General features: G+C 69.4%; 22 protein-coding genes and 1 pseudogene. 9 read left to right on the top strand and 14 right to left on the bottom strand.

Features of this window, described 5'->3' with window-relative positions; genetic code table 11:
* Positions 1–318 precede the first annotated feature (318 nt).
* A complete protein-coding gene (locus ACFU6I_RS32480) occupies positions 319–1686 on the top strand; it encodes a cytochrome P450 (RefSeq protein WP_384373119.1) in 1368 nt (455 codons plus the stop codon).
* Between the two features lie 162 nt (positions 1687–1848).
* The gene (locus ACFU6I_RS32475) at positions 1849–2247 is read left to right on the top strand and encodes a DUF6221 family protein (RefSeq protein ID WP_345511083.1); all 399 of its coding nucleotides are present in this window, start codon (positions 1849–1851) and stop codon (positions 2245–2247) included.
* A gap of 470 nt (positions 2248–2717) precedes the next feature.
* Here ACFU6I_RS32475 and yicI read toward each other — a convergent pair whose 3' ends face one another.
* Positions 2718–4994, bottom strand: a complete 2277-nt coding sequence (gene yicI, locus ACFU6I_RS32470) for an alpha-xylosidase (protein WP_384373116.1) — start codon at positions 4992–4994, stop codon at positions 2718–2720.
* 61 nt (positions 4995–5055) lie between these two features.
* Positions 5056–7932 carry a glycoside hydrolase family 3 C-terminal domain-containing protein gene (locus ACFU6I_RS32465; RefSeq protein ID WP_384373114.1) on the bottom strand — a complete coding sequence of 959 codons (2877 nt, stop codon included), beginning with the start codon at positions 7930–7932 and terminating at the stop codon, positions 5056–5058.
* Positions 7933–8435: 503 nt separating this feature from the next.
* Here ACFU6I_RS32465 and ACFU6I_RS32460 point away from each other — a divergent pair.
* The 5 genes from ACFU6I_RS32460 to ACFU6I_RS32440 all read left to right on the top strand — a co-directional run bounded on the left by ACFU6I_RS32460 (position 8436) and on the right by ACFU6I_RS32440 (position 16787).
* A complete protein-coding gene (locus tag ACFU6I_RS32460; protein ID WP_384373112.1) occupies positions 8436–10106 on the top strand; it encodes an extracellular solute-binding protein in 1671 nt (556 codons plus the stop codon).
* 106 nt (positions 10107–10212) lie between these two features.
* On the top strand, positions 10213–11292 hold the full coding sequence (locus ACFU6I_RS32455) for an ABC transporter permease (RefSeq protein ID WP_384373110.1): 1080 nt from the start codon (positions 10213–10215) through the stop codon (positions 11290–11292).
* Complete coding sequence (locus ACFU6I_RS32450; protein WP_384373108.1) at positions 11289–12272, top strand: carbohydrate ABC transporter permease; 984 nt, start codon at positions 11289–11291, stop codon at positions 12270–12272. Before ACFU6I_RS32455 ends, ACFU6I_RS32450 begins: the two co-directional genes overlap by 4 nt.
* 259 nt (positions 12273–12531) lie before the next feature.
* Positions 12532–14508, top strand: a complete 1977-nt coding sequence (locus ACFU6I_RS32445; protein ID WP_384373123.1) for a beta-galactosidase — start codon at positions 12532–12534, stop codon at positions 14506–14508.
* Entirely contained in the window at positions 14505–16787 is a 2283-nt protein-coding gene (locus tag ACFU6I_RS32440; RefSeq protein WP_384373106.1) for a glycoside hydrolase N-terminal domain-containing protein, read from the top strand. Before ACFU6I_RS32445 ends, ACFU6I_RS32440 begins: the two co-directional genes overlap by 4 nt.
* Positions 16788–16909: 122 nt before the next feature.
* Here ACFU6I_RS32440 and ACFU6I_RS32435 read toward each other — a convergent pair whose 3' ends face one another.
* The 8 genes from ACFU6I_RS32435 to ACFU6I_RS32400 all read right to left on the bottom strand — a co-directional run bounded on the left by ACFU6I_RS32435 (position 16910) and on the right by ACFU6I_RS32400 (position 32191).
* Positions 16910–18715: an HEXXH motif domain-containing protein gene (locus ACFU6I_RS32435; protein ID WP_384373104.1), complete on the bottom strand. Its 1806-nt coding sequence runs from the start codon at positions 18713–18715 to the stop codon at positions 16910–16912.
* Positions 18716–19044: 329 nt separating this feature from the next.
* Positions 19045–20151: a caspase family protein gene (locus ACFU6I_RS32430; RefSeq protein ID WP_384373102.1), complete on the bottom strand. Its 1107-nt coding sequence runs from the start codon at positions 20149–20151 to the stop codon at positions 19045–19047.
* Positions 20148–21317, bottom strand: coding sequence for a hypothetical protein (locus ACFU6I_RS32425; RefSeq protein WP_384373100.1), 1170 nt, complete (start codon positions 21315–21317; stop codon positions 20148–20150). Before ACFU6I_RS32425 ends, ACFU6I_RS32430 begins: the two co-directional genes overlap by 4 nt.
* Positions 21318–21415: 98 nt before the next feature.
* Positions 21416–25747, bottom strand: a complete 4332-nt coding sequence (gene fxsT, locus ACFU6I_RS32420) for an FxSxx-COOH system tetratricopeptide repeat protein (protein WP_384373098.1) — start codon at positions 25745–25747, stop codon at positions 21416–21418.
* Complete coding sequence (locus tag ACFU6I_RS32415) at positions 25747–26796, bottom strand: AAA family ATPase (RefSeq protein WP_384373096.1); 1050 nt, start codon at positions 26794–26796, stop codon at positions 25747–25749. Before ACFU6I_RS32415 ends, fxsT begins: the two co-directional genes overlap by 1 nt.
* Positions 26793–28283, bottom strand: coding sequence for a hypothetical protein (locus ACFU6I_RS32410; protein ID WP_384373094.1), 1491 nt, complete (start codon positions 28281–28283; stop codon positions 26793–26795). Before ACFU6I_RS32410 ends, ACFU6I_RS32415 begins: the two co-directional genes overlap by 4 nt.
* Before the next feature lie 182 nt (positions 28284–28465).
* Positions 28466–29473, bottom strand: coding sequence for a LacI family DNA-binding transcriptional regulator (locus ACFU6I_RS32405; RefSeq protein WP_384373092.1), 1008 nt, complete (start codon positions 29471–29473; stop codon positions 28466–28468).
* A gap of 471 nt (positions 29474–29944) precedes the next feature.
* Positions 29945–32191 (bottom strand): M4 family metallopeptidase, encoded by a 2247-nt coding sequence (locus ACFU6I_RS32400; RefSeq protein WP_384373090.1) that lies wholly within the window; start codon positions 32189–32191, stop codon positions 29945–29947.
* 625 nt (positions 32192–32816) lie between these two features.
* Here ACFU6I_RS32400 and ACFU6I_RS32395 point away from each other — a divergent pair.
* Positions 32817–33923 (top strand): LuxR C-terminal-related transcriptional regulator, encoded by a 1107-nt coding sequence (locus ACFU6I_RS32395; RefSeq protein WP_384373088.1) that lies wholly within the window; start codon positions 32817–32819, stop codon positions 33921–33923.
* Between the two features lie 377 nt (positions 33924–34300).
* A complete protein-coding gene (locus ACFU6I_RS32390) occupies positions 34301–36982 on the top strand; it encodes a TIM-barrel domain-containing protein (protein WP_384373086.1) in 2682 nt (893 codons plus the stop codon).
* A 241-nt stretch (positions 36983–37223) separates the two neighbouring features.
* Here the strand turns inward: ACFU6I_RS32390 and ACFU6I_RS32385 are convergent, their stop codons facing one another.
* The 4 genes and pseudogenes from ACFU6I_RS32385 to ACFU6I_RS32370 all read right to left on the bottom strand — a co-directional run.
* Entirely contained in the window at positions 37224–37991 is a 768-nt protein-coding gene (locus ACFU6I_RS32385; RefSeq protein WP_384373084.1) for an amino acid ABC transporter ATP-binding protein, read from the bottom strand.
* 7 nt (positions 37992–37998) lie between these two features.
* Positions 37999–38787 carry an amino acid ABC transporter permease gene (locus tag ACFU6I_RS32380; RefSeq protein WP_384373121.1) on the bottom strand — a complete coding sequence of 263 codons (789 nt, stop codon included), beginning with the start codon at positions 38785–38787 and terminating at the stop codon, positions 37999–38001.
* Positions 38788–38837: 50 nt separating this feature from the next.
* Positions 38838–39668 carry an ABC transporter substrate-binding protein gene (locus tag ACFU6I_RS32375; protein WP_384373082.1) on the bottom strand — a complete coding sequence of 277 codons (831 nt, stop codon included), beginning with the start codon at positions 39666–39668 and terminating at the stop codon, positions 38838–38840.
* Positions 39669–40236: 568 nt separating this feature from the next.
* Positions 40237–40662, bottom strand: a pseudogene (locus ACFU6I_RS32370) (hypothetical protein); the annotation flags it as partial.

The following is a 40662-nucleotide window of genomic DNA, read 5'->3' as shown; positions in this document are numbered from 1 at the left end:
CCCCACACCTGTGGGGCGGGGCGCCGCGGCGTTTCCCGTGGCCGAGCCGTCCGCCGAACAGGCCGGATCATGCGGGGCCGCGAGGACCGGCGACCGCTGAGGAATCGCCCCTCTCCCCTCACGTGGACGGGAGAGCGGGCAGGATCCCGGTCCGCGGCACCGTCCCGACCGACCAACTCCCGTAACGAGACCCGGATATCCTCGACAACTCACGTACTCCACAAGGCCGATGGGGTCACCGGCCCTGCGGCCCTCCGGAGTCGAGCCACGTCGCCGCGTACCGGACACCGGTGCGCCACCAGGGAGCGGAGATCTTTCATGTCCACGGAGACCGGCCCGGCCGCCGATGCCGAATCGCGCGGCCACGTGCCCGTACCGGGCCCGAAGGGGCTGCCGTTCCTCGGGAATCTGCCGCAGTTCGGGAAGAACCCACTGGAGTTCTTCGAGCGGCTGCGCGGGTACGGGGACATGGTGCGGTGGCGCTTCGGCCCCAACCCCTGTGTGTTCATAGCCGATCCGGAGTGCATAGGCGAGCTGCTCACCGAGACGGAGCGGACCTTCGACCAGCCGGCGCTGGGCATCGCGTTCCGTACCGTGATGGGCAACGGCGTGGTGGTCGCGCGTGGTCCGGACTGGCGGCGGAAGCGGTCCCTGGTCCAGCCGTCGGTACGGCCGAAGCAGGTGCGGTCGTACGCGGCGACGATGGCGGGCAGCACGGTGGAGCTCGCGGACACCTGGTCCGGTGGTGAACGCATCGACATCAAGCGGGAGATGGCCGCACTGACGCAGAAGATCGCGGTCCGCACCATCTTCGGGGTGGACACCCCGGCGGACGCCGAGGCGATGGGCCGGGCGATGGATGTCGCCCAGCAGGAGATCGGCAAGGAGTTCAGCGGCATCGGCGCCCTGCTCCCCGACTGGGTGCCGACGCCCGGCCGAGCCCGGATCAAGAAGGCCGCCGCGGTCATCGACGCCGAGGTGGGCCGCGTCGTGGCCCGGCACCGCGACGGCGACGACGAGCGCCCCGACCTGCTGAGCCGGCTGCTGACCGCGGTGGACGAGACCGGCGCGCACCTCACCGACCAGGAGATCCGCGACGAGACCGTCACCCTGTACATCGGCGGGCACGAGACGACCAGTTCCACGCTGGTGTGGGCGTGGTACCTGCTGTCGCGCAATCCGCGGACGCGCACGGCGCTCACCGAGGAGCTGGACCGTGTCCTCGGCGAACGGGAGCCGGAGTTCGACGACTACGCGCGGCTGACGTACACCCAGGCGGTGGTGAAGGAGACGCTGCGCCTGTACCCGACGATCTGGCTGGTGACCGGAGTCGCGAAGGACGGGGCCCGGATCGGCGGCGTGGACATGCCGAAGGGAACGAGGGTGTGGAGCAGCCAGTGGGCGACGCACCGCGACGAGCGGTGGTTCCCGGAGCCCGATGCGTTCCGCCCGGAGCGCTGGGACGCCGACAACGGCGACGACATCGCGGAGTACGCCTGGTTCCCGTTCGGTGGCGGACCCCGGGTCTGCCTCGGTACGCGGTTCGCGATGGTCGAGGCGGTGCTGATCCTGGCGGTGCTCGCGCGCCGGTTCGAACTGGACGTGGACCCGGGTGACGTCAACCCCGTGCCGACGCTGACCCTGCAGCCCGACCGGGACGTGCTGGCCACCGTGCGGGCGCGGTAACTCGGCGGAGAGCATATCCGTATGACGGAACACGCGCGGGCGCGATGTGCCCTCGGCTTCCGCCGTACGGCATCCTCGTGCTGAACGAACAGCGCGGCCCCGGAGCGGCGAGTGATCTTGCCGGTCCGGGGCCGTACCCGACTGTGGAGGATGCGGAACCCGATGACTGACAACTCCGACATGGTGGCCTTTGTCCGGGCCCGCCTGGCCGAGGAGGAACAAGTCGCGCGAGCAGCCGGCGGCGCGAGTTGGCGGTGCCCCGCCGAGACGCCGGGCGAGGTCCACGACCGGACCAGCGCCATCGCGTTCAGCCTGCGGACGCATGGCTACGACGACCACATCGCCCTTCAGGATCCCGCGCGCACACTCCGCCGCATCGAGACGAGCAGAGTGCTCCTGGACGAGTACGAGGAGGTCGCCGCCCTGGACGTCGACCGCCCCCACCACGACTTCCCCTCGGGCCGCGCGGTCGGGCTCGGATTCGTCGTCCGGCAGATGGCGGCGGAGGATGCCGGCCACCCCGACTATCAGGCCAAGTGGCTGCCGCGGTTCACCCAGTGACGAGCCCCTCGCAGGGACGGCGACCGAGTTGCGAGATCGCGAGCAGTACGCGACCGGCTTCGGCGTCCTGCCGGGCCGCGGAGGGCCGGCATCATGAGCGGATCGGTCAGGCCGCGCCGCCGCAGGGCCGCGGCCGGTTCGCCGACATGCCCGGCGCGCACACCGCGTACGGCCACGGCTCCGTCAGGGCGCCGCCGGGACGCCGCCTACGGTTGCGCCTGCATGACAGCTGTCGTCCTCGGCATCGTCGTCCCGGCGATGGGGGCCACCTTCGGCGGCGCGAGGCTCTGGCGATGGGCGCGTGACACCTTCCCCGGCGGTGGCTGCGGCTTCGCGATGACGGTCGGCGCGCTGACACCGGTGACGTTCGCGGTCGGAGCGATATCGCTCGCCCGCTTGAACCGGTCGGCGCAGAAGGCCCGTTCGGCGGCCCGGTGCGCCGGGCTGCGGACGGGCCTCTGCCGAGGGGATCAGCCCGTCACGGTCACCCTCACCGTCCCCTCCCCCGTCGCCCCGCTCTCCTCCACGATCACGCGGTACGGCCGGTCCGTTCCGTCGGCCGTGACGCACAGCGTGTCCGCGTCCCGTGCGACGTGGAAGGTCGCCGCCGGGACGCCTGCCAGGTCCGGCACCGTGACCGGCGTAACGGTCGTCGCCGACGCCGGGCCGAACACGCGCAGCGTCAGTCCGTCCAGCCAGTCGCCGTCCGGGCGCTGGTCGTCCGCGCCCCACGGGAGCACGGCGCCGGGGCGGACCAGGATCGGCAGGCTGTCGAAACCGTGTGTCTCGTGGCGCCAGACGGGTCCGGTGACCGTCTCGCCGGTCAGCAGGTGGGTCCAGGTGCCTTCGGGGACGTAGTACTCGACCTGGCCGTCCTCCGTGAAGACCGGGGCCACCAGCAGGTCCGGGCCGAGCATGTACTGGCGGTCCAGCATCCGGGTCGTGGGGTCGCCGGGGAATTCCAGCAACATCGGACGCATCACCGGGATGCCGGTGCGGTGGGCCTCGGCCGCGACCCCGTACAGGTACGGCATGAGGCGGTGCTTGAGGAGGGTGAACTTCCGGGCCACGTCCACGGCCTCGTCGCCGAACGCCCACGGCACCCGGTACGACACATTGCCGTGCAGGCGGCTGTGCGAGGAGAGCAGTCCGAAGGCGAGCCAGCGTTTGAAGACCGCCGGGTCGGGCGTGCCTTCGAAGCCGCCGATGTCGTGGCTCCAGAAGCCGAACCCGGACAGGGACAGGGAGAGGCCGCCGCGGAGCGACTCGGCCATCGCGGTGAACGAGGCGAAGCAGTCGCCGCCCCAGTGGACCGGGAACTGCTGGCCGCCCGCCGTCGCCGAGCGGGCGAAGAGCACCGCTTCGCCGTGCCCGCGCTCCTTCTCCAGGAGTTCGAAGACGGTGCGGTTGTAGATCTGGGCGTAGTAGTTGTGCATCCGCTCAGGGTCGGAACCGTCGTACCAGACCACGTCCGTCGGCACCCGCTCTCCGAAGTCCGTCTTGAAGCAGTCCACGCCCTGGTCCAGGAGGACACGCAGTTTGGCGTTGTACCACTCCCGGGCGGCCGGATTGGTGAAGTCGACGAGGGCCATGCCGGGCTGCCACAGATCCCACTGCCAGACGTCGCCGTTCGGCCGTCGCACCAGATATCCGTGCTGGGCGCCCTCCGCGAACAGCGCCGACTTCTGAGCGATGTACGGATTGATCCACATGCTGATGCGCAGGCCGCGTTCCTTGAGCCTGGCCAGCATGGCCTCCGGGTCGGGGAAGACATCCGGGTCCCACTGGAAGTCCGACCACTGGTACTCGCGCATCCAGAAGCAGTCGAAGTGGAAGACCGACAGCGGAATGTCGCGCTCGGCCATTCCGTCGACGAACGAGGTGACGGTCTCCTCGTCGTACGAGGTGCAGAACGAAGTCGTCAGCCACAGGCCGAACGACCAGGCCGGGGGCAGCGCGGGCCGGCCGGTCAGTGCGGTGTAGCGGGCAAGGATGTCCTTGGGGGTCGGGCCGGCCACGACGTAGTACTCCAGCGACTGGTCCTCGACGCTGAACTGCACCTGGCCGACCGACTCCGAGCCGATCTCGAACGACACCTTGCCGGGGTGGTTGACGAAGACGCCGTAGCCGCGCGAGGAGAGGTAGAACGGGATGTTCTTGTACGCCTGCTCGCTGCTGGTGCCGCCGTCCGCCTGCCAGATGTCGACGGTCTGGCCGTTCTTGACGTACGGGGTGAAGCGCTCGCCGAGCCCGTAGACGTTCTCGCCGACATCCAGGGCGAGTTGGGCGATCATGTGGTGCGCGCCGTCTGGAGTGGTGGCGAAGGCGGTGCCCTTGGCGTCGACCGCGGTGAGGCGGCGGCCCCCGGAGTCGAGGAAGGTCATGCCCCACGGTCCGTCGCCGTCCATGCGCAGGGTCAGCGGGCCGCTGGTCAGTTCGGTGACGGCGCCGTCCCGGCGGGTGCGGGCGGCGGCGGTCGCGGGGTCGAGTCCGGGGAACTCGAAGTCCGGCCCGTGGTTGACCTTGCCCGCATGATGAGTGGTGCGTACGCCGATGATCCCTTCCGCCGGAGCGAAGCAGTCGACGGTGATCAGCGGGGTGTTGAGAGTGTCGCCGCGCTGGGCGACGTGCTTGACCGCCGCGTAGGCGGTGAACCGGTCGGCGGTGACGCGCAGATCGCGAATCTCGGTCGCGTAGCAGGCGCGGACGCCCTCACGCATGAGCCAGAAGCCGTCGGTGAACTTCATGAGGACTCCTTGCCGGGGGCAACTGGAGGGGAAGTGGCGGGGGTTCGGCGGGCGGGCGAGGTCACTCGGTGGCTCCGATGAAGGTGAGCCCGGCAAGGCGCACGGTGCCGCGCAGGGTGACGCGCACGTCCAGGACACCGGAGGCCGTCAGCGGCGCTTCATGGGCGCGGTAGTCGTACGGCCCTTCGGTGGCGGGGATGTCGATGTCCGTGGTGCGGCCGTCGACCGTGACCTCCACGGCGCCCTCCCCCGCCGCGGACACGGCGACGACGCGGATTCCGGCCGCGAAGTCACAGCGACGGTAGAGGAGTTCGTTCCCGGGCGCGGTGGCGGTGACGGCGTCGCCGTCCGTCTTGGCACGGTCGACGATCTCGGTGGCGAGCTGCTCGTCGTAGTCGGCGGCTTCGAGACCCCGGTGCAGGACGGGGCGCGGGCCGGACGGTTCGCCGCCGACCGTGACGACGGCGGTGAGCCTGATGTCCGTGCTGGAGGCTCCGGCCTGGATCTCGTACGTGCCGGGTTCGACGGTCCAGCGGCCGTGCGCCACATCCCAGTGGCCGAGCTCGGTCACCGAAACCGTGAAGTCCACGCGCTGCCCGGCGCCGGGCGCCAGGTGCAGGCGGCGGTGTCCGACGAGCTGCCGCAGCGGCCGGACGACGGACGGTGCCACGGCCCGTACGTAGAGCTGGGCGACCTCGTCGGCGGCGACGGTGCCCGTGTTGGTGACGGTCAGCGACACCCGCAGCAGGTCGCCGTCGAGCTCCGCTTCCGCGCCGGAGTAGGTGAACGCGGCGTACGACAGCCCGTGGCCGAACGGGAAGAGAGGTGTCCCCTCGTAGTACAGGTACGTCTGCCGGGAGCCGATGATGTCGTAGTCCAGCAGGCCGGGCAGCTCGGCGTCGGAGGTGTACCAGGTCTGCGGCAGTCGGCCGGCCGGGGAGACGTCGCCGGCGAGGATCCGGGCGAGCGCGGTCCCGGCGGCCTGCCCGCCGTGGGCCGTCCAGAGCAGAGCGGGAAGCACGGCCGCGGCGTCGGTGAGTGCGTACGGGTAGGCGGAGGTGACCGCCAGGACCGTGCGCGGGTTCGCGGCGTGCGCGGCGCGCCACAGGCGTTCCTGCTGGGCGGGCAGGTCGAGGGTGGTGCGGTCCTCGGTCTCGCGGCCGTTGATGTGGGCGTCGTTGCCGACGACGACGATCACGGTGTCGGCCGCGGCTGCCGCGCGGGCCACGGTGTCCTCACCGTGCTCGATCACCTCGATCTCGAAGACGGTGGCGGCCCCCGCCGCGGTATCGCCGGAAATTTCCTCGTCCGCGTCGGCAACCTTTACGCCGTCGGCGGCAACGGAGACATACCTACCCGTTCCGATGTGCAGAAGGCGGTGACCTCCGACGTGCCCTTCCACCTCTTCCCGGCGGAAAGTCTCCTGGACGATCCAGCCGCCCGGCTCGTCCGCGGACGCGCGTACGTAACCGTCCTCGGCGACCGACAGATAGCGGCCCGCGGGGTCCCGCAGGGTGATGACGCCGTTGCCCCAGTCGACGAGCGCCAGCTCGGACGGGGTGTCGCCGCAGGTCAGCGGGGGCAGGTCGGTGCGGCCGGCCAGGAGTGCCGGGTCGAGGGCGCCCTCCGCGCCCCGGTCGGCGCTGTCGCCGTCGTCGGTCTCGGGGATCTGCAGCCAGCCCGCCGCGCACTTCAGACGGACCAGGTCGGCGCCCTCTGCGAAGGTGACCCGGTCCGCGCCGAACCGGGCCCGGATCCCGTCGAGCGGGGTGGAGCGGTGGATCAGTGTGCCGCTGTACCAATCGAGCTTGCAGGCGTCCGCGAGCAGGCCGACGACGGCGACCGTTCCCCTCTCCTCGGGGTCGAGCGGCAGCAGTCCGTCGTTCTTCAGCAGGACGACAGCCTGTTCGGCGGCCTCCTGGGCGAGCGCCCGGTGCTCGGCCGTGTCGAAGGCGGTGGTGTCCGCGTACTGGTCGAGCCCGGGGTCGAACTCCCCGAGCGAGAAGCGCAGCTCCAGGAGCCGGCGGACCGCGGTGTCGATGTCGTGCTCGTCGAGGAGCCCCTGCTCCAGCGCACCGCGGATGCGGCCGGTCATGACGGCGGATTCCTGGCCGTGGTCGGTGAAGCTGTCGACCCCGGCCTTCAGCGCGGCGGCCGTGGCCTCTTCGTGGGTGTCGAAGTAGTGCTCGGAGTCGACCAGGTTGGACGGCGCCCCGGCGTCGGAGCAGACCACGAGGGACTGCTCGGTCCAGCTCCGCAGCTGCTGGGACAGGAGCGGCGAGACATGGTTGGGCCGCCCGTTGACCAGGTTGTACGCGGGCATGACCCCGGCCACCGCGCCCGCCTGCACGGCGTCGCGGAACGCCCGGAGGTCGTACTCGTGCAGGACCCGGGGGCGGACCGACGAGGAGGTGATGTCACGGTCGGTCTCGTTGTTGTGCGCGAGCCAGTGCTTGAGGACGGGGGCGGTCCGCCAGTAGTGCGGGTGGTCGCCGCGCAGCCCCCGGGTGTACGCGACGGCGATGGCGGAGGTCAGCGCGGTGTCCTCCGCATATCCCTCCTCACCGCGCCCCCAGAGGGGGTGGCGCAGCAGATTCACTGTCGGGGCCCAGACGTTGAGGCCGACCCGGTCGTCCTTGGCGCGCTTGGCGCGGACCTCGTTGCCGACGGCCTCGCCGACCCGGCGCACCAGCTCGTCGTTCCAGGTGGCACCCAGTCCGACGGCTTGGGGGAAGACGGTCGCGGGCCCCATCCAGGCCACGCCGTGCAGGGCTTCCTGGCCCGTACGGAAGGCGCCGATCCCAAGCCGGTCCACCGCGGGCGCGAACTGGTGCAGCATCGCGATCCGCTCGTCGAGGGTGAGCCGCCGAAGCAGATCGTCGATGCGCTGGGCGAAGGGCAACTGCGGGTCGCGGAAGGGCTGCGGTTGTTCCGTCACGTGCGGGTCCCCTTGGAAAGGTGGGAGGTCTTTCGATGTCCGTGCCAGGAAAGAGGTGGCCGGGCTTCGAGGGGATCTGTCCAGGCGTCGGAAGATCTTTCGAAGCGCTTCGATGCTCCGTTCCCAACCCCACAGGTGTCAAGGGTGCACCTCCGCCAGTTGTCCGCAACCGAGCCCCGCGGCGCCGGGAAACTGTTCGGAAACAGGTCGGGGGAATCTGGAAACCGACTCTTGTGCGGCCGGAGCGCTTCACTTAACCTCACTGCAACATCGAAGCGCTTCGACAGAATTTCGACAGAGCCTCGATGGAATGCCTGTCACCTTCGATTCCCCCGGATGGTGACATGCTCTGCCACCTCCTTGTTGAACCGCTTCACCTGGGCAGGTTCAGCCGGTTCCGCCGGTCCCCCCGGCCCAGCCAGTAACGCCTCACCTCAGACACAGGAGCCGAACGGCGGTCGCCCGCCGCGTGTCGTCCTGGTGCGCCTCGAAGGGTTGACGCAATGACGCCGAATTCCTCCCCCGCCTCCACCGCCCCGAGCCGGAGAAGCTTCCTCGCCTCCGGTGCCGTCGCCGCGGTCGCCGTGGCCGGCGGGGTACCGTTGCTCGCCGCGTGCGGCGGCGGCGCCGGTTCCGGGAGCAAGGACGGTACGACGACGGGCAAGGCACTCAAGAAGGTCCTGCCGGACCACATCCCGTCGAACCTGGTCCAGCCCGACGTGGCAAGCGTCAACGGTTCGAGCCCCGGCTTCACCAAGCTGCCCGACCCGCTGGTCGCATCGGTGAAGTCCGTGCCGGGCAAAGGTTCGGCGTTCCGGATCATGACCCCGCTGTGGGGCACCGTCCCGAAGAAGAACAACCCGTACTACACGGCCGTGAACAAGGCCGTCGGCGCGACGCTGAACTTCGACCCGCAGGACGGCAACACGTACCAGGACAAGATCGGCGCCGTGCTCGCCGGTTCGGACATCCCGGACGTCGTGACCATCCCCGGCTGGAACATGCAGGGCCAGATCCGCAACGCGATCGTCGCCAAGTTCGCCGACCTGAGCCCGTACCTCGCCGGTGACGCGATCAAGAAGTACCCGAACCTGGCGAACATCCCGACCGGCGCCTGGCAGTACTCCGTCTTCGGCGGCAAGCTCCGCGGTCTGCCCATGCCGTCCCCGATCCTCGGCAACGCGATCTTCTACCGCAAGGATCTGGTCGGCTCCGGAGCCGTGCCGGCGAGCGCCGACGATCTGCTGGCCTTCGGCAAGGAGTACACGGACGCGAAGAAGAAGGTCTGGGCCTTCGACGACCTGTGGACCTGCATCCAGAAGATCTTCGGGCTGCTGCCCGACGCCCCGCACTACTGGAAGTTGGAGAACGGCAAGCTCGTCCACAAGATCGAGACGCAGGAGTACCGGGAGGCGCTCGCCTTCGCCCGCAAGCTGCACGAGGGCGGTTACGTCCACCCCGACGCCGAGGCGGGCAAGGACGCCGACTCCAAGATCCGCTTCACCGGCGGACGCGTCCTGATGTACAACGACGGCACCGGCGGCTGGAAGGGCATGGTCACCGAGCAGGCCACCGCCAACCCGAAGTTCGACATGCAGGCACTGGACTTCTTCAACCACGACGGCGGAAAGCCGGTCCTGTGGCAGGACGACCCCGCAGGCATCTTCACCTTCCTCAGCAAGAAGCTGCCGAAGGCGAAGATCGAGGAGATCCTCGCCGTCGCCGACTACGCCGCGGCGCCGTACGGCACCGAGGAGTTCATGCTCACCAACTACGGCGTGCAGGACACCCACTACACGGTCAAGGACGGGGTGCCGACCTTCACGCCACAAGGAGTCCAGGAGGCCCAGCCCTCCACCTTCATGTTCCTCGCGTCGCCCCCGCACACCGTCGCGTTCCCGGACGAGCCGCAGCTGGTGAAGGACTACGCCGGCTGGATGGCCCGACAGGCCCCGAACGTCAAGAAGCCGCTCTTCTTCGGCATGCAGATCGTCGAACCGCAGCGGTACGCCTCCCTCTACACGCCCTTCGACGACCTGCAGAAGGACATCCGGCGCGGCCGCAAGAAGGTCGGTGACGTCGACGCCGCAGTGACGACGTGGAAGAACAGCGGCGGCGACAAGCTGCGCGACTGGTACCAGGACATTCTCGACAAGAACGGCTCCGGCAACTGACCCGTACGGCGGACACGGACCCGTACGTACGTAAGGCAGCGAGACGGCCGCCGGGCGCAGGGACGCCCGGCGGCCACGGCGGAGGGCACGACATGGGGAGCACACGGTGAAGCCACGGGCCACGGTTGCGACCGAGAGGGACCGCGCGGCCGACCGGCCGACTGACCCGATCGGCGACAGCGACAGCGGGGACAGCACCGGCAGGGACGGCAGAGCGAGTAGCGGCGGCAGGACAAGCAAACGCCCGGCGAAGACCCCACCGGCGGCCGGCGGCACCACCTGGCGCCTGCGCCTGCGCCGGGACCGCACGCTGGTCCTGATGACGCTGCCCGCCATCGCACTGCTGCTGATCTTCAATTACATCCCGCTGCTCGGGAACATCGTGGCCTTCCAGGACTACGACGTGTACGACCTGGGCATCACCGGCAGCCCCTTCGTCGGCTTCGACAACTTCGCCCGGATCTTCGAGGACTACCGCTTCTGGCAAGTCCTCATCAACACACTGGTCATCTTCCTGACCCAGCTGATCCTCTTCTTCCCCATCCCGATCGCCATCGCCCTGCTGCTCAACACGATCATGAGTGCGCGGGTGCGGGCCTGGGTACAGGCCGTCGTCTATCTGCCGCACTTCTTCTCCTGGGTGCTCGTCGTCACCGTCTTCCAGCAGATGTTCGGCGGGGCCGGCCTGGTCGCGCAGTGGCTGCGGGAACACGGTCATGAGGGCTTCGATCTGATGACCAGTGCGAGCTTCTTCAAGTTCCTGGTCACGGCACAGGCCGTATGGAAGGACGCCGGGTGGGGCGTGATCGTCTTCCTCGCCGCACTCGCCGCCGTCAACACCGATCTGTACGAGGCGGCGGCCGTCGACGGTGCGGGGCGCTGGCGCCGCATGTGGCATGTCACGCTGCCCGCGCTGCGCCCGGTCATCGCGCTGCTGCTCGTCCTGCGGGTCGGCAGTGCGCTCAATCTCGACTTCGAGCAGATCCTGCTCCAGCGCGACCAGGTCGGGCCGGGCGCCTCCGAAATCCTCGACACCTACATCTGGTGGACGGGCATCAAGACCGGCGACTTCGGCTACGCGGCCGCCGCCGGAATCTTCAAGGGACTGTTCAGCGTCGCCATGGTGCTGGGTGCCAACAAGGTCGCCCACATGCTGGGCGAGCAGGGGGTGTACTCCAAGAAATGACGACTCTCCTGGAAACGGACAAGGACAGGAACCGGACGGAGCAGCCCTCCACGGGCCCCACGGAGTCTCCGCTCCAGCGCGCACTGCGGATCGAGCCACGCCCCGTGTGGGAGGAGGAGCCCACCAGGACCGGTCTCGCCTTCAAGGGCTTCGGTCTCGTCGCGATCTGCGCGATCGTGCTCGTGCCCCTGTGGGTGGTGATCGTCACCAGCCTCTCCGACACCAAGACGATCAACGACGCGGGTGGCCTGGTCGTCTGGCCCAGGGCCATCACCTTCGTCGCGTACAAGGAACTGCTCAGCGGCGGTGCCGTCACCCGAGCCGCCCTGGTGAGCGTCGGCCTGACTGTCGTCGGTACGGCGTTCAGCATGGTCATCTCGGTGCTGTGCGCGTACGGACTGAGCCGACGGGACTCCTTCGCCCACGGCAAACTGCTGATGACGCTGATGGCGACGATGTTCTTCGGCGCCGGACTCATCCCGACCTATCTGCTGGTCACCGGCATCGGCCTGAGCAACAGCTACTGGTCGATGATCCTGCCCAGCGCGATCAGCGTCTTCAACATCCTGGTGCTGCGCGGTTTCTTCATGGACACCGCGCCCGAACTGATCGACGCGGCCCGGATCGACGGCGCCGGCGAGTGGCGGATCCTGCTGCAGATCATCATGCCGCTGTCCCGTGCGGTCATCGCGGTGATCTCGCTCTTCTACGCGGTCGGCTACTGGAGCCAGTGGTTCAACGCGATGCTGTACATCCAGGACAGCGAGAAGTATCCGCTGCAGATGATCCTGCGCCAGCTCGTCCTGCAGCACCAGGTTCCGCCGGGCGCCATGGGCGCGGCGGTCAGCAGCGGTCAGATCAACAGTCTCGCCGTGCAGATGGCGGTCATGGTGCTGGCGCTGATCCCGGTCGCGGTGCTGTCGCCGTTCGTCCAGAAGCACTTCCAGAAGGGCATGCTCACGGGCGCCGTGAAGGGCTGATCCGCAGCGCACACCCTCTTCTCACCGCGCCCCCTCTCTCCCGCTCTCCTTTCCTCCACCGGAAGGTGTCCGCCATGCGCGCTTCGTCCGCGCCCACGCCCCGTCGGGGACCACCTGGGTCCGGATCGACGACCAGCCACCAGTGGGGCTGGACCGGCGAAGCGATCACCGGCGACCCCCGCGTCCACGGCCGTGTCCACCTGGGCACCAACGGCCGTGGCATCCAGTACGCAGACCCTGAATGAGGAACGAGAACTCCATGCCGTCCCTGCGTGACGCAACCCGTGGCCGCATTCTCTTCGGCGGCGACTACAACCCCGAACAGTGGCCCGAGGAGGTGTGGGAGGACGACGCACGGCTGATGAAGGAGGCCGGGGTCAACTCCGTCACCCTCGGGGTGTTCTCCTGGGCGCGGATCGAACCCCGTCCGGGTGCACGCGAGTTCGGGTGGCTGGACCGCCTGATGGATCTCATGCACGCCCATGGCATCGGCGTCGTGCTCGCCACACCGACCGCGTCCCCGCCGCCGTGGATGGGGGTGAAGCACCCGGAGACACTTCCGCGCGCCGAGGACGGCTCGGTCGTCTGGTACGGATCGCGGCAGCACTTCTGCGCGAGTTCGCCGGTCTACCGCCGTTACGCGGCGTCCGTCACCGAGGACCTGGCGGCGCGGTACGCCGACCACCCGGCACTCACCGTGTGGCACATCAACAACGAGTACTGCACACACTGCTGGTGCGACGGGACGGCCGCACACTTCCGCCGGTGGCTGCAGGACCGCTACGGAACCGTCGAGGCGCTCAACGAGGCGTGGGGAACGGCGTTCTGGAGCCAGCGCTACGACACCTGGACGGAGATCCTGCCGCCGCGCAAGGCGCAGTACATGAAGAACCCCACGCAGGTGCTGGACTTCAAGCGGTTCACGTCCGACGCCCTGATGGAGTGCTACGCGGCCGAGCGGGACATCGTCGCCCGGCACACCCCGCACATCCCGGTGACCACCAACTTCATGCCGTTGTGGTCGGGCCAGGACGCCTGGGCGTGGTCTGCGCAGGAGGACATCGTCTCCGTCGACATCTACCCCGACCCGAAGGACCCGCAGGGCGGTCAGTACAACGCGATGCTCGCCGACATGACGCGCTCGCAGGCCGCCGGGCCGTGGATGCTCATGGAACAGGCCGCTGGACCCGTGAACTGGCGAGGTGTCAACCATCCGAAGCCGGCCGGTCTGAACCGTCTCTGGTCACTGCAGTCCGTGGCGCGCGGCGCCGATGCCGTCTGCTACTTCCAGTGGCGGCAGTCCCGGCAGGGCTCGGAGAAGTTCCACTCCGGGATGCTCACGCATGCCGGCGAGCACGGCCGTACGTTCCGGGAGATCAAGCAGCTCGGCGCCGAACTCGCCACGATCGGCGCGGCGGTGAGCGGCACGGACGTGCCCGGCGAGGTGGCCGTCCTGCACGACTGGGACTCGTGGTGGGCGAGCGGTCAGGAGGGGCGGCCCTCCGCGCTCCTCGACTACACGGAACTGGTGCAGAGCTGGCACCGCGCCCTGTGGGAGACCGGGACCGCCACCGAATTCGCCCGCCCGGACGACGACTTGAGCCGGTTCCGGATGGTGGCCGTGCCGCAGCTCTATCTGCTGTCGGACACCGCGATCAACAACCTCGTCGGCTATGTGCGCGGCGGCGGGACACTGGTCTGCGGCTTCTTCAGCGGGGTCGCGGACGTGGACGACCGGATCAGGCCGGGCGGCATGGACGAGCGGCTGCGCGAGCTGTTCGGCATCCGTACGCTCCACGAGTGGTGGCCGCTCGACGCGGACACGACGGTGGAGTGCGACGGCTTCCGGGCAGGTGTCTGGTCGGAGGAGCTGGAGGCGGAGCCGGGTACGGAGATCATCTCCGCGTACCGTGGCGGCGAGCTGGACGGGCTGCCCGCGGTCCTGCGCAGGGGCCGCGCGTACTACGTGTCGACGCTGCCCGAACCGGAGGCGCTGCGCGCCCTGCTCGGCCGGGTGGCGGCAGAGGCGGGGGCCGGGCCGGTGCTGGCCGGACTGCCGGAGGATGTGGAGGCGGTGCGCCGCGGCGAGCTGCTGTTCCTGCTGCACCACGGGCGGGGCAGTGTCACCGTGCCGGTCCCCGGCCCACACGTGGATCTCCTGACCGGGGAGGACGTCGACGGCCTTGTGGAGCTGGGCCGTTACGGCGTCGCCGTGCTGCGAAGCAGCACACCATGAGCGACGGTACGGAGGGTGGAGCCCGGGAGTGCGACGGTACGTGGGAACCATGCCCCGCGGCCCGCTGGGAGGACGCCTTCCTGAGCGGAAACGGCCGGCACGGCGCCATGGTGTACGGGGACCCTTATGATGACCGGGTCATCGTCAACCACCACACCATGGTCCGCCCCAACGGCAGCGAACACGCCCGCCCGCCCCGGCTCGCCGACCGGCTGGAACGCCTCCAGGACGCGCTCCTGGCCGGAGACGTCACCGCGGCCGAGCATTTCGGAGCGGGCCACCCGTTGCTGTGGGTGCAGCCGTTCCACCCGGCGTTCCAGACCCGGGTACGTCGCACTCCTGCCTCGGTCTCCAGCTCCATCGGGACGGCCGGCTACCGCCGCGCCGTCGACTTCGCCACCGGGGAGATCCGCGCCTCGCAGGAGGACTGGCGGAGCCGTGTCTTCGTCTCGCGGGCCGACGACGTCATCGTCCAGTACATCACCGGGTTCGGGCTCGTCGTGGATCTGGCCCTGGACCACGCACTGCCCGGTGCGCCGCCGCGCCTCGCCATCGGCCGCAGTACCGTACTGACATCCGACGGCGCCCAGTTGGCGTTGCGTGCGGGCTACCCGGACAGCGATCTCGCGTTCACCGGCGTCACCGTGGCCCGGGCGGACGGCGGCACCGTGACGGTGTCGGGCGAGGGCATCCGCGTCGAGGGCGCGCGAAGTCTGCTCCTGCTGACCCGGGTGCGGCGCCACGCGGGCAGCCTGGACCTCGCCGAGGAATGGGCGGCGCTGCCGTGCGCCGATTATGCGACGCTGCTCGCCCGGCACCGGCCGCTGCACCGCACCGCCTACGAGCGCGCCGCTCTCACCCTCCACGCCGACGCCGGCGAACGCGCCCTGCCGGGGAGCAAGCTGATACGCCGCCCCGACAGTCCCGCGCTCCTGGAGCGCCTCTTCGCGGCGGGCCGCTACCATCTGCTCTCCGCCTCCGGAGCACTCCCGCCCCGGCTGACCGGCCTGTGGACGGGCGACTGGAACACGGCCTGGTCCGGTGCGTTCACCACCAACGCCAATCTCAACCTCCAGATCGCCTCGGCCGCCGCGGCAGGGCTGCCGGAGGTGTCGGAAGCCCATGAAGGTCTGGTCCGCGGCCAACTGGCCGACTGGCGGGACAACGCCCGCGCGATCTTCGGCACCCGGGGGATCGTCGCGCCGACCCACACGGACGGCGAGTCCGGCCACAACTACCACTTCCAGCGCGCCTATCCGCATCACCTGTGGACTGCGGGAGCGGACTGGCTGCTGCAACCGCTCCTGGAACATGCCGAGACCACCGGCGTCACGGACCCGTGGCTGACTGGAGCACTCACCGAAGCGGCCCAGTTCTACGAGGACTTCCTCACCCGCCACGCCCCCGACGGCACCCTCACCATCGTCCCCTCGTACTCGCCGGAGAACCGCCCGGCCAACGCGAGCTGGGGAACGGTCAACGCCACCATGGATATCGCGGCGGCCCACCACGCCCTGACCGCCGCCGCCGACCGCTCCCCGGGCCACCCGGCCGCCGCCCGCTGGCGCGTCCTCGCCGACCGTCTCCCCCGGTACCGCGTCAACGAGGACGGGGCGCTCGCCGAATGGGCGTGGCCGGGCCTGCAGGAGACGTACGACCACCGTCACCTCAGCCATCTCTACCCGGTGTGGCCGCTGGCCGCGATCAACCCGTACGACACGCCGGAGCTCGCGGACGCCGCGCACCGCGCACTGGAACTGCGCGGTGCGGAGAACGACTCCGCCCACGGCCATCTGCACCACGCGCTGATCGCTGCGCGGCTGCGGGACGGTGCGCGGGTCCTGGACGCGCTGAATGCCGTGCTGGAGGGCGACTTCTTCCACCGCTCGCTGATGAGCTCGCACTATCCGTCCCGCAATGTCTACAACGCGGACGCCGCTCATGCGCTGCCCGCGGTGGTCATCGAGATGCTCGTCCAGTCCACGTCGGACCGGCTGATCCTGCTGCCCGCGTTTCCCGACACGTACCCCTCCGGCGAACTGTGCGGTGTACGAACCCGGTTCGGCGCCCGCATGCACCTGTCCTGGACCGACGACGGTCACGCCACGGCCGTCCTGCGCCCCACCCGTGACGCCCGTGTCGATGTGCGTACGGGCGAGGGGCTCACCCTCACCGATGGCGCGACACCCGACCCCACCGAGACGTCAGCCAGAACTCCCGTGACCGTGCTGGACCTGACGGCCGGCGTGGACCGCGTCCTCACTCTGAGGCCGCGGTAGCACACGGCGACGTCGGCGCGCTCGGCACCTCGCAGGGCACCCATCAGGATCACGGCGTCGGCCGGCGAGCTCCCCGTGATCCGCCGCACGGCTGCCCCTGTCGGCCGGAGTGGACCGCGTCCTCACCGTGGAACGACGGTGGAGCCGCCCCTGGACCCGTCGCGCGGGGACGGCGGAGCGGCCAGCCATCGGGCGGTCTCGACCCAGTTGTCGGGTCGGCCCGCTTCCACCAGCGCCGCGAACCGCTCGGGGCGGGCGAGCAATCGCCGGTCCTGCGGGTGCAGCGCGGTGTGCGCCAGCAGCCAGCCCGCCAGCGCGTGCGGGTCGAAGGGGCCGGGGCCGCACAGCTGTGCGGCGTACCTCGCGAGCGCCGCATCGGCGTCACCCGCCACGAGCAACTCGTCGGCCGTCGGCGCGGGACCGGGCCTGGGCTCACGCAGCATGTAGAGCCGGCCGCGGTTGTCCTGCCAGTACCCACCGCTCGAAGGCGGGGTGACCACGGCTGCACCACCCGGCGCCGGGTCGGCACCCGAGCGCAGCGCCTTGATGAGCGTGTCCCGCTCGTCCTCGCCGCAACGCAGGTTACGCAGGCGCCATTCCACCCGGTGGCTGACCGCCGAAGCTCGCGCCCGGGCTTCGGTCGCCGGTGCCACCTCGTCCCTCAGCCAGTCGTCGACGGTCTCGGACAGCCGGGTGACGAGCCGTCGCCCGGGTACGGTGAGCTGCGCCCGCGTGGCCAGCGTGCGGAGCACCATGCGGGTCTGGAGCCGACGCAGCGCGAAGAGGAACGGCGCCCGTCCGTCCGGGTCGGCGGCGGTGTCACCGATCCGCTCCCGCCAGAATCCGGTGACGCCGACGAAGGCGTACGCACCGTGGAGAAGGCCGGTCAGGTGGCGTGGATCGGCGCGCCACGGCGCGTAGTGGAGCGCGGACCGGTCGTCGTCGAGCAGGGGGAAGAGATGGAGCAGCGCGCCCAGTTTGCTGTGCTGGAACTCATGGACGAGGGTTTCCGCGAGGGCGAGCCCGTCGTGGGGGCGCGCGATCACCATGGAGGCGAAGGCGTCACCGGTGGAGGCGCTCAGCCCGGCGGGCGGCACCGGGAGGTCATCTCCACCGTCCTTGGCGCGCCAGGGCACGATCCGGCTGATCTCCTCGGGCCGCAGACCGCCGGGGCCCGTGCCGCCCCGGCGCAGAAGGGACACGGCGTCGTCGAACAGGCCCCGCCAGGCGCGGACTTCTTCGGGGGCGAGACGGCCGGGGGCGATCGGTTCGTCCAGGTCGCGGTACGGATCGAGGTCGTCCAGCTGCACGGCACGCGCTCCGGGCCCGACGGCCAGCCTGTGCACCGGCAGCCAATGTGCCGATTCCGGCTCGGTGACCGGGCGTACGACGACCTCCGGCCCGGAGGCGCCGCGGAGCGTGAGCGTTCCGCCTGACACCACGGCTCGTACCGCGTGGAAATCCTCGCTCTCCGGGCCCGGCAGCCGGATCATCCCCAGCGCGGGCAGGCTGACGGTCGTGCCCCGGGCGGGCAGGAGCAACGCGGCGTCCGTACCCGCGTGTACGGCCGCCGTCGCGGCCACGGCCGCGATCTGTCCGGCGTCGGCCCACAGCGGCGGACCGGATGCCGTTCCGTGCAGCCGGCGCAGGGTGTGGGCGAGCCAGCTGCCGACCTGAGGGGTCAGCAGCAGCGCCTCGACCGGCTCCGGCGCCTGCGCGGCGGCGGCCTCCAGCGTGGGCCAGACCGTGCCGGCGTCCAGCGGGCCGAGGACGCCGGGATCCGATTCGAACAGATTGAGGAGCTCACGCAACAGCAGGAGACGGCGGGTGCGTTCCCCGCGGACCAGGAATGCGACAGCCTCGCGCGAGCCGCCACCTGCGGCGAGCTCGTCGAACAACCGGCCGGGCATACGGATCGGGGCGTACACATCGCTCCTGTCGTGGACTGATTCTCCTGGCCCTGGTAGCTATTCGGCCCGACCTGGTTCGGGGTTGCCCATGGCGTTGACGCGAGCACGCCGTAGCTCTTCAAGCAGCCGCGGACCCGCAGGTGGGGCAGCAAGGCGCAGCAGATCGGCGACGCGCACGGAGGCCAGATCCATGAGGTCGGACTCAAGGTGATCGGATGTGCCGTCGGCGGGTACCGGCTGGTACAAGGCGCGCTCCCCCTTCGCGAGCGGTGGCACAGGATGCCATCGTTTACTCCATCATGACGATTGAGACCCCTTCCCGAAACCCATGTGATCACGCCAGTTGATCACGTTCCCGGCCCGGGTCCGGCAATGAAGTCCCTGACGGCTGCCTTCAGTTCGACGGCCCGGCCGGGTTCGTCGTCGAGCAGTGTCACCGCGTCGTACAGCTCCCACAGCTTGTCCGGCTGTGCCCGGATGGTCCGTACGATCCCGATCACATCCGTACGTGGCATCGTGTGCCGCGGCATCCGCGCGACGACGGCGGCCGGCAACTCGTTGACCAGTGCCTGGCGTGCGTCACGGTCGCTCATCAGCGGATACGCCAGCAGGGACTCGATGAGCCGGGCGAGCAGCCGGCCCGGCGATGTGGCAGCGGGTCCGGGCGCGGCCGGTGGGTTCCACGGGCTGTTCTCGGTCCGTCCCGGCCGGTGCAGGAAGAGGCTGGGTAGTTGATCGGTGTGACCCGCCGCCCTCAGAGCGTTCATCCTTGCCTGTACGCCCTCGAAGAGAGGGTCGGGATCCGGCAGCGGATCAGCGGGGAGCTCGCGAAGAACGATGTCCGAGAACACTCCGAGCCGACGCTCCGGATCGTTGGCCGCCCGCTGTCCCCGGCCGGCCGCGAACATCAGGATCTGCTCGTGCGCCTGGATCCGATGCCCGGCGGGAAGCTGCTCACCGGGCAGCGAGTGCGGGAAGTTGTGCCGCTCGTCGAAGGTCTGACAGGCGTCGATCATCCACATCTGCCACCCGAGGCCCGTCACCGCATCGCTCCTGAGTGTGCCGCGGGCAGATTCCACATCGATGTTGCGCCGGTCGGGCACGGTGGCGTCGGCGCAGTAGAGCCGCAGGTGTTCGTCCGTGTCCAGCACGCCGTGACCGCCCCACCACACCCACAGGGCGTCACCGCTGCGGGCAGGGATGTCGGTGACGAAGGCGCGCCTCAGCGTGTCGTGGTCGGCCGGCCGGTACGGAACTCCCGGGTCGGCGCCGGACAGCGGTGCGAGATGGAGCAGGATGTTGGTGTCCGGGACACCGCGGGCCAGCAGCCAGTCACGGAAGCGCAGTGCGTCCCGTACCGGTCCGGGAAGGTTCCAGTCCGGGCCGGCCGCGTACTGCTCGATTCCGATGACCAGGGCGACGACTCGGTCGGGTGCGACAGGTCCCCGGATCATGGCAGGCGCTCCCCGATCGCACGGTAGACGGTCGGATCGGTCCAGTAGGCGCTGTGCGCGACGGGAAAGGGCTGTCGGCTGTCGGTGGCGACGTCCTGGGCCCTGCCGGGGAAGAGTGGCTCCGCCGCGTGGCCGAGCAGATCACGGCGGTCGTAGAGATTCAGCCACGGCGGGACATGGGCAGGCAGCGGATCCGGGTGGACCAGCGCGGGCAGCGCGCCCATCTCGTACAGGAAGGGACCCTGCGAACCGACGGTGACCAGCAGCTCCACGCGGGGCAGCGGGCCCGATATCAGGGTGTCGAGGGAGATGATGCCGCCGAGGCTGTGGCCGAGCAGGACCACGGGCGGCTCCTGCCGCATGACGAGATCCCGCAGCCCATGACGCATGTCCTCGCCCCTGGCCAGGTACTTGAGGATGTCGCCGGCAGCCGGATGGGCGGCGTCGGTGAGGGCACGGCGCCGCCGCACGGCGTATCGGGAGCCGAGGCGTACGAACGGCTTACCGGCCATGCGGAGCAGTGGGCCGCGGCCTGTGCCCGCCGGAACGGCGCCGAGGCGCCGGGCGACCTCCGCGACGGCGGCGTCCCGGGCGTCCCCGTCACCCTGCACGGGGCTGTCGGCTTCGACGGCGGCAGCGATGACGGTGGCGGTCAACGCGCGGGCCAGCACCCACGCCAACGTCTCCGGGTCCAGGGCCTCGGCAGCGGGCGGGAGCAGGGGATTTCGCGCGAGCCCGGCCGCCGCCTCCGGAAAGCCGGGCCCGAGCAGCTCTGCCCGGGGTTCACCGTGTGCGGCCAGGTCGAGGAGGAGGGCCCTGGGGCGTTCATCCGGAAAAGCCGCGCCGGGCGGTGTGACGCCTGCGCTCACACCTGCCGCCGCCTGCGCCAGTTCCGCCAGGGGGTCCCCGTAGAGCCGGGCCCACTCCTCGGCCTCGTCACCCTGCTCGTCGGGGCCTTCGGCGCTCCGGCCGGTCCCGGTGCCGGGTCCCTCCGGGATGCTGACGCCGCCTGCGGCGAGCCTGGCCCCGTACTGTTCACCCCAGCGGTAGGCGACCAGGTGCGCGTCGGGCACTGTTGTCGCAAGCCCCGAGGCGACCTGTGCCAGCAAGGTGGTGAGATGTGGTTCACGCACACCTGTGCCGTGAGTGAAGACCACTGTGGTCATGTGTCCGCCCCCCGTTGCCGTGTTGCCGTCGGTCGGCCCACCACCTACCGGAGGCTGCGGACCGGGCCGAGAGCTTCTTCCTCCGTTGCTCCTGCACGTCAGAACGGCAGCGGTGCGATATCGCATTCGATGCGCTGGTGCAGCCTGGCCGATGTGTGCCAGGGGTGGCTTTCCCCGAGTACGCGTGAAAGCCCTTCGACTGCAGCTGAGTTGAGACGTTCGGCCTCTGCCGACTCACCCAGGCCTCGCTGGTCCAGTGCGAGATTGGCCGTGCAGACCAGGGTGAGCGGGTGGTCGGCTCCCGCGGCCTCGATGAGCCGCGGAAGGATGATCGCGTCGGCAGCTCTGGCCTTCGCGAAGTCCAGCCGGGCATAGTGATTGTTGGCCCGGCTCATGGACGCGGTGAGCGTACTGAGATGGTTTTCACCCAGATTGCTCTCCAACAGCTGCAACGCCTGGGAATCCAGGGCTTCGGCCTTGTCGATGTCTCCCTGGCCTCGAAGCGTGGCAGCCAGATTCACCCTGGCGAACTGGGTATTCGGGTGGCGGTCACCGAGCATCGACCGATACGCGGAAAGCGTCCGCTCACCCAGCTCCCGGGATCCCACAAGGTCGCCGTTCAGGCGTCGCTCGACCATGGCATGGGTCGCCGCGCCGAGGGCATCGATGTTGTTCAGACCGTAGCGTGTGGTGAACCGGTCCAGCGTCTGCTCTGCCAGAGCGGCGCCGCCCTCGGTCACACCCGCCCTCCGACGGCACACGGCAAGATTGAGAGCCGCACGAATGGTGGACGCGTTGGTCTCGCCGAAGTGGTTCACATAGGCCTGGTAGTTGGACTCCTGCAGTGCACGCGCCCCGAGGTAGTCGCCCGCCTCGCGGATGTCCATCACCAGTCCGCTCAGCGTGTTGAGGGTGAGTCCGCTCGCCGGTCCGTACAGAAGCTCACGCTGACGCGCCGTCTCTTCGTCGATTGCCTTCGCGGTGTCGAACCGGCCGCCCACCCGGAGCGACACACAGTAGTCGTTTGCCGCGCTCAGGGTGGCAGGGTCCTCGGGCCCGAACAGGTCACTCGCCCGGGTGAAGGCTTCCTCGTCCAGATCGCAGGCCGCCTGGATTTCACCCCTGTACCGCAGCGCACCCGCCATCTGCCACATGGAGTCGATGAGTTCCTCGTCCGGGATCTGTGCACCGCGCGAGATCGCCAGGGCGCGCTCGTTGTGCACGACCGCCTCGTCGGGGCGCCCGAGCAGTCGCAGATAGAAGCCGAGGAGCTTGGTGATCCTGATGACGTGCAGGTCCTCGTCCCCGGACTGGGCGCGCCACGCGGACCAGGCCAGTCGGGCCTGTGCCGCACCCGACTCGTGCGCACCCCAGTAGTAGAGAAAGAACACCATGTCGTAGACGAGGTCACGGACCCAGGCGTCGGAGCTCTCCACCGCTCCGGAGGCGATCACATGCGGCAGGATCGCCTGGTAGGCGGGCCACTGGTCCGGTGAGGCGGGGGCGCCGGGCTTGGCCGTCGTGAGCAGGAGGTGGGCCGCCCGCGTCATCCTGACCTGCTCCTCGGGATCCATCCTGGCCACGATGACGTTCTGCATCAGCCGGTGCATCTGCAGGGTGGCCGTCTTGTGGTCCAGTCTCACCAGGGACAGTTTGCTGAGGTCACGCGTGGCGCGGGCGAGCAGCAGCGGGTCGCGCAGGACGGGGTCCAGCTCGGGGGTGATCTCAATGTTGCGCCCGCCCCTGAACAGGTTGAGCGGGATGGGTTCCGGCGCCATGCACGCGCAGATCTCCAGGAGTTGACGTGCCGCCGGGTTGTCCTGCGAGAGACGTCCCAGCGAGATGTCCCAGACCGCTGCGACCGGCAGCGGGTAGTCGGGGGACGGGTCGAGCTCGAGGATCTCGGGCCGGCGCTCCTCCAGCAGGCCGAGGTACTCGTCCACGGGCATACCGGTCGCGGCATGCCAGGCACCTGCCTGCTCGACCGCGAGCGGCAGGTCGCCCAGCGCGTCGGCGAGCCGGTCCGCGTCACCGGTGCTCAGGCCGCGGGCACGGCGTTGCAGCAGGGCGATGCTCTCGTCCCGGTCGAAGACGTCGACGCTCAGCGGCGTGGCAACGCGTTCCCACTCGCGGTTGCGCGAGGTGACAATGATCTTGCCGGGGCCGCCGTTGGGGAAGTAGGACCGTACCGCCTCGATGTCTTCGGCGTTGTCGAAGACCAGCAGCCAGTTGTCGAACGGCTTGCCGGTGCGGAGCGCCTCGCGCACGGCGGGCACCGCGGCGTTGGCCTGCGGGCCCACCTCCAGGCCCAGGCTGCGGGCCAGATCGGCGAGAGCACCGAGGATCAGGTTCTCCTGCTCCGCCGGGATCCACCAGATGACGTTGAACTCGCCGCTGTGGCGGTAGACGTACTCCACGGCGATCTGCGACTTCCCGACACCGCCCATGCCGTGCAGCGCGTGCGGGAGGACGGCCGTGGTCTCGTCTTCCCGCAACTGCCGTTCGACTGCGGCCAGAAGACTTTCCCGACCGGTGAAGTTGGGGTTCTTCGGTGGCACATTGCCCATGATCTTCGGCTGGCCGGTGCGGACGAATCGTAGCTCCGGTGCTGTGACTTCCATGTTCTGGCCGGCCCTCCGGGCATCCTCGTCAACTGTTACGGGTGTCGTGGGCGACACAGATCCTCCTGGTGGAACGGCCGGATGCGACCGGAGAGCGGGGGCATTCTCATTCACATCAAATGCCTCTTTATCATCTCTGGTCGCCTCCGCTGCCGAGACCGCGCCGCCGTGCAGCAGCCGGCCGTTCAGACGCGCTGCCCGGCGCCGGTAGGGGGTACCTCCCAGTGCCCGCAGGACGGCCAGTTCGATGCGCAGCCACGCCGGACCGCCCTCGCGGTTCGGCAGCGCCGCCTGCGCCGGGTCCTGCAGGGCCGCCCGGAGCCGGATGCCCTGCGCCCGGCCGGCCCGCGACTCCGCCAGCAGGCCCACGGCTCGGGCGAGTTGGGTGCGGCTGCTCGTTGCCAGCAGCGCTTCGCGCACCCCGTCGGCGAAGTCGGGCCCGCCTTCGCCGTCCCGTTGCCAATCGATGAGGCCGCCCATCATGATCTCGGCCAGATGGTGGGGGCCGGACTCGGGAAAGGCCCGGTCGCGCAGCTCCTCGATGACGTCGAAGCGCATCGGCGCCACGGCCAGCAGCACGGCCAGCTGGCGTGCGAGCGGACTGGCCAACGCGACGAATCTCCGTACCGCGTCCGCCGCTGCGCGGGGGCCGTCGATCCTGGGGGTCCGCAGACCGGGTGCGGACACGCCCTTGGCCATGGCTCCGGCCAGGACCACCGGCAGCGCTCGTCGTGTGCCGCGTTCGCCGGTGACGAGATCGGCCCAGGCCCGGAACGAACCAGGGCGGAGGCTGAGGACGGGTACGGCGACGGATCCGTCACCCGCATCGGGCAGGGCGTGGGCATGCTCGGGTACGCCGTGCACGGGATGGCACAGGAAGTGCCGGTTGAGTGCACCGAATCCCGCTGCGTCCAGCCGGGCCCGGAAGGGGTAGACCGAGGACCGGTGGCGCAGATACGTAGGCAGCAGATGGACGAGCGCCGTGGGGCCGGCCGCCGAGAGCCTTCCCAGCAGTTCGTCGGCCCCGCGCTCCGCCCAGCTGGGCGCCAGCCCGTCGGTGACGACAAGGAAGAGCCGTGACCCGCGGCCGTCGAGCAGCTCCGCGGGGTCGGCCTGCCGGTTGCCCGGCCAGCGCAGGACCGGCGCCGCTCCGCCGGGCAGCGAGACATCGGCCGTACGGACGTCCCGGAACGCGCCGCTGCGCACCGCCTCATCGACCAGCTGGCTCACGGTGCTGCCCCATACGGGCATGGTGGGCGCGCTGTCCACGAGCAGCATCAGATCGAAGGCACGCTCCTGGACCGGTTCGAGGTAGGGGATCCACAATCCGTCGATCAGGCCGTTCTCGGCCGTGCGTGCCTCGTCGAGACGGTTCAGGTGGCGCGAAGGGACGCGTCGGCCGAGCCCGCGCAGGGCCTTGGCCAGGCGCAGCGGCACCACGCGCCGTGCGGGACGCACCGCCCTCGGGAGCACGGCCTCCGGCAGGCTGCCCCGGGCCTCCTCGATCGTGCGCAACACGAGATCGCGGGCGTCCATGCCGGTCGTGCCCCCGGCGGGCACAACTTCCGGCGCCCCCTGTTCCGAAGGAGGAGCCGCGACATCGGGGAGGGTCAGCTCGTCGTCGGACAAGAGCGCCGGGGTGCTGTCCGTCTCTCCGTGGGAGGACCGGCCCGCCCGACGCCATGCCGCCGCCAGCCAGAGACCGTCGCCGAGGTCCCGCCAGCTCGCGTCGCCGTCCGTGTCAGGGGTGACGGTGCCACTCGACGTGGCCGTCGAGTCCGGGGCGCGTTCCCGTGGCGAGCCGTTCATCAGCGGCCTTTCGAGAGGTCGCGGAGAAGCATCTCAATGAGTTTACGCCCGTCGCTGTCGGCCCGGAGTCCGTGAGCCGTGGTGAGTTGCACGGCGTTGAGCAGTTGATCGACCGACTGCGTGCCGCCGCCGTCCAGGCGCCTGACGAAGTCGTCCACGAGTGCCTCGATCCCTTCGGGCCGTTGATGCAGATGGCTGACGACGATGGAGACGAGCTGCTCGCGGCTGGGCGGGCGCATCTCCAGGGGCAGACAGCGTCGACGGAAGGCGGCCGGGAATTCGCGTTCACCGTTGCTCGTGATCACGACGACGGGGAACTCCGCGCACTCGACCCGGCCGGACTCGATGACGGCCCGGCTGTGGGGGTCGTCGGTGAAGACGGATACGTCCGCCGCACCGGCCCGCACCAGTTCCGGGATCTCATAACTGCCGTTCTCCAGCACATGGAGCAGGTCGTTGGGCAGGTCGATATCGCTCTTGTCGAGCTCGTCGACGAGCAGGACGCGGGGACGTGCGTACGCGAGGAGAGCTGTTCCCAGCGGGCCGAGGGTCAGGAAGTCCCCGAGAGCGGGGGCACTGCCCGGGGTGTCCGCCCCTGCGTTCCCTCCAGCACGCCAGGCCGCGATGGCCTGCGCCCGCCCGATGGCGTCGTACTCGTACAGACCGCCGCGCAGAGTCGTGCGGCTCACGATGCTCCAGGGCAGCACCCGGCCGAGCCCCAGTTCCCGCGCGACCAGATAGGCGAGGGTCGACTTGCCGACCCCGGGCGGCCCGGTGATCAGCAACGGGCGGCGCAGCAGGAGCGCGGCGTTGACCGCGTCGATCTCCTCGCCACGTAATTGGGGGCCCTCCTGCACGATGCCGAGGCGGCGCAGCGCGGACTGTGCGTCGTCGGGCGGAGCCTGCTGCAGAGGACTTCCGGAGAACACTCTCCAGGGCGGCGGCGACGGAAGCCCCGGCAGCTCCCCTGCGGGGGCCTGTCCCGTTGCGTGGAACACCCTCCAGGAGGGGGGCGTGACAGGCCGCGATGCCGAGTCCTGCTCGGTCATGCCGTCAACTCCTCACAGTCGACCAGGCGGTTGGGGTCGTCCCAGAAAAACGCAAGATGTCTTCCCACGAACAAGGAGCCGCGACCCATTCCCTCGGCTTCTTTACGTAACTGGCTTACTTTCGCTGGCAGTTGCGAAGGAGTGTGGGCGAGCAGCAAGGTCAGCACCTCGCCCGCCAGGTCGGGGCTGTCCAGTCTGCGGTCCCAGGCTGCAAGGCCCACTCCCTCGGTGATTGCGGCGATGAGTGCTTCCAGACCGCGGCCGGGCAGTGGGGGAACATCGAGTATGACCGCGGTCAGACGTGGCTCCGATGCCAGCGTGGCACGCCAGCGGTCGAGTTGCCCGCTCTCCTCGCCGTGCCAGCGGTACGCCTCGGCTACACCGGTCTTTTTGAGCCGACGCCAACGGGCCCGCCACCGCCTCAACTGCCCGGGGTCCCGGGTTCTCATGCGTTCGAGGCTCCGCAGGTGAATATGGTAGCGAAGACCGATCGGCAGCGGGTCACGAGTCCGCGTACCCAGTTCGAGCCGGGCCATGTCGTGATTGAGGAACTGGAACGGTAGTACGAACTCGACCTGCACAGGCGCGTCGTTCTCGGTCTCCGCCACATCCTCCCAGCGGGCCTCGCCGCGGCTGATGGCACGCTCTACCGCTGTCGCCAGGGTGTCGGTGGTCGCACGTTCCACATCTCCGGCGACCGGCTCCCAGTAGCCCGGCGCCGCATTGACCCAATGCCGTACGTAGATATCGGCCGAACCGTCATCGGCGGGCTCCACCATCACGACGAGACAACGTGGCACTTCCGGGTCGACCCTCGGCAGAGCCGCGATCGCGCGCCTGCGGTCGTCCAGACCCCTCACGGCCTCCGGGCCGGCCTCCCGGGCCCACCGGTCCGACCACTCCCTGAGCTTCTCGCGGAGTGCCGGTTGCTGCTCGACCGCGAGGATCTCGACGAGGACGAGGGCCGGGGGTAATCCGTCGGCCTGGGTGTTGACCTCGCACAGATAGTCGAAGCGCTGGGAGGGGGACTGGCCGTGGGGAACGTCGACACCCAGCTCGTGGTTGAGGACCGCGTGCAGACGGCCGTCGTCGCCGCCCCGCACCTCGGCAAGCAGCCGCCGGATCTCCTGCGCCGCGGCGTCGTCGAATTCCGGTGGCAGTTCCGGCACGGGCTCACCCGACCATCCGCTTCCCGTCAGCCGGGCCAACCGGGCCGAGTCCTCGGGACCGGCGACGACGCTCACGCCGAAGATGAGCGCGTCGAGACCTCCATCGCGCTTCAGCACGTCCATGACGAGAGAGAGCATGTCGACCCGCGGATTCTTCCGCAGGTAGGTGACCTCCACGCCGAGCTGCATCCCGACGAATGACACGAATTGAACGCACTGATCAGGATCGCGCACGCAGTCCAGCGCACATAATTCGTTGACCAGCGCCCCGATCAGATAAGCATCGGCCTCGCCCGGCCTCTGCGGCACGTACGCCACCACCGACCATCCCCCGCCGAGCCGGTACTCCCTCCACAACTGATCGCGAAGTTATCACGTCGCATCTCCAGCAACCAGATTCATTTCCGGGCCCGTTGACCTCCTTCTTCGCTACAGCCCCGCTGCGTACCGCGCAACACCGGCGAACCGGCCACCCGAACGGGTCGAACACACCGCACCGATCAATCCGGAGCCGGCCCGGTGCTCGCCCGCACTGTCAACTCCGGTGTCAGCAGCTCGACTTCGTCCGTCCCGCGCCCGCCGAGCTTCGCCACGACGTGCTCGACGGCGCGCCGCCCCATCTCCTGCGCCGGTATGGCGACCGAGGTGAGACGCACCGAGGCCTGAGAGGCCACCTGCTCCGGGCAGATCGCGACCACCGACACGTCCTCGGGCACCGCCCTTCCCTGCTGCCGCAACAGATTGAGCAGCGGCTCGACGGCCGCCTCGTTCTGCACGATGAACCCGCTGGTTCCGGGCCGTTCGTCGAAGATCCGGGCCAGGGTCTGGGCCATCGCCGCGTACCCGCCCTCGCAGGACCGGTGCAGCACCCGCACCCCTGCCTCCTGCGCCTTCGCCCGCACGCCGTCCACCGTCCGCTCGGCGAAGCCGGTGTGCCGCTCGTACACCGCCGCCGCCTCGCCGATCACGGCGATCTCGCGGTGTCCGAGCCCGGCGAGGTGCTCCACACAGAGTGCTCCGGTCGCCTCGAAGTCGAGGTCCACACAGGTCAGTCCGTCGGTGTCGGCGGGCAGGCCGATCAGCACGGCGGCCCGGTCGGTCTCGCGGAGCAGCGGCAGCCGCTCGTCGTGGAGTTCCACATCCATCAGGATCATGGCGTCGGCGAGCGAGCTGCCCGCGATCCGGCGCACCGCCGTCGGACCTTCCTCCCCGGTGAGGAGCAGGACGTCATATCCATGGGTGCGGGCGGTGGTGGCGACGGCGATGGCGATCTCCATCATCACGGGCACATACATGTCGGTGCGCAGCGGCACCATGAGCGCGATGATGTTGGACCGGCTGCTCGCGAGGGCGCGGGCCCCGGCGTTGGGGTGGTACCCGAGCTGCTGAATACTCCGCTCCACCCGCTCCCGGGTGGACATGGAGATGGACCGCTTCCCACTGAGGACATAGCTCACCGTGCTCGCGGACACTCCGGCGTGCTGGGCGACCTCGGCAAGGGTGACCATTCAGCTCTCCATCACAGGACGACAGTGGATCGAGGGGCACGGACAAGGGATCGGCAGCAGATCAGAAGTAAGGAGCGAAGCGCTTCGACTGCGCCCCTTCCCTGCTGTGACATGCACAGCAGTGCGAGAGTAACTCCGCTCGCAGAGCGTGTCCAGAGGACGTGTCGAAGCGCTTCGACACGGCAATACCGGACGGGCGCCGGGGCGGGGCGGCCCACCCCCACGATAGGCCGCCCGCGCCCGCGAGCACACGGGTCGGCGCAGCGCGGACACCCCTTTCAGGAGGCCGACGGCGTCCAGCCGCCCAGCCAGTCGGACGGCCCAGTGGTCCCCGGCCCCGTCGCCCCGGAACGCGCTCGGGAAGCCCATCACCGCAGCCTCGCCGACCGGTCGCCGGCAGGGAGAAATACGTACCGCCGCGCCCGGTGGACCGGGCGCGGCGGGTGTGGGCGGTGCGGTGGAGAAGAACGGTCAGAAGGTGAGGCTCCAGCTGTCGAGGTAGCCGGGGTCGACGGTGAAGATGCCGGGGGTGTCGTCCTGGACCCGGAGCTTCCAGGTGCCGTTGGCGGGGACCGCCGACGCGTCGACCGTGTAGGTGGTGTGCAGCTCGCCCTCGCCGGTGTCCCAGTACCAGTTCTTGACCGGGATCTCCGTGCCGTTCTCGCTGACCAGGCTGATCACCTGACCGCCGACCCACGGGTGGTGGAGGTCGATGGTGACCTTGAGGTCACTGGGGGCGTTGCCCTTGCGGCCGCTGACGATGAGTGGTGACTCGATGGACTTCCAGTTGGGGATGTCGAACCGGGCGGGGTTGACGAAGAAGTCACCGCCGGAGGCCAGGACGGTCCACACGAATCGCACCGTGCGCTTGACCGTCGGAGAGTTCTTGACGGTGACGGCCGCCGCGAAGTCACCGGCCTTCCTCGGAGTGCCGGTGATCAGGCCCGTTTCGGCGTTGATGGAAAGGCCCTGGGGCAGCCCTTCCGCGGAGTACGTGAGGCGGCCCGGCCGGGAGCTCGTCGCCTCGATCCGACGGCTGGTCGGTTGACCGACGGCCGACTTCCGCGTGGAGGGGGCGATCACGGCGATGTGGTTCACATAGCGGGCGCCGACATTGACGGCCGCCCAGGCGTTGCCGACGGCCTCGTAGGCGTCGCTGGTCTGGCCGAACAGGTCGGCGGCGGCCTGGAGGGTGGCGGTGCGGGCGCCCGCGTAGTCGGTGCTGCTGGTCATGTAGAGAGTCAGCGCCCGGTACCAGACGGCGGTCGCGTCGCGCCGGCCGAGACCGACGACCGGCAGGCCGTCGTACGTGGGGCTGTCGTAGGCGATGCCATTGACGGTCTTCTTCCCGCTGCCCTCGGAGAGCAGGTAGAAGAAGTGGTTGGCCACGCCGGAGCTGAAGTGCGGGTCGAGCTTCCTCGTTTCGGGGGTCCAGTAGTCCTGCGAGGTGCCCTTGGCGGAGGCGTCCTTGGAGGGCTGGTCCATGTAGCGCAGCGGCTTGCCCGTGCCGCGGACGTCGGCAAGCTCGCCGATCATGTAGTCGGGCACGTCGGTGGAGTTGTTGACGAAGAACTCCACGGAGGTGCCCATGATGTCGCTGGTGGCCTCGTTCAGGCCGCCGGACTCACCGGAGTAGGTCAGGTTCGCGGTGGCGTAGGTGACGCCGTGAGTCATCTCGTGGGCGGCGATGTCGAGTTCGGTCAGCGGCTTGGCGTTGTTCAGGCCGTCGCCGTAGGTCATGCAGAAACACCGGTCGTCCCAGAAGGCGTTGGCGTATCCGTCGCCGTAGTGGACCCGGGAGTAGGCCCCGACACCGTTGTCGGCGATGCCGTTGCGGCCGAACCGGTCGTGGTAGAAGTCCCAGGTCTGCCGCTGTCCGTAGGCGGCGTCCACAGCCGCGGTCTGCCGGCTGGCCGTCGTTCCGTCGCCCCAGATGTCGTCTTCGTCGGTGACGAGGACGCCGTTGCCGCCGACGCCGGTGAGGTCGTACGTCTTGTGGCCGCCGCGCTCGGGGTCGGTCAGCTCGTAGAGGCTGCCGTTGTGCACGGTGCCGATCTCCACCTGGCCGCTGTACTGGCTCTGACCGGTGCCGGTGCGGATCTGCTCGACGCTCTGGAGCTGCTTGCCGGTCGTCGCGTCGGTCACCACGCTCAGGCTGCTCGGGGTGCCGTCCTCCTGGACGCCGCCGACGACGGACTGCCAGGCGAGCGTGGGCCTTCCGTTCCCGAGCCAGACGACAAGCTTCGGTGAGCCGTCCGCGGTCGCGTCCCGGGTCTTCTCGGTCTTCGCTGCGGCCAGGGCGGACTTCCCCGCCGTCGCGGCCGTGACGGCGGCCTCGGTCGTCGGCACCGACACCTCCGCGTCCGACGCCTCGGTGACGGTGCGGGCCGCGCCCCGCTCGTGGACCACCAGGTCGCCGCCGATGACGGGCAGGCCCGCGTAGGTGCGCTCGTAGCGGGTGTGCACGGTGCCGTCGGCGTCCTTGACGACGTCCTTGGGTATCAGCTCCTCCCGATCGCCCAGCTTCAGTGAACGGGCGGTGGTGGCACGCGCGTCGGTCGCAGCCTCGAGCAGCTTCCTGCGCTGCGCGGGGGAGAGCGCGACGGACCTGGCACCGGGTCGGGGCTCCGCCGCTATCTGCCGTGATGGTTGATCCGTGCCGACCGGGGCAGCGACGGTGGCCGAGGCGGGGAGGGCCGAGACGATGAGCGCGGCCACGGCGACGGCCGCAGTTGTCGCGACGCGCCCATATGTGAAGATTCCACGATGCGAGAGAGGCTCATGAGGCGATATGCCACTGTTGTCACGGGAGTTGTTCGGCACTGCTGTAACTCCTTCTGTCCGGACGCGTGGTGACGCCGGTGGGGGTGGGGAACAGGAGGCTCGGTGCGCCTCCGGCGTGAAGATGTGCGGCGGCGTGCTACCGCTTGGCCATGCGACGAAGACATGACCCTTGTGGCGTTGCGGCGCCGACTCGCGTGTTCCGATGAAGGCTCGGACGATCGAAGTGAGGTCCACCTTCCGCGCAGCGGTGCGAAGTTGGGTTGCGGCATGAACATCTCCCACATGCCTGCATGTCTCGACTGGGCACCGAATGTCCGAACAGGTTTCGACGCACCGTCGCGACGGTGGCTTGTGATCACCCTGTCCGGCGCGCAATCCGCCGGGCAAGGAGGTCCGGAGTGCGGGTCCGCGCAACTGCGCAGATGTGAACAGGAACAGACAGGAACGGAACGGCTCCGCACCGGCCGTACAGTGATGTAACGCGCACGTAATCCCTCCGGCCGACTCCGCCGCGTACGATCGGCCTCGCCAGCACGCCGAAAGAGAGACAGCTGTGGCGGTGTCGTCGGATTTGCCGTGGGCCGGGACCGGTCTGGGCCCCCTGGCCGGCCGGGTACTCGAATGCCTGGTCACGCACCCGGAGCTGAGCAGCGAGGCGGTTGCCGAAGCGCTCGGGGTCACTCCGACAGCCGCCGAACGCGCCCTGCAGGCACTGGAGAACGAGCACCTGGTCATCCGCGTCGGTGACCGGCCCACGCGCTGGAGCGCGGGCCCGCCCCGCTCCACTCTCGGTTCGCTGCTGGCCCAGAAGCGGCAGGAGCTTGCGCGGGCGGAGCTGTACATGGAGCGGTTGCACGAGGCATACCGCTCGGCGTCGCACCGTCGGGTCACCTCCGACCTGTTCGAGGTCGTGGAGAGCGTCGAGCAGGTCGGGGTACGTTACGCGCAGCTGCTCGCGTCCAGTCGGCACGAGGTGCTCCACCTCGCCAAACCTCCGTACGTCACCCGGTCCGCGGTGCTCGACCGCACCTCGGTGCCGACTGACCTCGCAGCTGTTTCGGACGCGCCGCCCCCGGAGGTACCGGTGCCCGACGGAGTGCGGCTCCGGTCGGTGTACGACGCCGACGGGATGACCGACACCGTTTCGCTGCGCACCGCCCTGAGCGGAACAGCCCGGGGCGGGGAACTGCGGCTGCTGGCCGGGCTCCCGATGAAGCTGGTGGTGTTCGACGTGACGGCCGGCATCATGCCGCTGCGGCAGGAGGACCCGTCCGCGGGTTCGCTCATCGTGCACTCGGCCACGCTTCTCGAAGTGCTCACCGCGCTCTTCGAAAGCGTCTGGGAACGGGCGACCCCGGTGTCGCTGGACAGCGGCCCCGGTCGGCCACCGATCACTGCGGCGGAACCGGACGGCCGGCCTACGGGGCGGATGCGGGACATCCTCTCCCTGATGTGCGCGGGTCTGACGGACGACGCGATCGCCCGGGTCCTGGGGCTGAGCCGACGGACGATCCAGAAGCACATCAGTGAGACCGCCGAACTCCTCGGCGCGCGAACCCGCTTCCAGATCGCGCTGCTGGCACGCGAACGAGGCTGGATCGGGGACGCCTCAGGCGTGGCGGAGGCCCCCGCCGAACGAACGGCCGGGCCTGGTGCCGGAACATGAGAGTTCACCGACGAGGGCCTTGACCAGGGCGAAGCCCGTCGTTGCCATGACCCGCGTGCGCGACGTCCCGTGCTTCGGCAGCATCCGCGCGAAGCCGCAGAGCGAACCGGTGGCCCTGCCCGCGGACCGCCGGGCAATCCGCCGCACAGGACGCGCGGCTACAAGCCGTACGTGACGCCCCCACGAGGCGGCCGCGAACCGGGCGTATCGGTGGCGCAACTCCCTTGGCAGGCCGCTCTTTCGGCGAAGCCGACATCCCGCCGGACCGTTGACATGCACCCGCCTGAGGGTGAATCCTCGCGCGAGAAGTTGCGCGAACTCACGCATGTTCAAGCATTTGCAAACATCCAGTGCTTGGTTCGAAAGGGATGCATCCCGTGCGAAGACTTCAACACCGGTCCCGCTGGACCGCCCTGGCCACGACGGGTCTGGTCGCCGCCCTGGCCGCCGCCCTGCTCGGCGCCCCGGCCGAGTCCGCCCACGCGGCGACCCCCGCGAGCGCCGTGCTCGACGAGGCCCACAAGAGCGTCACCTGGCAGAGCCCCGTCTACCCCAAGGGGACCGTCGGCGGCCCCAAGGAGTGTCCGTCCGCGGCCGACGACCCGGACAACAAGGTCTGCGACCGCTTCGACCTCACCGTGTCGACGCCCGAGGGCTACTGGGACGACAACCCGGAGGGCGGGGTGCCGATCTCCATCGAGTGGCAGAAGCCCGCCGAGGACTTCGACATGTACATCTACGACTCCGCCGGCAAGCAGGTCGCCTCCAGCGCGGGCACGGCCGACCCCGAGGCCACGGTGATCCCCCGGGCCGACGGGACGTACCACGTGATCGTCGTGCCGTACGACGTCACCGACAACTCCTTCACCGGCAAGGCGTACCTGCCCGAGACGACCGACTCGGGAAACCTGACCTCCTTCGGCGGGAGCAATGGCAGCTACTCCATCGAGGCGGGAGAGCTCAAGGCGAAGGCCGACTTCCTGACCGATGGTCAACTGCGTCTCCAGGCCACGCCCACCGGGGAGTTCACCGATCCCGCCGGCACGGAGATCATCCGCAGGCAACCCGCCCTGCAGAAGCACACCAGCACGTTCGACAAGGGCGACTACTACGGAATCCGCTCCCCCGACGCCGTACTTCGCGTCTACAAGAAGCCGCTGCGCTTCGGTCTCTACAAGGCCGACAACCGGACCCGGATCTGGCAGGAGGACAAGCCCCTGCGCTGGTCCACCGGAGGAATGCGGCAGAGTCTGGAGCGCGGCGCGGACGAGCAGTTCTTCGGCGGCGGCGAGCAGAACGGCAGCTTCTCGCACCGCGACAAGACGGTGTACGTCGCCAACAACACCAACTGGAACGAGGGCGGTTACAACAACTCCCAGCCCTTCTACCTCTCCAGTGCCGGCTACGGCGTCTACCGCAACACCTTCGCACCCGGCGTCTACCACTTCGGCTCCCCGGTCCAGACGGGCCAGCAGGAACGTCGCCTCGACGCGTACTACTTCACCGGGGACGCGAAGGAGGTGATCGGCAAGTACACCGCCCTGGTCGGCAAGCCGTTCATGCCGCCGGTGTACGGCCTCGAACCCGGTGACGCCGACTGCTACCTGCACAACGCCAACCAGGGCGAGCGCCACACCCTGGACGCTCTGAAGGTCGCCGACGGCTACACGCAGAACCAGATGCCGCTGGGCTGGATGCTCGTCAACGACGGCTACGGCTGCGGTTACGAGAACCTCCCGGAGACCGCCAAGGGCCTCCAGGACCACAACGCCCAGCTGGGCCTGTGGACCCAGAACGGCCTGGACAAGCTCGCCGACCAGGTGAAGGCGGGCCAGCGGGTCGCGAAGCTCGACGTCGCCTGGGTCGGCCAGGGGTACGGCATGGCGCTGGACGCCTGCGACAAGGCCAAGTCCGGGATCGAGGAGAACAGCGACGCCCGCGGCTTCGTCTGGCTGCCCGTCTCCTGGGCGGGCGCGCAGCGCTGCGGCGTGCTGTGGAGCGGCGACCAGTCCCTGTCCTGGGACTTCGTCCGCTGGCAGATCCCGACGTACGCCGGGGCCACCATGTCCGGCATCGCCTACAACACCGGTGATGTCGGCAGCATCTACCGCCACGACGCCAAGATGTACGCCCGCGACCTCCAGGCCAAGTCGTTCCTCCCGGCCCTGATGACGATGGACGGCTGGGCGACGGACCTGACGACCAAGAAGAAGATCAACCAGCAGCCGTGGGTGGACGGCGAACCGTACACCTCCATCAACCGCAAGTACCTCCAACTGCGGGAGCGCCTGCTGCCGTACCTCTACACCCTGTCCGCCGAGGCCGCGAAGACCGGCGTGGGCTCGGTCCGCCCGCTGTGGCTGGAGTATCCGGACGACCCCGAGACCCTGGGCGCGAACGCCAAGTACGAGTACCTGGCGGGCTCCGACTTCCTGGTCGCTCCGGTCTACGAGGACTCCGACACCCGTAACGGCATCTACCTGCCCAAGGGCACCTGGACCGACTACTGGACGGGCCGGACCTACCAGGGCCCGACCACGGTCAACGGCTACCACGCCCCGATCGACACCCTGCCCCTGTTCGTCAAGGGCGGCTCCATCGTGCCGATGTGGCCGAAGGGCACGACGTCCTGGCAGACCCGGGACCGGAGCGAGCTGGACTACGACCTGTACCCGCAGGGCACCAGCACGTACACGCTGTACGAGGACGACGGCGTGACCCGCAAGTTCGCCGAGGGCGCCTCGGCGACGCAACGCGTACGCGTGCAGGCGCCCACCGACGGAGAGGCGAGCACCCTCATCAAGGTCGGTGCGAGCGTGGGAAGTTACCAGGGGAAGCCGGCCACCCGGGCGTACCGGTTCACCGTGCACGGCAAGGACGCACCGTCGCAGGTGGTCATGGACGACGGCCGCCTCCAGCACCTGAAATCCGCGACGGCGTTCGCCTCGGCCGAGTCCGGCTGGTACACGGACCCCGCAACCGGGATCACTGAGATCAAGACGCCGTCCGTCTCCACGGGCCACGGCTTCACGGTCGAGCTGGTAAGCAGCGAGCAGTAATCACCAGACAGTGTCAGGGGCCGTCTCCGGACGGCCCCTGACACATGTCCGGCAGGGATCCTGACGTGTCCTGGAGCCGGGACCTGCGTACGGGCAGGCTCACTGTCCGGAGCGAGGCAACCCGCGATCACTGCCGCTCGCCGTTGTCCGGCGCGGCTGCAGTCCCACCTTCCGCGGCTCGCCCCCCTGTCCGTGACGAGACGGTGAGCCGCGGCTCCAGCGGCGGACCCGTACCGATATGTCAGGCCTCGGGCTGCACGGCGTCCGGATGCAGGACCCGGGCGAGGAAGGCCTTGGTCCGGGGGTGATCCGGCCGGGCCAGTACATCCTCCGGGGCGCCCTCCTCCACCACTCGGCCGCCGTCCATGAAGACCACGCGGTCGGCGACGTCGCGGGCGAAGCCCATCTCGTGGGTGACGACCATCATCGTCATGCCTTCGTCGGCCAGGGTGCGCATGACCCCCAGCACGTCGCCGACCAGTTCGGGGTCGAGCGCACTGGTCGGCTCGTCGAAGAGCATCAGCCCCGGCCCCATCGACAGGGCCCGCGCGATGGCCACACGCTGCTGCTGGCCACCGGAGAGCTGGGAGGGGAAGCTGTCCTCGCGGTCGGCCAGGCCGACTTTGGCGAGGTTCTCCCGGGCGACGCGGCCGGCTTCCTCCCTGCCGCGTCCGAGAACCCGACGCTGAGCAATCGTCAGGTTGTCCAGGACGTTCAGATGAGGAAAGAGGTTGAACTGCTGGAAGACCATGCCGATGCGTCGGCGCATCGCGTCCAGATCGATGTCCGGATCGGTCATGTCGACACCGCCGACGGTGACCGTGCCGCTGGTCGGCTCCTCCAGCAGATTCACACAGCGCAGCAGGGTCGACTTCCCCGACCCCGAGGGGCCCACGACGCATACGACCTCGCCGGGCGCGACCGTGAAGTCGATGCCCCGCAGCACTTCGACGTTGCCGAACGACTTGTGCAGCCCCTGGATCTCGATCGCCGCAGTCATGTCCGCCATCCGGTGATCACCTCGCCTGTGCATGACGGGCCTCGAGGCGCCGTACGAGATAGCCGAGCGGGACAGTGACCAGGAGGTAGCACAGGCCCGCAACGAAAATGGGGGTGGTGTTGGCCGTCGTACTGGCCAAGTCACGCCCGAACTTGGTGAGTTCACGCTGCTGAAGGGTGACACCCAGGAAGAGCACCAGCGAGGAGTCCTTGAAGAGCAGGACCATTTCGTTGGTGAGCGGCGGCACGATGATCCGGAAGGCCTGAGGGATCACGATCGACCGCATCGCGGTGGCGTGCGACATGCCCAGCGTGCGCGCCGCCTCCAGCTGGCCGCGCGGTACGGCCTGGATCCCCGCCCGGATGGTCTCCGCCATGTACGCGGCGGAGACCAGGCCGAGGGCGCAGGCGACCTGCCCGTACGTTTCTCCGGGGAAGACGATCCCCGGGAAGGCCAGCGGGACGCCCACCCCGACGAAGATGAAGATCAGCAGGGCGGGCAGACCGCGGAAGAACTCGATGTATGCCATCGCGAGCCAGCGGTACGGCGCAACGGACGACAGCCGCATCAGGGCCACCACGAGGCCCAGTACGAGTCCGACGCCGAAGCCGGTCAGCGTGTACACCACGGTGTTCAGCAACGCGACCGTGATGAGTTCGGGGAAGAGCCGCCGGGCGACCGACAGGTCCAGAAACTGCTCCTGGAGCTGCTGCCAGTCGGCGAGCGCGCCCACGACCACCACGGCGACCACGAAGACGGCGTACTGCACCCCGTGGGAGATACGGCGACGGCGGCGTGGCGACATCCGGGGCCGCGCAGCCGTCTCCTCCTGGTCCTTACCGTTGATCAGGGTGGTCACTGGGCGTCGGCACCCTTCGGCATGGGCCCGATCCACTGCTCGTACAGCTTCTTGTACGTGCCGTCGGACTTCGAGTCCTTGATGGCCTGGTCGATCGCCGCGAGAAGCTTGGGGTTGCCACCCTTGCGGACCGCGAAGCCGTACTGCTCACCGGTGTCGAGATTGCCCACGATCTCGAACTTGGCAGAGTTGGCGGGGTCCTTGAGCCAGTTCTGCACGACCGGATAGTCCTGCACGATGAGATCGACCTGGCCGGTACGCAGTCCGTTGAGCTCGGCATCGGAGCTCTCGAAGGACTGAGGGTCGGCGCCATGCGCACGGGCGAAGTCCTCGCCGGTGGTGGAGGACTGGGAACCGAGCTTGAGCTTCTGCTCGGTGATGTCCTCGACAGTCGCCGCCTTGACGCCCTTGCGCGCCAACAGGGCCTGGGTGGCATCGAAATACGGGACGGAGAAGTCCAGATTCTGCTTGCGCTCGTCGGTGATCGTCATGCCGGCGGCGGCCACGTCACAGACACTGGCATTGAGGTCGGCACCGGTCTTGATCGTCTCGAACGACTTGTCCACGACGACCTGCTTGACACCCAGGTCCTCGGCGACCAGATCAATCATCGAGACATCGAAACCGACCACCTTTCCGTCCTTCTCGGACTGGAAGGGTGCGTACGGCAGGTGCGTACAGGTGGTTATCTGGCCGGACTTGATCAGCTTTGCACCATTGACGGTCGCGCCATCACTGCTGCTACTACAGGCACTGAGCGGGAGTGCAAGCGCGACGGCCGCGCAGATCACGGCGATCCGGCGGGAGGGCAGGCGGGACGAGCTCATGAGAGATCCCCTTGCTCACGAAGGACGGACTCGCGGACAGACTCGCGGATCGACGCCGAACCGCGATCAAGGTTCGCACAGAATGTCGGAGCCCTGACCGAAAGTCCACCCTGCAGGGGTGGTAAGGGACTTCATCCCTCTGCACTCAGGGCGGCTCGCCCCCGGTACCCGACTGGGTCTTCAGCCCCTGGGTTTCCGCGGCGGCAGATCAAGGGGCCAGGTACGTTGCCCGTGCTCGCGAGGAAGGACCCTCAACCACGTTTCCCGCCGCACCGCGTGGCGAATGATCTGCCGCGGGGAGGCATGCACGACACGAACCGACGGCCGGGGGTCCGTATGCATGCGTGGGACCCGTCGCCGATGATGCGCGGCAGGTCCCACGGGGTTGCGCACGAATCAGACCCACCGGTCGGCAGCCGATCCGGCGAACCCGGCCCAGGCGTGGGGGAAACGGCCAGGACCGGTCCACCCGGATGACGCCCGCATCTTCGAACGGGGCCGTAGGGTCGATCAGTCCTTCCGTCAACGCATCGCGCACGCCTACTACAGAAACGCGCGGTTCCCGTGGTCAGCCGTCGACGTGCACGGTCATGCGGAAGAGCCTGGGCCCCGGCCGTCCTTCGGCCCGGATGTCGGCGTCGCCCGGGTGGACCGCGCGCACCTCCCAAGCACGGAAGCCGGGATCGGATTCGTAGTCGACCCGTACGAGCACAATGCTGTCGCCGTCGACCGAGGGAGCCTCCCAGCGCCATCGGCCGGAGAGCCGCAGCTGCACCGTTCCACCCCTGTCGAGGGTCACGGTGCGCCCGCTGTCGCCCTCGGTGAGGATGCTCGTCGAGGCCGACGGACCGGGCTCGCTCGGCCGAGGGGACACGGGGGATGCCGGGGCACTGGATCCCGCGCTCGGCCCCGTCGTTCGTCCACCACCGGGAGCCGGCTCCGGCGAGCCCGTACAGGCGGCCGTCGTCACCCCGAGGATCAGGGTGACGACGGC

The organism is Streptomyces sp. NPDC057486 (assembly GCF_042802415.1).
GTDB lineage: Bacteria > Actinomycetota > Actinomycetes > Streptomycetales > Streptomycetaceae > Streptomyces > Streptomyces yanii.
This window is presented reverse-complemented; position numbering and strand designations above follow the sequence as displayed.

Coding starts and splice junctions, on each gene's coding strand:
- ACFU6I_RS32430 (WP_384373102.1), bottom strand. CDS start 20,151: ATGATCCGGGGACCTGTCGCACCCGACCGAGTCGTCGCCCTGGTCATC.
- ACFU6I_RS32460 (WP_384373112.1), top strand. CDS start 8,436: ATGACGCCGAATTCCTCCCCCGCCTCCACCGCCCCGAGCCGGAGAAGC.
- ACFU6I_RS32425 (WP_384373100.1), bottom strand. CDS start 21,317: ATGACCACAGTGGTCTTCACTCACGGCACAGGTGTGCGTGAACCACAT.
- ACFU6I_RS32445 (WP_384373123.1), top strand. CDS start 12,532: ATGCCGTCCCTGCGTGACGCAACCCGTGGCCGCATTCTCTTCGGCGGC.
- ACFU6I_RS32380 (WP_384373121.1), bottom strand. CDS start 38,787: ATGTCGCCACGCCGCCGTCGCCGTATCTCCCACGGGGTGCAGTACGCC.
- ACFU6I_RS32385 (WP_384373084.1), bottom strand. CDS start 37,991: ATGGCGGACATGACTGCGGCGATCGAGATCCAGGGGCTGCACAAGTCG.
- ACFU6I_RS32475 (WP_345511083.1), top strand. CDS start 1,849: ATGACTGACAACTCCGACATGGTGGCCTTTGTCCGGGCCCGCCTGGCC.
- yicI (WP_384373116.1), bottom strand. CDS start 4,994: ATGAAGTTCACCGACGGCTTCTGGCTCATGCGTGAGGGCGTCCGCGCC.
- ACFU6I_RS32405 (WP_384373092.1), bottom strand. CDS start 29,473: ATGGTCACCCTTGCCGAGGTCGCCCAGCACGCCGGAGTGTCCGCGAGC.
- fxsT (WP_384373098.1), bottom strand. CDS start 25,747: ATGAACGGCTCGCCACGGGAACGCGCCCCGGACTCGACGGCCACGTCG.
- ACFU6I_RS32440 (WP_384373106.1), top strand. CDS start 14,505: ATGAGCGACGGTACGGAGGGTGGAGCCCGGGAGTGCGACGGTACGTGG.
- ACFU6I_RS32415 (WP_384373096.1), bottom strand. CDS start 26,796: ATGACCGAGCAGGACTCGGCATCGCGGCCTGTCACGCCCCCCTCCTGG.
- ACFU6I_RS32480 (WP_384373119.1), top strand. CDS start 319: ATGTCCACGGAGACCGGCCCGGCCGCCGATGCCGAATCGCGCGGCCAC.
- ACFU6I_RS32375 (WP_384373082.1), bottom strand. CDS start 39,668: ATGAGCTCGTCCCGCCTGCCCTCCCGCCGGATCGCCGTGATCTGCGCG.
- ACFU6I_RS32450 (WP_384373108.1), top strand. CDS start 11,289: ATGACGACTCTCCTGGAAACGGACAAGGACAGGAACCGGACGGAGCAG.